Raw genomic sequence first — 57,671 nt, 5'->3', positions numbered from 1 at the left:
CCAGGCGCGGCAGATCTCGCCGGCCAGGCCCGCGCCCACCAGCGCCAGCCCTACCCAGAACAGCCCGCCGGGGGCTAGCGGCAGGCTGGGAAACAGTTGGCTCAGTCCAGTCATGGCTGCCATGGTACTGGAAGCCCGTGACATTCCGTGTCGGAGTTTGTCCGACACCGCCCCCATCAGTGCGGCAACAGCCGCCAAGTTCGACCAAAAACCAGCCATCCAGCAGAAAAGGCCGGGGCAACGACCACTGTGCGGCCGCTCACACTCCCCACAGCTTCCACTTGGGACGCGTCGCCCGCAGCGCGGTCTCGACCTTGGCGTAGAGACTGCGGCTGCGCCCTTGCGCCGCACCGCGTGCGCGCGCCTTGCCGAAGTACTCCAGCGCAGTCTCGCGCCGCTCCATCCCCAGCGCGGCCTGCACCGCGACCAGGCAGGCCTCGGCATCCCAGTCGTCGCGCACGGCGAAGGCCGCGTCGAAGTCGGCCAGGGCCTCGGCATGGCGCTGCTGCTCGGTCAGGATCAGCGCGCGCTGCACGCGCGGGCCGGCCGCGTCGCGTGCATCGTCGCCGGCCAGCGCAATGGCCTGCTCGAACAGCGGGAACGCCCGCGCGCTGTCGCCGAGGCCGCGCCAGACCAGCCCGAAGCGGTTGAACAGCCAGGCATCCTCGACCAGCAGCGCACGGCGCTGCAGCGCTTCGATCTCCGCACACAGGTCGGCACGGTCGTGTTCGTGGGCGCCGACGGCGGCAGCCTGCAGCAGGGCTGCCAGATGCGCGCGCGCATGAGCCATGGCATGCGCCGACTCGCTGCGCGCCTCCACCGGCAGGCCATCCAGGCGCGTATCCATGTGGGCCAGCGCGATGCGCGCCGACTCGGTGGCCTCGCCGCCGCCGATGGCCAGCCAGGCCGCCATCAGGCGGCTGACCACCCAGCCGACGTTGGCCGGATCGCGCTCGACCGGGTAGCGGTTGAGCACCTCGCCGGCCGCTTCCACCGCCTTGTGGTGGTCGCCCGCCTCGGCGTAGCTGTCGAGCAGGTCGATCCACTGCGCGATGAACTCGCTGGCGGCAATGCCCTTGCGATGCAGTTCGATGCGCTCGGCCACGTGAGCCGCGCCGGCCGGCAGGCTGCGCGCCAGCAGGCGGCACAGCAAGGCGTACAGGTGGGGGTCGGCGTCGCCGCCATGGCCTTCCGCGCTGCCCTCGCCACCGTCGAAATAGTGCTCGAAGCGCTGCTGGCCCAGGCGCAGCGCCTGCACCAGCTGGGGCCGCAGCGCGGTCTCGGCCGCGGGCGTTTCGGCGATCAGGTCGGCCAGCGCCTCGGCCGCGCGGTAGTAGCCGGCCGCGTCCTGGGCCTGGGTATCGAAGGCGAAGCGCTGCCACAGCTCACTGACCGCGGCGGCGTTGCCCGCAGCGGCGGCGGCCTGCTGGCGCCACGCCAGCGCGCGTACCTGCGCCTGCGGGTCGGGCTGCTGGCGCAGATAGGTGTCGAGGTCGTCGAGGGCACCGGCGATGTCGCCGACGCCATGCCGCAGCGGCGCGCGCAGGCGCCTGGCCTGCGGATGGTCCGGCGCTGCCGCCAGCACCTGGCCGGCCTGGTCGAGCGCCACCGCGTCGCCGCCCGCGGCGTCCATGCCGAGCAGGCCGGGGTTGTCCAGCGCGATGCGGCCGAGGCAAACCCGCAGCATCGGCTCGGCGCGCTCGCCCGCCGCGTTGACGTGTTCGACGCACAGCGGCAGGATCTCCTCCACGCCGAGATCGGGTGCGCGATACAGCAGCGCATACCAGAAGCGGCCGGCCTCGGCGAACTCGCCCAGGCGGAAGTGGGCCAGGCCGGCATGCAGCAGCGCGGTCCAGTCGCCCGTGGCGAGGCCGTTGCGGCGGGCCGCCTCGTGCAGCCAGGGCAGCGCTTCCCGGCAGCGGCCCTCGCTCATCAGCAACAGGCCGTAGCGCAGCACCAGCAGGCCGCGCGAGGCCAGGCGGTGGGCCGGCTGCAATGGCTGGCTCGACAGCGCCACCAGCGCCTCGTCGAGGATGGCGTAGGCGCGCGCCTTGTCACCACGGTCGAAGGTCAGCCGCGCCAGCAGCAGCACGTAGTCCACCACTTCCGGATGCGCGCGCGCTAGCTGGCCGGCGATCTGCAGCGCCTCGTCATAGCGCTCCGCGTTGGCCAGTTCGACGGCATGCGCGTAGCTCACTTCCTGCACGGACACGACAACTCCTTCTGCTCAATCTGAATGTGCGAGTGCGGATTATGCGCCAACGGCAGCACCAGCATCGCGAGCAATAGCGGCGAAAAAAAACGCCACCCCCCGCTGGAGTGGCGTTTTATGCCCTTGAGACGTGCGCTGGCTTACTTGCCGCCGACCGTCTGCAGCACGGTCCACTTGCCGCCCACGACCTTGTAGACGGTGATGCCGCCGTCCTTCAGGTCGCCGCGCGCGTCGTACGCCAGGGTCTTGGTGGTGACGCCCTGCATATTGGTCGCCGCCAGTACCGGCAGGTAGCGCGCCGGGTCGGCCGAGCCGGCCTTGATCATGGCCGTCATCATCGCGGTGGCGCCGTCGTAGGCATACGGCGAATAGGTCTGCACCTTGCTGCCGAAGCGCTTCTCGTACTTCTGCTCATATGCCTTGCCGCCCGGCATCTCGTCCAGCGGCAGGCCGGCCAGCGACACCACCGTGCCCTCGGCGGCCGTGCCGGCCAGCTTCAGGAAGTTGTCGGTCTTGGACATCTCGCCCGATACCATCGGCGACTTGATGCCCAGTTCCTTCATCTGCTTGGCCATCGGCGCGGACTGCGTCTCGGCGCCGCCGTAGAAGATGATGTCCGGATTGGCACGCTTGATGTTGGTCAGCACGGCCTTGAAGTCCACCGCCTTGTCGTTGGTGTACTCGCGCCGCACCACCTTGCCGCCGGCCGCCTTGGCCGCCTTCTCGAACTCGTCCGCCAGGCCCTGGCCATAGGCGGTGCGGTCGTCGACGATGGCGATGTTCTTGGCGCCCAGCTTCTTGACCACGAAGGCCCCGATCACCGAACCCTGCTGGGTGTCGGAGGTCATCATGCGGAAGGTCGTCTTGAAGCCCTGGCGCGTATACTCCGGCGCCGTCGCCATGGCGATCTGGGGGATGCCGGCGCGGTTGTAGACCATGGAGGCCGGGATCGTGGTGCCCGAGTTGAAATGGCCGAGCATGCCCTGGATGCCGGAATCCACCAGCTTCTGCGCCACCACCGAACCGGTCTTGGGGTCGGCCTGGTCATCCTCGGAGACCAGCACGAACTTGACCGGCTTGCCGCCGATCTTCGGCTTGGTGGCGTTCATGTCCTCGATGGCGAGCACCACGCCGTTCTGCATGTCCTTGCCATACTGCGCCTGGCCGCCGGTCATCGGCGCGGCGAAGCCCAGCTTGATCTCCTGCGCCTGCGCGAAGGCGGTGGTGGAGGCCATGCCTGCGGCGGCCAGGGCGACGGCCAGCGCCGTCTTGTGCAATGTCGAGTTCATCAGTTCTCCTTGGTCCCTTTGGGTCCCGATTGATGCCGCTTCCGGCAGTATGCGCGGAACGCCTTTGCGGCGCCTCGCTTTCTTGCGCAGGCAGGCAGGATCGCCGCCTGCCCGCGCGGTCCGATGTCCGTTGACGGCCGCAGCCGTTTCAGCCGTTTCAGCCCTTTCAGCCGATGGTCATCAGGCTGGCATTGCCACCCGCCGCGGCCGTGTTGACCGACAGCGAGCGCTCGATCACCAAACGCTCCAGGGCCACATCCGGTTCACCGTGGGCCAGTCCTTGTACGCCGACGATGGGGCCCGTCCGTGCCGCCACCTGCTGGCAGACCGTGCGCAGCCGGTCGGAGTCGCCGTGATGCAGCACGGCGTCGTAGCCACAGTCCGGCGCCGTCCAGTCGGCCACCAGGCGGACGCGCGATTGTACTGCCTGGGGCAGGCGCTCCCGCAGCGCGCGGCTGGCCTTGTCGTCGGGCCACAACGCCGGCGCGCCGACCGCCAGTGCCGCCGCCAGTTCGAGCAGCAGGTCGCCCTCCTCCTGCGCCAGGCACAGCACGCCTTCGCGCGGCAGCACGGTATAGGTATTGCGCTCGCCGGTGGGGCCCGGCAGCGTCACCTCCAGGCCCGCGGGCGAAGCGGCCGCGTAGCTGCGGCAGGCCTCGGCCAGCGCCGGATGCGGCTCGCCTGCCCACGCACCCAGCTCGGCCAGCAAGGCCAGTGCCGCCCGGCCGCCCGCCGTGCGCGGCGCGAGATCGCCCGCCGCGTCGTTGCCGCTGGTGCCGGCGCGCGCATCGGCGCGCGCCACCGCCAGTGCCGCGGCGCCGGCCGGGCGCAGCGCCAGCAGCCGGGGCAGGTAGAGCGGACCGCCGGCCTTGGGCCCGGTGCCCGACAGGCCCTCGCCGCCGAACGGCTGCACGCCGACCACGGCGCCGACCATATTGCGGTTGACGTAGAGGTTGCCGGCATGGATGCGCGCCACGACGTGGGCGATGGTCTCGTCGATGCGGGTATGCACGCCCATGGTCAGGCCGTAGCCGGTGCCGTTGATCTGGTCGATCAGCGCATCGAAATCTTCGCGCGCATAGCGCACCACGTGCAGCACCGGGCCGAATACTTCGCGCTGCAGTTCGTCGATGCTGTCGAGCTCGATCAGCGTCGGCGGCACGAAGGTGCCGTGCCGGCACGCCTCGGTCAGCGCCACGTTCGGCTCGGCCTGGTGCACGCGGCGGCCCTTGGCGCGCATGGCCTCGATATGGGCAACGATGCCGGCACGCGCCTCCTCGTCGATGACCGGCCCGACGTCGGTGGAAAGCCGGTCGGGATTGCCCAGCACGAGGTCCGCCATGGCCCCCTTCAGCATCTTGAGGACCCGCTCGGCCACGTCTTCCTGCAGGCACAGCACGCGCAGCGCCGAACAGCGCTGCCCGGCGGAGTCGAAAGCGGACTGCATCACGTCGGCCACCACCTGCTCGGCCAGCGCCGAGGAGTCGACCACCATCGCGTTCTGGCCGCCGGTCTCCGCGATCAGCGGAATCGGGCGTCCGCCGGCATCGAGGCGGCCGGCCAGGCTGCGCTGCAGCAGGCGCGCCACTTCGGTGGAGCCGGTGAACATCACGCCGCGCACGCGGGCATCGGCCACCAGCGCCGCACCCACGGTCTCGCCGCGGCCCGGCAGCAGCTGCACCGCGCCGGCCGGCACGCCGGCCTCGCGCAGCAGGCGCACCGCCTGGGCCGCGATCAGCGGCGTCTGCTCGGCGGGCTTGGCCAGCACCGGATTGCCGGCTGCCAGCGCGGCCGCCACCTGGCCGGTGAAGATGGCCAGCGGGAAGTTCCACGGGCTGATGCAGACCACCGGCCCGAGCGGGCGGTGCGAATCGTTGGAGAAGTCCGCGCGCACCTGGGCCGCGTAGTAGCGCAGGAAGTCCACCGCCTCGCGCACCTCGGCGATGGCATTGGAGAAGGTCTTGCCGGCCTCGCGCATGATCACGTTCATCAGTGACTGCATCTGCGCTTCCATCAGGTCGGCGGCGCGTTCCAGCGCGGCCGCGCGGGTCGCCGGCGGGGTCGCCTGCCAGATCGGCGCGGCATTGGCGGCGGCCGCGAGCGCGGCCTGCACCTCGGCCTCGCCAGCCTCGACCACGTGGCCGACCACGTCGCGCCGGTCCGCCGGATTGAGTACCGGCACGGGTTCGCCCGCTGCACCCGGCTCCGCCGCCGCGCCCAGCATCGGCTCGGCCAGCGGACGATCGCCCGAGGCCGCCAGCAGGGCCGACGACAGCGACGCCAGGCGCTGCTCGTTCGACAGGTCGATGCCGGCGGAATTGGCGCGCACCGCGCCGTACAGTTCGCGCGGCAGCGGGATGCGCGGATGCGGGCGGCCGAGCACGTTTTCCTCGCGGTGCAGGCGCTCGACCACGGCCACCGGATCGGCGACCAGGTCTTCGATCGGCACCGAGTCGTCGCCGATGCGGTTGACGAAGGAGGTGTTGGCGCCGTTCTCCAGCAGGCGCCGCACCAGGTAGGCCAGCAGCGTCTCGTGCGTGCCTACCGGGGCATAGATGCGGCAGGGGCGGTTCAGCTTGCCCTGTGCGACCGGGCCGACCACCTGCTCATAGAGCGGCTCGCCCATGCCGTGCAGGCACTGGAATTCGTACTGGCCTGGATAGTAGTTGTGTCCGGCGATCTGGTAGATGGCCGCCAGCGTATGCGCGTTGTGGGTGGCGAACTGCGGGAAGATGGCGTCGGGTGCGGCCAGCAGCTTGCGCGCGCAGGCCAGGTAGGACACATCGGTGTAGACCTTGCGCGTGTAGACCGGGTAACCCTCCAGGCCGTCGACCTGCGCCCGCTTGATCTCGCTGTCCCAGTAGGCGCCCTTGACCAGGCGGATCATCAGGCGGTGGCGGCTGCGGCGCGCCAGGTCGATCAGGTAGTCGATGACGAAGGGACAGCGCTTCTGGTACGCCTGCACCACGAAGCCGATCCCGTTCCAGCCGGCCAGCTCCGGCTCGAAGCACAGGCGCTCCAGCAGGTCGAGCGACAGCTCCAGGCGGTCGGCCTCCTCGGCGTCGACGTTGAGGCCGATATCGTAGTGGCGTGCCAGCTGGGTCAGCGACTTGAGGCGGTCGTACAGCTCGTTCATCACGCGCTCGTGCTGGGCCCGGCTGTAGCGCGGATGCAGTGCCGACAGCTTGATCGAGATGCCCGGCCCCTCATAGATGCCGCGCCCGCCCGAGGCCTGGCCGATGGCATGGATGGCCTGTTCGTAGGCGGCGAGGTAGTGCTGCGCGTCGGCCTCGGTCATGGCCGCCTCGCCCAGCATGTCATAGGAGTAGCGGAAGCCGTCGGCTTCGTAGCGGCGCGCGTTGGCCAGCGCCTCGGAAATGGTCTCGCCGGTGACAAACTGCTCGCCCATCAGCCGCATGGCCATGTCCACGCCCTTGCGGATCAGCGGCTCGCCGCCCTTGCCGATCAGGCGCGTGAGGGCATGGGTGAGCCCGGTCTCGGTGTGGGTGGTGACCAGCTTGCCGGTCAGCAGCAGGCCCCAGGTCGCCGCGTTGACGAACAGGGAGCGGCTCTGGCCCAGGTGCGACTGCCAGTTGGCGCCGCTGACCTTGTCGCGGATCAGCGCATCGCGCGTCGCCTTGTCGGGAATGCGCAACAGGGCCTCGGCCAGGCACATCAGCGCCACCCCTTCCTGCGAGGACAGCGAGAACTCCTGCACCAGTCCCTGCACCAGCCCCTGCTTGCTCCAGCCCGGGCTCCCGCCGGCCTTGCGCTCGCGCAGGCGCCGCGCCAGCGCCGCCGCCATGGCCACGGCCGCCTCCGACTGCACCGCTGGCAGGCGAGCCTGTTCCAGCAGCACCGGCACCGACTCTGGCTCGGGCCGGCGATAGGCGGAGGTGATGGCTGCGCGCAGCACCGATTGCGGCTGCACGCTCTGCGCGAATTCGAGGAAGGGCTGGGGCGCGCTCTCGGCGGCCGCGGCGTCCGCGCCGTCGGCCGCGCCCGACTCCGCCGCATCGGCGGCACCGTGCGGCAGCAGGCCGTTCTCGATCTGCTCGAGGTAGCTGAAGATGGCCTGCTTGATCAGCCAGTGCGGCGTGCGGTCGATGCGCTGGGCGGCGCGCTTGAGGCGCTCGCGCGAGGCGTCGTCGAGCTTGACGCCCAGGGTGGTGGTAGCCATGCGTGCGGTTCTCCTGGCTGGGCCGCGACCGGCCGTGGTCGCTGCGGCAATCGTTGGGTTGGCGCCATCTTACGCCGCCCGCAAGCCGCGGTGCAACCAGGTGCAACCAGCGTTTTCATAGGGGTAAACGCGGTTGCACCTCAAATATCCCGCTGGCGTGCAGCCGGGGCCGCTCAGATCCGCAGCGGATCCACCTCCAACTGCCAGCGCACGCCCTTCGCGGCCTCGCCGATGCCATCGAAAGTCAGCACCCATGCGCTGATAAACCTTTGCAGCGCCGCGCGCGAGTGGCTTTCCACCAGCATCTGGGCACGTTCGCGGTTGGCGACCCGCACCATCGACATCGGCACCGGATCGTGCAGTTGCACCTCGGGCGCCGGCACGCCCTGCTCCGCCTGCCGGCGCGCGGCCTGCAGGAAGGCCAGCGCCCGGTCCAGCTGGCCGTGCTCGGCCGTCAGCAAGGCCTGGTAGGCGAAGGGCGGCAGGCCCGCCTGGCGGCGTTCGCGCAATTGGGCGCCAGCGAATCCATCATAGTCATGGCGGGCCAGCGCCTGCAAAGCCGGAGCGTCGGGGTAGCGCGTCTGGATCAGTACCTCGCCCGCCAGGCCGGCCCGTCCGGCGCGCCCGGCCACCTGCATCAGCGAGGCGAACAGGTGCTCGGCGGCGCGGAAGTCGTGGCTGAACATGGCGGCGTCCGGGTGGACGATGCCGACCAGCGTGACGCGCTGGAAGTCATGCCCCTTGGCCACCATCTGCGTGCCGACCAGGATGTCGACCTCGCCGGCGTGGACATCGTCGAACATGGCCTGGGCGCTGCCCTTGCGGCGTGTCGAGTCGGCATCGATGCGGGCGATGCGGGCCTGTGGAAAACGCGCCGCCAGGGCCTCTTCGACCCGCTGCGTGCCGCGCCCCAGCGGAGCGATGTCCATATTGCCGCAGTCGGGACAATGGTGCGGCACCGGCGCCTCCAGCCCGCAATGGTGACAGCGCAGCCGCCGCTCGGGCCGGTGCAGCACCAGGTAGGCGGAACAGCGCGGACAGCCGGACAGCCAGCCGCAGGCATCGCAGGCCAGCACCGGCGCATAGCCGCGCCGGTTGAGGAAGAGCAGGCTCTGCTCGCCGCGCTCGAGGCGCGCCTGCACCGCGTCCAGCAGCGGCACCGACAACCCCTCGTAGAGCGGCCGCTGGCGCTGGCGCTCGTGGTTCAGGTCGACCAGCCGCACCGCTGGCAGCACGGCGTCGGCCTGGGCGCGCTCGCGCAGCACCAGCTTGCGGTAGGCACCTTGCTCGGCGCGCCACCAGGATTCCATCGAAGGCGTGGCCGAACCCAGCACCACCGGAATGCCGAGCTGCTTGGCGCGCCAGACCGCGAGGTCCCGCGCCGAGTAGCGCAGGCCGTCCTGCTGCTTGTAGGAGGTATCGTGCTCCTCATCGACCAGGATCAGCGCCAGGCGCGGCAGGGAGGCCATGATGGCCATGCGCGTGCCCAGCACGATACGCGCCTCGCCGCGATGCGCGGCCAGCCATTGCAGGCTGCGCTCCTGCTCGGCCAGGCCGCTGTGCAGCACCGCCAGCGGCTCGCCCGGAAAGCGCGCGGCCACGCGCGCCTGCAGCTGCGGCGTCAGGTTGATCTCGGGTACCAGCATCAGCACCTGGGCGTGCGGGCCGGCGGCCAGCGCCTGCGCGATGGCGTGCAGGTAGACCTCGGTCTTGCCGCTGCCGGTGACGCCGTGCAGGAGGAACGGGGAAAAGCCCTGCGCCGCGCCGATCGCCTCGACCGCCTGCCGCTGCTCCGCATGTAGCGGCGGCGGCTCCGAGGGCGCCCGCCCGGGCTCGGTTGCCAGCAGCGGGCGGGCACGGGTCTCGGCCTCGATCCATCCAGCCTCTTCCCATTGCGCGAGGCGGGCCGGCGCGGCGCTGCACAAGGCGCGCGCCTCGCTGGCGGACAGGCCCGGCCCGCCATCCTCGCCGGCATCGTCGGCCGCGGCCGTCAGCGCCTGCGCCAATGCCATCACGCTGCGCGCACGCGCCGGCACGCTGTCGAGCAGGGCCTGGCCGGCCCCGGGCAGCAAGCGATAGAACCTGCCCTGCGCCCGCTGCGCGAGCCCCGCCCAGCCGGCGCTCTCGCGCAAAGCGGGAGGAAGGGCCGGCAGCATCACTTCACCGAGGCAGCGATGGTAGTAGCGAGCCGCAAAGACGGCCAGCGCCATCCAGTTCGCATCGAGCGGAGGCAGCCAGTCCACCTGCGCCCTCACCGGGCGCAGCCGCTCTGCCGGCACCTCGCTGCTGTCGGCACGGCCCAACACCACGCCGACCAGCTCGCGGCGGCCGAAGGGCACGCTGACGATCGCGCCGGGGGTGGCAGCGCCGCTGCCGAGGTAGTCGAAGCTGTCGGCCGCCGGCGTATCCAGGGCAACGCGCACGATGCCGGGCTCCGCGGCGGGAAACACCGCAGCCAGCCCCGCCGCGGCCGTTACGACGTCGGCCGCGCAAGCGCTGGCGGTGTCCTCGGTGGCGGGATTCACGGGTGCGTTCCCCGCGCATGCGGCGGGCGGCGCACCAGGGGTGGGCGTCGCGCCGCGCCGCCCTTGTGCGCCGCCGCCGCGGGCAAATTTTGGGTGCGACGCAGCATCAACTTAAAGTAAAACATCAAATGTGCCTCTAAGTCGATGATCGATGACGGCTTTTCCACTGCCCCCCGGCTGCCTGTGGATAACTTTGTTGAAAACTGGGCGCCAGAACCCGCCAAGGCCCGTCAATCAAGGCATCCACCGGCTCGGGGTGTGGCTTAGGCGCAGATCCAATCCTTTTGAAATCAAGCACTTGCAGACACCCCTCAGATGAGTTAGGGAATAACCCGCTCTTGCACTGCGGCAAACCCATCGGTGTGCATAAGTCAAGCCTTGACAAGCAAGAAGCTGCACCGGATTGGCGAAATGGCACAAAAAAGTTTACTTGACAGCGCGTGCGCCGCGCCGTTTACGCCGCCGGCCAGGCAATACAGCCGCTCGCTGCAGCGCATGATCCCGCCGCCGCCTTGCGGCAGGCGGCGTTCCGGGATGTCACGCCTGCGCCGCACGCAGGCGCCGGCTGTGCCGGTGCACCTCGTCAACCAGGATGGTCACGTGCTCGGGCGGCGTGAACTGCGAGATCCCGTGTCCCAGGTTGAACACGTGGCCGTCGCTGCCCCCCGCTGCCGCATAGTCGTCCAGCACGCGCCGGGCCTGTTCGCGGATCGCCGCTTCAGGTGCGAACAGCACGGTCGGATCCAGATTGCCCTGCAGCGCCACGCGCCCGCCGCTGCGCCGGCGCGCCTCGGCGAGGTTGACGGTCCAGTCCAGCCCGACGGCATCGGCGCCGCTGTCGGCGAGCGCTTCCAGCCACAGCCCGCCTCCTTTGGTGAAGACGATGGCTGGCACGCTCTCGCCATCATGGCTGCGGCGGATCCCGGCCAGCACCCGCCGCATATACTCCAGCGAGAAAGCCTGGTAGATCCCGTCGGCCAGGACACCGCCCCAGGTGTCGAACAGCATCACCGCCTGGGCACCCGCCTCGATCTGCGCATTCAGGTAGGCGGTCACGGCCTGGGCGTTGATGTCGAGGATGCGATGCATCAGGTCGGGCCGCGCATACAGCATCGACTTCACGGTGCGGAAGTCGTCCGAGCCGCCGCCCTCCACCATATAACAGGCCAGCGTCCAAGGACTGCCGGAGAAGCCGATCAGCGGCACGCGCTGGCGTCCGTCCTGCACCAGGGCGCGGCGGATCTCGGCCACGGCATCGAAGACGTACTGCAGCGAAGCCATGTCGGGCACGGCGAGTTGCTGGACGTCCGCTTCGGTGCGCAGTGGGCGGGCAAAGCGGGGACCCTCGCCCTGGGCGAAGGACAGGCCCAGGCCCATGGCATCCGGCACGGTCAGGATGTCGGAGAAGAGGATGGCCGCGTCCAGCGGATAGCGGTCGAGCGGCTGCAGGGTGACCTCGGTCGCATAGGCCGGATTCTTGGCCAGGCCGAGAAAGCTGCCGGCGCGCGCGCGCGTGGCGTTGTACTCGGGCAAGTAGCGGCCGGCCTGGCGCATCAGCCACAGCGGCGTGTACTCGGTCGGCTGCCGGCGCAGCGCGCGCAGCAAGGTATCGTTCTGCAAGGCGGTCATGGTCTCCCTCGTAAGACCGCCATTCTAAGGGATAGGCGGCCGGCCACCGGCGCTTCGGCGACGGCGGCGAGCGAACTCAGGCCTCGTCGAGCAGGCTGGTGAAGGACTGGGCCGCGCGGCGCATCCATTCGCGTGCCCGCGCGGCCTCAGGCTGCAGGCGTGCGAAGCCGTGCGTCATACCGGAGGCCTCGATGGTGATCACCGGCGCGCCATGGCGTACAAGGTAGTCGGCATAGGCGAGGCCGTCGTCGCGCAGCACGTCGTGCGCGGCCACCACCACCACGGTAGCGGGGGGCATGTGCCGCGGTGCGGCGCCCATCAGGTGAATGCGCGTGTCTTCCTGCCCGGCGCCGCGTGCGAGCGCCTCGTCGCCGATGAACTGCTGCCAGTACCAGGCCATTTCATCGCGCGTCAGCCCCGGGCCGGCGCCGAAGGCGCGGTAGCTTTCGCTGCTGAAGGCGGGCACCGCGGCCGGATAGATCAGCAGCTGGGCATCGACCAGGCCGGGGTGGGCAAACAGGCTGGCCTGGCTGGCGGCCTGCGCGGCCAGGTGAGCGCCCGCGCTATCGCCAGCGACCGCGAGGAAGGCGGGATCGAAGCCCAGGCGGACGCGTTGCTCGGCCAGCCACAGCAGGGAATCGCTGGCGTCGTCGCAAGGAGCGGGAAAGGGAAACTCGGGAGCCAGGCGGTACTCGACGCTGGCCACGGCGCACCCGGTATCGGCCGCCAGGAAGGCGGCCACGGAATGGTGCGTGTCGCGCGAGCCGACCACCCAGCCGCCGCCATGGAAGTACACCAGCAGCCGCGGGGAGACCTTTCCCTGGGGCCGGAACAGCCGTGCCGCCAGCGTGCGTCCGGGCAGGGGGATCTCGATCTCTTCGGTGCGCAGCATTTCCGCGTCTGGCGCGTGCGACATCAGCGCGATGTCGGCGAAACGGGCCCGCCGGTCCGCGGCATCCCGCGGCACGGGCTGGCCGGCGTAACGTTCGGCGAGGCGCTGGAAATAGGAGAGGAGCTGCGGATCGATGGCCATGGGCGGAAGTGCGAGGACGCTGACTTGGGTACGCGATGGGCAGAGTGTAGCGGTGACGGGGGCGGTACTATGCTCAGCGGCGCATCCATTCGATCTTGCTGCAACGGTCCTGCACCGCCAGCAGGCCGGCCGCCCGGGCCCGCGCCATGGCCAGCTCGTTGACGATGCCGAGCTGCAGCCAGACTCCCCGCAGTCCCAGCGCGATGGCCTCGTCGACGACCGCCAGCGCATCATCCGGCCGGCGGAAGATGTCCACCCAGCCGATCTCGCGCCCCTCGGCGCGCACAGCCGCGACCGCCTCGGCCAGGCTCGCATGGCAAGGTTCGCCCAGGATGCGCTCGCCCGCGTGGCGCGGATTGACCGGCACGATGCGAAAGCCCTGGCGCTGCAGGAAGGCAGCCACCTCGTGGCTGGCCCGCTCCGGCCGGTCGGAAAGACCTGCCACGGCCACCGTCTTCATGGCCAGCATGGCCTGCACCGCGGACTCCATTACCGTCATCGCTCGATCTCCGGCGCGTGCGCGCCTGTCCCGTTGTTTGGTTGGCCAGCCCACATTGTGCGCCGAACGCCTGGAGCCGGCTGGCTCGCCCACCGCCGGCGCAGCAAGGCGATCGTACGCCACATGATATGGGATGAGGATACGCCACAATATCCCGCTTCTGGTGCGGCCTGCTTTGCAACGCATTGCCAAAGCGCAGCATGCACCGCATTTCTGCAACGCTGGATGCCGATTGATGCACGTAACAGGTGTGGCGCCGATCGAGCCGCCACGCGCCAGATACGGCACAAACGGCGCAGATAAGCGGGAATTACGGTCAGATGCGGCTTTCAACTTCTTGCAAAACGATACACTTTGTTACTGCCATCCTAGGAAGTTTCCCCCACAATGGTTTCACAGTAAGCGTTTCGAATGCGCTGGCGCACGCGCCCCTTAGGGGGAGTGGATAAGAAAGCCAGCTGGAAGAAAGCCCAGCAGAATGTCTGAAGTGCCTGGATCGCCCGAACAGATGAGGCTGTCCAGGCTTGCAGGATGACCCGATCGGCGACGCGGCCTTGGCCGGTACGCTCTGATGATGTGATTCCTGAACCGAACCCGTTCCTTCGAATTGACCCCTCGAAGGGATTTTCCCGTCCGCGCGGTGCCTCCCCGGCCCGCGCGTTTTTTTTGCCGGTTCAGGACGAAAGCATAGCGTGCCCGTAAGAAGAAAGGCAGCCTTCCGGCTGCCTTTTTCTCTGTCGCGCAAGAAAACAACAGTCCCGGCGCGCAAGACTCCAGCGACGCCTTAGCGACGCTTGCGGCGCAGGCGCGAGATTGCCGCGAGCTGGGCGGCGGCGACCGCCAGTTCGCTCTGCGCACGCGCCAGATCCAGGTCGCTGCTCTTGTTCTGCAGCGCTTCCTCGGCCGCGCGCTTGGCCTCTTGCGCCTTGGCTTCGTCCAGGTCGGCACCGCGGATAGCGGTATCGGCCAGCACGGTGACGTGCTTGGGCTGGACTTCGAGAATACCGCCGGCAACGAACACGAACTCTTCGCTGCCGTCTTCCTTCTCGATACGCACGGCGCCCGGCTGGATGCGCGTGATCAGCGGCGTGTGGCCGGGCAGGATGCCCAGTTCACCCGCCTCGCCCGGCAGCGCCACGAACTTCGCCTGACCGGAGAAGATCGACGCTTCCGCGCTGACGACGTCTACAAGAATGGTTGCCATGTGAATTCCTTTGTCCCGGTAAGCATCGGCTTCCCGTCGCCGGGAAGCCTGGTTTCCGTCCTGGCGCGCCACCGCTGCCGGCGCGCATCAGGACGAAGACGGTGCTTACTGGAGCTTCTTGGCCTTCTCGAAGGCTTCGTCGATCGAGCCGACCATGTAGAAGGCCTGCTCGGGCAGGTGGTCGCACTCGCCGTCCACCAGCATCTTGAAGCCGCGGATGGTTTCCTTCAGCGGCACGTACTTGCCCGGCGAACCCGTGAACACTTCCGCGACGTGGAAGGGCTGCGACAGGAAACGCTGGATCTTACGAGCGCGCGCCACGGCGAGCTTGTCTTCCGGAGCCAGTTCGTCCATGCCCAGAATCGCGATGATGTCGCGCAGTTCCTTGTAGCGCTGCAGGGTCTGCTGCACGCGGCGGGCGACTTCGTAGTGCTCGGTGCCGACGACTTGCGGGTCGAGCTGGCGCGAGGTCGAGTCGAGCGGATCGACGGCGGGGTAGATACCCAGCGCGGCGATGTCACGCGACAGCACGACGGTCGAGTCCAAGTGCAGGAAGGTGGTGGCCGGCGACGGGTCGGTCAAGTCATCCGCAGGCACGTACACGGCCTGGATCGAGGTGATCGAACCGGTCTTGGTCGAGGTGATGCGTTCCTGCAGCTTGCCCATTTCCTCGGCCAGCGTCGGCTGGTAGCCCACGGCGGAAGGCATACGGCCCAGCAGTGCCGACACTTCGGTACCGGCCAGCGTGTAGCGGTAGATGTTGTCGACGAAGAACAGGATGTCACGGCCTTCGTCGCGGAACTTCTCGGCCATGGTCAGGCCGGAAAGTGCCACGCGCAGACGGTTGCCCGGCGGCTCGTTCATCTGGCCGAACACCATGGCCACCTTGTCGAGCACGTTCGAGTCCTTCATTTCGTGGTAGAAGTCGTTCCCTTCACGGGTACGCTCGCCCACGCCGGCGAACACCGACAGACCGCTGTGCTGCTTGGCGATGTTGTTGATGAGCTCCATCATGTTGACGGTCTTGCCCACGCCGGCGCCACCGAACAGGCCCACCTTGCCGCCCTTGGCGAACGGGCAGACCAGGTCGATCACCTTGATGCCGGTTTCGAGCAGGTCAACCGAGGGCGACAGCTCGTCGAACTTCGGTGCCTTCTGGTGGATCGCGCGCTTCTCGTCCGAAGCGATCGGACCGGCCTCGTCGATGGGGCGGCCCAGCACGTCCATGATGCGGCCCAGGGTACCGTGACCGACCGGCACCGAAATCGGGGCGCCGGTGCCGCGCACGGCCATGCCGCGGCGCAGGCCGTCGGACGAACCCAGCGCGATGGTGCGGACCACGCCGTCACCCAGCTGTTGCTGCACTTCGAAGGTCAGGCCCTTCTCGGCGAACGAGGCCTCGGCGCTGTCTTCCAGCACGAGCGCGTCGTACACCTTGGGCAGCGCGTCGCGGGGGAACTCGATGTCCACCACGGCGCCAATGCACTGCACAATATTTCCGATACTCATTTCGTATCTCCGATAGCTTGAATTCTTGACGCCTCAGACGCGCATCAGACGGCGGCTGCGCCGCTGACGATTTCCGACAGTTCCTTGGTGATCGCGGCCTGGCGGGTCTTGTTGTAGTCCAGCTGCAACTCGCCGATCACGTTCTTGGCATTGTCGGATGCCGCCTTCATGGCCACCATGCGCGCCGACTGCTCGGACGCCATGTTCTCGGCCACGGCCTGGTACACCAGCGCTTCCACGTAGCGGACCAGCAGTTCTTCCACCACGGTCTGGGCGTCGGGCTCGTAGATGTAGTCCCACGAGTACGCGCGCTTTTCTTCCTCGGTCTGGGACAGCTTGTCCGCTGCCAGCGGCAGCAACTGCTCGACCACCGGCTCCTGCTTCATGGTGTTCACGAACTTCGTGTACGCCAGGTACACGGCGTCGATCTCGCCATTGGTGAAGGCATCGAGCTGGACCTTGATCGCGCCGATCAGCTTTTCCAGATGCGGGGTGTCACCGAGATGCACCACGTGCGAAACCACCTTGGCGCCGATACGGCCGAGGAACTGCATGCCCTTGGTACCGATGGCGGTCGCCTGCACCTGCACGCTGCGACCCTGCAGGTCGCGAAGCTCGTTCGTGACCGCGCGCAGCACGTTGGTGTTCAGGCCGCCGCACAGGCCCTTGTCGGTGGTCACCACGATCATGCCGGCACGCTTGACCTCGCGCGCTTCCATGAAGGGGTGCTTGAACTCGGGATTGGCTGCCGCCAGGTGCGCCGCGATATTGCGCACCTTCTCGGCGTAGGGACGGGCATTGCGCATCCGCTCCTGCGCCTTGCGCATCTTGGATGCGGCGACCATCTCCATCGCCTTGGTGATCTTGCGCGTGTTCTGCACGCTCTTGATCTTGGTTCGAATCTCTTTCGTTCCGGCCATATCTTCCTCTCCATTCACGCTGCGCCGGGCGCCACCTTGCGGCGGCGTCCGGCGCAGCGCTGCGGAATCACGTGGTTAGAACGCGGCGGACTTCTTGAAATCCTCGATCGCGGCACGCAGAGCGGCTTCGTCTTCCTTCGAGAGATCCTTGGTGTCCTCGATGCGGTTGACGAGGTCGGCGTACTTCGACTTCAGGTGGTCGTGCAGGCCCTTCTCGAACGGCAGCAGGTCCTTCACTTCCACGTTGTCGAGGAAGCCGTTGTTGGCAGCGTACAGCGACGCGGCCAGCTGCCACACCTGCAGCGGCTGGTACTGCGGCTGCTTCAGCAGTTCGGTCACGCGGCGGCCGCGCTCGAGCTGCTTGCGGGTAGCGTCGTCCAGGTCCGAGGCGAACTGCGCGAACGCAGCCAGTTCACGGTACTGGGCCAGGTCGGTACGGATACCGCCGGACAGCTTCTTGACGACCTTGGTCTGGGCGGCACCGCCGACGCGCGACACCGAGATACCGGCGTTGATAGCGGGGCGGATACCGGCGTTGAACAGGTCGGTTTCCAGGAAGATCTGGCCGTCGGTGATCGAGATCACGTTGGTCGGCACGAATGCGGACACGTCGCCGGCCTGCGTTTCGATCACGGGCAGCGCGGTCAGCGAACCGGTCTTGCCCTTGACGGCGCCATTGGTGAACTTCTCGACGTAGTCGGCGTTCACGCGGGCGGCACGCTCCAGCAGGCGCGAGTGCAGGTAGAACACGTCGCCGGGGTAGGCTTCGCGGCCCGGCGGGCGGCGCAGCAGCAGCGACACCTGACGGTAGGCCCAGGCCTGCTTGGTCAGGTCGTCATAGACGATCAGCGCATCTTCGCCGCGGTCGCGGAAGTATTCGCCCATCGTGCAGCCGGCGTAGGCGGCCAGGTACTGCATGGCGGCCGAGTCCGAAGCGGCGGCGGCGACGACGATGGTGTATTCCATCGCGCCGTGCTCTTCCAGCTTGCGCACCACGTTGGCGATCGTCGAAGCCTTCTGGCCGATTGCCACGTACACGCAGAAGACGCCCTTGCCCTTCTGGTTGATGATCGAGTCGACGGCGACAGCGGTCTTGCCGGTCTGGCGGTCGCCGATGATCAGCTCGCGCTGGCCGCGGCCGATCGGCACCATGGCGTCGATCGACTTCAGGCCGGTCTGCACCGGCTGGCTCACCGACTGGCGCGCGATCACGCCCGGCGCGACCTTCTCGATCACGTCGGTTTCCTTGGCGTTGATCGGGCCCTTGCCGTCGATCGGCTGGCCCAGCGTGTTGACCACGCGGCCCAGCAGTTCCTTGCCCACGGGCACTTCCAGAATGCGGCCGGTGCACTTGACCGTGTCGCCTTCGGAAATGTGTTCGTACTCACCCAGCACCACGGCGCCGACCGAGTCGCGCTCGAGGTTCAGCGCGAGGCCGAAGGTGTTGCCCGGGAATTCCAGCATCTCGCCCTGCATCACGCCGGACAGGCCGTGCACGCGGCAGATACCATCGGTCACGGAAATCACCGTGCCGGTGTTGCGCACTTCAGCGTCGGCGCCAAGGCCCGAGATGCGGGACTTGATCAGCTCGCTGATTTCTGAGGGGTTCAGTTGCATCACAATGCTCCTAATTCTTCAATCCGTCGGCCGGTGCGCTCAATGGCGCATCATGCGGTCAGCGCGGCTTGCATGGAAGCCAGGCGCGCGCGCACCGAGGTGTCGAGCACTTCGTCGCCGACCTTGACGCATACGCCGCCGATCAGGGACGGGTCGACCGCCACCTTGGGTTGCAGCTTGCGGCCGAACTTGCGCTCGAGCGCGGCGACCAGGTCGTTCAACTGGGCACCTTCCATCGGGAAGGCACTGGTGATCTCGACATCGGCCGAACCTTCGCGGGCGTTCTTGAGCACATGGAATTGCTCGGCGATCTCCGGCAGCACGATCAGGCGGTTGTTTTCCACCAGCAGCTGGACGAAGCGCTTGGCTTCGTCGTTGACCGGAGACTTCAGCACCGAGAGGAACGTCTCGGCCAGCTTCTCGCCGGGCACGTTCGGATCGGTGGCGAGCGCCTGCATGTCGGGGTTGGCGGCAACCTGCCCCATCTCCGACATCAGCTCGGACCATGCACCCAGATTGCCTGCGCTCGATTCGCTGGCGGCGCGGAACAGCGCCTCAGCGTAGGGACGGGCAATGGTTGCGGTTTCTGCCATGATTAGAGCTCAGCCTTGAGTTGGTTGAGCAGATCGGCGTGGACCTGCGCATTCACTTCACGCTTGAGGATCTGCTCGGCACCCTTGACGGCCAGCACGGAGACCTGGTCGCGCAATTGCTCGCGCGCCTTGGTGACCTGCTGCTCGGCGTCGGTCTTGGCCTGGGCGATGATGCGCGCGGCTTCGGCCTGAGCGTTCTGCTTGATCTCGTCGGCGACCAGCTGGGCGCGCTTCTCGGCGTCGGCAACGCGCTGCGCGCCTTCCGTGCGGGCTTCGGACATGGCCTGGTCCACGCGCTTGTTGGCGAGTTCGAGCTCAGCCTTGCCCTTCTCGGCGGCGGCGAGGCCATCGGCGATCTTCTTTGCGCGTTCGTCGAGCGCCTTCACCAGCGGCGGCCAAATGAATTTGGCAACAACCCACCACAGGATGAAGAACACGACCATCTGCGCAAGAAACGTTGCGTTCAGATTCATGGTGTGTTCCTTTCGGTAATCAAACTACAGATAAATGCGCAAAAGGCGGCCAGGCTGGTGGCCCGCGCCGCCCGTCAGCATCATGCAGACCGAAAAGAATTACTTGATGACAGCCAGCAGCGGGTTGGCGAAGGCGAACAGCATGGCCACACCCACACCGATCAGGAATGCCGCGTCGATCAGGCCAGCCAGCAGGAACATCTTGGTCTGCAGCGGGTTCATCAGCTCGGGCTGACGTGCGCAGGCTTCGATGTACTTGCCACCCATCAGGGCGATACCCAGGCAGGCGCCGATTGCGCCCAGACCGATGATGATGCCGATGCCGATAGCGGTCAGACCCTGGATGTTGGCGAGAAATGCTTGCATGATGACTCCTTTAATTTAGAGAGACTTAGAACCAAAAAACCAAAAAACCAAAAACCGGAAATCAGTGGTGATCGTGTGCCTGGCCGATGTACACCAGCGTCAGCATCATGAAAATGAAGGCTTGCAGCAGCACGATCAGGATGTGGAAGATCGCCCACACGGCACCCGCCAGCACATGGCCGACGAAGCCCAGCGCGCTCAGGTCGGCGCCGAAGGTCCACATCGAACCCAGCAGTGCGATCAGCAGGAACACCAGTTCGCCGGCGTACATGTTGCCGAACAACCGCATGCCGAGCGAGACGGCCTTGGCCAGGAACTCGATGATGTTGAGGACCAGGTTGAACGGGGCCAGGTACCACTTGGCGCCGAACGGGGCCGAGAACAGCTCGTGCATGAAGCCGCCCGCGCCCTTGATCTTGAAGCTGTAGTAGATCATCAGGATCAGCACCGAGAACGACATGCCCAGCGTGCCGTTCAGGTCGGCCGTGGCGACCGCGCGGTGGTGCGGCAGGTGCAGGTGGAAGATGCCGAGGAAGCTGTTGAGGCCGGTGACCCAGTCGACCGGGATCAGGTCGACCGCGTTCATGATGGTGATCCAGCAGAACACCATCAGGGCCAGCGGGGCGATCCAGGAACGGTCGCCGTGGATGATGCCCTTGGCCTGGTCGTCGACCATCTCGACGATCATCTCGACGAAGGCCTGGAAGCGGCCCGGCACGCCGGCGGTAACGCGGCGCGCGGCGATCATCAGGAAGCCGACGGCGATCAGGCCGCACAGCACCGACCAGAAGATCGTGTCATAGTTGAGAACGCTGAAGTCGACCACGGAGGCTTGCTTGCCGCCGATGGAGTTCAGGTTCTGCAAGTGTTCGGCGATATAGCCGGAGGGTGTCAGCGCGTGTTCCGCGCCCGGGATGGCTTCAGACATGTCGAACGAACGGTATATTGAGAAATCTGCCGCACCGGCGCGGCGCTCTGCCTGCGCCCGGTATGTTTCTTGCTCCGCCTTCGGCCCAGTGGCCGGTCACCGCGTGCAAGACCCTGTTAACCTATCCGTGCCCCGCGTCACCGTGATGACGCGCGCACTGCAACCCTTGAAAATCCACCTGCGCGCCCCATTTCGGAGCAAGGCGCCGCTTCCGGCCCCGGTCGCCCCGGGCAGCGCACTAGCGTATGGCCAGCGCCACCCAATAGGACTTGAGTGCAAGCAGGAACGTGACAAGCATCGGCACCCAGCGCAGATCGTGGTACAGCACTACCACCAGCACGAACAGTGCGGCGGTGCCGAACACCTTGATCGCTTCGCCAACGACCAGACCACTGATCGACGGACGCGCGCGCATCATCCACAGGCGCAGCGCGAAGAAGCCGCTCGGCACGAAGCACACCATGCCGCCGAACCAGGCCGACCAGGCCGATGCCGCACCGGGCCGGCCGAACCAGCCCCACGCCGCTGCCGACAACAGGGTCACCACCACCTGGACCAGTACCACCTTGCCAGGTGTCATGCGCGATGCGCGTAGCGCGCGCTCGCCGAAGAGGTTCACCGCGTCGGCATGCGACAGCGGTTCGACGATGTCGTCCTCTGTCTCCGCCTCGTCCGTCCAGTCTGCCCTGCGGGCCTTGTCTTCCCGATGCACCGCGTCCGCTTGCGGACCTGTCGCGTGATCGGTATCCGGGCCTTGCCGGTGTTGCTGCTGACGGTCTCGAGCCACTACCCTGCCTGCCTCGTTCCAGGCCGGAACTTTTCGGTCCGACCAGAATTCAAACCGCACGATTTTAAGGGGATTCCCCGATTCGAGTCAATCTGCTTACATTTGCCTTGCGAGATCGGCGCGGCAGCCGCGCCACGCCTTTGCCTTCAGCATGGGGCGGAAACGGCGGCGCGACAACGATGTGCGGGGTAATCGCACCGATTGCGATGCGGCCGCTGCATGGCGCCGTCCCTTCAGGACGGACCGGACTCAGGCGACGCGCTGGTCGCCGACCGCGCCACGCAGGCGCACCAGCACTTCATCCAGCGCGTCGTTGCTGGTGAAGCGCACGGTCAACTGGCCCTTGCCACGTGTATTGAGCTTGATCTGCACCGGCAGGCCGAGCGCATCCGAGAGTTCTTCTTCGAGACGGGCCACATCGCGCCCGCCTGCACCGGCACGGTGCTTCAGCGATGTCAGCTCGACCGGTTTCAGTGCGGCGGCAACCAGCTTCTCGGTCTCGCGCACCGACAGCCGCTTGTTGACGACCTGATTCGCCAGTGTGATCTGGGTGGCGCCGTCCACGGCCAGCAGCGCGCGCGCGTGGCCCATGTCGAGATCCCCGGCCATCAGCATGGTCTGCACCGGCTGGGCGAGATTGAGCAGGCGCAGCAGGTTGGAGACCGCGCTGCGCGAGCGGCCCACCGCTTCGGCGGCCTGCTCGTGGGTGAAGCGGAATTCGCGGATCAGGCGCATGATGCCCTGCGCCTCCTCCAGCGGGTTCAGGTCTTCGCGCTGGATGTTCTCGATCAGCGCCATCGCGGCCGCGACTTCGTCGGCCACCTCCTTCACCAGCACCGGTACCTTGTCCAGGCCCGCCAGCTTGGAGGCGCGGAAGCGCCGCTCACCGGCGATGATCTCGTAGCGATCGGGCTCGGCCACGCGGCGCACCAGGATCGGCTGCATCAGGCCCTGGGCGCGGATGCTCGCCGCCAGCTCCTGCAGCGCGCCCTCGTCCATGCGTGTGCGCGGCTGGTACTTGCCGGGCTGCAGCTGGTCCAGCCGCAGCACCTGCGGCGCGCCCTCCTGCCTGGCCGTCTCGACGATTTCGGCAGGGCCGCCCAGCAACGCCTCGAGGCCACGGCCCAGTCCCTTCTTCTTTACGGTACTCATGCTCGCTTCCTTGCTGCGCGCGGCGGACGCCACGCCTGTCCAGCCATCAATGTATGCAAATGTACTCAGCCAAGCTGCTTAACGCGGGCGATCATCTCCGCGCCGAAGTCGAGATAGGCTTTCGCGCCCTTGGACGAGGCATCGAAAGCAACGCCCGGCATGCCGTACGACGGTGCCTCGGCAAGGCGCACATTGCGCGGGATCACGGTCTTGAACACCTTGTCGCCGAAGTGCGCCTCCAGCTGCGCCGATACCTGCTGCTGCAGCGTGACACGGGGATCGAACATGACGCGCAGCAGGCCGATCACCTTGAGGTCGCGGTTCAGGTTGGCGTGGACCTGCTTGATGGTATTGACCAGATCCGACAGGCCCTCGAGCGCGAAGTACTCGCATTGCATCGGCACGATCACGCCATGCGCTGCGCAAAGTCCATTGAGGGTCAGCAGCGACAGCGAGGGCGGGCAGTCGATCAGCACGAAGTCATAATCGGCATCGACCTCGGCGATGGCCTGCTTGAGCCGGCGTTCGCGCTGTTCCAGCTCGACCAGCTCCACCTCGGCACCCGCCAGCTCGCGGTTGGCGGGCAGCACATCGTACTTGCCGGACTCCGAACGCTGGCGCGCCTGTGGAATCGTGGCCAGGCCGACCAGCACCTGGTAGACGCTGTGCTCCAGCGACTGCTTGTCGATGCCCGAGCCCATCGAGGCGTTGCCCTGCGGATCGAGGTCGACCAGCAGCACGCGCTGATCCTGGGCGGCCAGGCCGGCGGCGAGGTTCACCGTGGTGGTGGTCTTGCCCACCCCGCCCTTCTGGTTTGCGATCACGAATACCTTGGCCATATGCTTCAGAGGCTCCTGCTTGTCATTCGATAGGCCGGAACGGGCGGCGCCAGGTGGCCGTGCCCTCTCCGGCATGGGTTCAGCGGCGCGACAGCACCACCAGGTGCCGTTCGGCGTCCAGTTCGGGAACAGCCAGGCGCGGCACGGCGTCCAGTTGCCAGTCGGCCATCAGGCCGGCTGCCTCCATCCGTTCCAGTTCAGCGTGCGGGTAGACGCCCTTCATCGCGACCAGCTTGCCGCCCGGCGCCAGCAGGTGGCCCGACAGGGTGACGAAATCGACCAGCTCGGCAAAAGCACGCGAAGTGATCACGGCGAAGCCCTGGGCATCGTCCAGTTTTTCCACCGGCCCCCAGTGCGCACCGGCATTCGACAGGCCGAGCTGCGCCCGGCACTGGGTCAGGAAGGCGGTCTTCTTCTGCACGATATCGACCATCAGCACCGACAGGTCCGGACAGGAGATAGCCAGCGGCAGGCCCGGCATGCCACCGCCCGAACCGACGTCCAGCACCCTGCCCCGCGCCGGAGGCGTCACGGCGGCTGCGCGCGCGGCCTCGGCCAGCGCCGGCACCGCTGCCAGCGAATCCAGCAGGTGATGGCTCAGCATCTCGTCGGGATGGCGGATGGCGGTCAGGTTGTAGACCCCGTTCCACTTGCGCAGCAGCGCCAGATAGGCGAGCAAGGTATCCACTTGTCCTGGCGCGAGCGCCAGGCCGATGGCCGACAGGCCGGCTTCGAGCCGGCGGCGCAGCGCGGTGTCGTCCGCGCCGGCGAAGGATTTCGGCGCCGTCACTCAGGCCGCCTCTTGCGGAGGCTGGCCCGTGCCGGCCTGGGCGGGCTGGCCGGCCTTGCGTCCCATGCCCTTCTTCTTCAGGTGAACCAGCAGCAGCGAGATCGCAGCAGGTGTGACGCCAGAGATACGCGAAGCCTGGCCCAGCGTTTCCGGGCGATGCTGGTTGAGTTTCTGGCTGACTTCGAAGCCCAGGCCGCGGACTTCGGTGTAGTCGAAGTCCGGTGGCAGCCGGGTTGCCTCATTGGCACCGAGCTTGTCCACCTCGGCCGCCTGGCGGGCGATGTAACCGTGGTACTTGATGCCGATCTCGATCTGCTCACGGATCTGGTCCGCGATCATCGGCTCGGCATCGAGCGGAGCCTCGGCTGCATGGCGCCCGCCCTGCAGCGCCATCAGCGCTTCATAGCTGACACCGGGACGGCGCAGCAGATCGGCCAGGCTGTATTCACGCTCGATGGCCTTGCCCAGCAGCGGCACCGCGTCCTCGGGCGGTAGCAGCGCCGGGTTGACCCAGGTGCTCTTGAGTCGTTCTGTTTCACGTGAAACAGCGTCGCGCTTGCGGTTGAACGCATCCCAACGCACGTCGTCAACCACACCAAGCTCCCGGCCGGCTTCGGTCAGGCGCATATCGGCGTTGTCCTCGCGCAGGCTCAGGCGGAACTCGGCACGGCTGGTGAACATGCGGTAGGGCTCGGTCACGCCGCGCGTGATCAGATCGTCCACCAGCACGCCGAGGTAGGCCTGATCGCGCCGCGGCGTCCACGGATCCCGCTCGCGCGCGAAGCAGCCGGCATTGATGCCAGCCAGCAGGCCCTGGGCCGCGGCTTCTTCGTAGCCGGTGGTGCCATTGATCTGGCCGGCGAAGAACAGGCCTTCGATCGCCTTGCTCTCCAGCGAAGCCTTCAGCGCGCGCGGGTCGAAGTAGTCGTACTCGATGGCATAGCCGGGGCGCAGGATATGTGCGCTTTCCAGGCCACGGATCGAGTGCACCAGTTCCAGCTGCACGTCGAATGGCAGGCTGGTCGAGATGCCATTCGGATAGAACTCGTTCGTGGTCAGCCCTTCCGGCTCGAGGAAGATCTGGTGGCTCTCCTTGCTGGCGAAGCGATGGATCTTGTCCTCGATGGAGGGGCAATAGCGCGGCCCCACTCCTTCGATGACGCCCGTGTACATCGGCGAGCGGTCGAGGCCGCCACGGATGATGTCGTGGGTCAGTCCGTTGGTATGGGTGATCCAGCACGGCAGCTGTTGCGGATGCTGTTCAGGGCGGCCCAGGAAGGAGAACACCGGCACGGGATCAAGATCGCCCGGCTGCTCTTCCATGACCGTGAAATCGATGGTGCGGCCGTCGATCCGGGGCGGTGTGCCGGTCTTCAGGCGGCCCTGCGGCAGCTTCAGCTCCTTGAGGCGTGCCGACAGCGATACCGCGGCGGGATCGCCGGCGCGTCCGCCGGTGTAATTATCCAGGCCGACGTGGATCTTGCCGTCCAGGAAGGTACCCGCAGTCAGCACCACGGCGCGGGCGCGGAAAGCGATGCCGACCTGGGTCATCGCCCCGACCACGCGGTCACCCTCCACCATCAGGTCGTCGACCGCCTGCTGGAACAGCATCAGGTTCGGCTGGTTCTCCAGCCGGGTGCGGATCGCCTTGCGATACAGCACGCGGTCAGCCTGGGCACGCGTGGCGCGCACGGCCGGTCCCTTGCTGGAGTTGAGAATGCGGAACTGGATGCCGGCCTCGTCGGTGGCGGCGGCCATCGCCCCACCCATGGCATCGACTTCCTTGACCAGATGCCCCTTGCCGATGCCGCCAATGGACGGATTGCAGCTCATCTGCCCCAAGGTCTCGATGTTATGGGTCAGCAGCAGGGTCTGGCAGCCCATACGGGCTGCGGCAAGCGCCGCCTCGGTGCCGGCATGGCCACCGCCGACGACGATAACGTCGAACTCTTTCGGGTAAAGCATGGGGACACCTCCTCCAGGAGGTCGCGAGGGAAAACGGGATGTCGAATTATAGCGGCATTCGACTACGCGGCCTTTTCAGCCGGCGTGTGTTTCACGTGAAACATCGCCAATGCGAAGCGGTCGGCACCTCGACTGTGTTCCACGTGAAACATCGAATCCGGACACAAAAAAGCCGGGCATGGAATGCCCGGCCAGTGTTTCACGTGGAACAACGGCTTGCCCCGCTCAGAGCTGCCTGCGCAGGTAGTGCGCGATCTCCTCGGTCAGCAGGCCCAGGTCACGCTGCAGCTTGGCGAAGCCGCCGTTGCGCTCGCGGCTCACCTCGTCCATGTAGAGCGGGCGGCGGATCTCGATCTGCAGACTGTTGCGGCGCTCTGCCGGCCGGCCGATGCGCGCGATCAACTGCACGCCTTTGTAGGGATCATTGCGCGCCACCGTGTATCCCATGCCGCGCAGCACCGTCTCGACCAGGTCCACGATGCCAGGCTCGCAGGTGCTGCCGTCGCGATCGCCCAGCACGAAGTCCGCCAGCGGATGCGGGCTCTGGATCTTCAAGCGCTCGTAGGCATTGTTCGGCATCGAATGCAGGTTCAGGTGCCAGACCGCTCCGAAGCGTCGATGGGCCGCCTCGACGGCCTCCCCCAGTGCGGCATGGTAGGGCCGGTAGTAACGGTCGATCCGTTGCCGGACCTCATCCACGCCGAGCTTGCGCGCATAGATCGGCGTGGACGAGTCCATCCGGCTCCACACCAGGCCATAGCCCAGGCGCGTCTTCTCTCCCGGCGCAAGCGGCTCCGGCCACGCCCCTTCGAGCAGTTCCGGATCGAGATCCTCCAGCGTCCGGTTGGGGTCGATGTAGACGCGCGGGAACGTCGCCGCGAGCAGCGTGCCGCCGACGCGCGGCACATGCTCCCACAAGGCCTCGACGTGGGTATCCTCGCCGCCGCGCAGTCGCTGCGGCGGCAGCACCGAGCCGAAATCGGCCGGGTAGAAGGTCCCGCTGTGCGGTGAATCGCACACCAGCGGCACGCCCTCCCCCTCTTCCGCCTGCCACAGGAGAAACGGTGCCGGCGCCGCCGGCTTGTCGAACGATGCCGTCATGCTCAGTCCAGCTTGATATTGGCGGCCTTGGCCACACGCGCATAGCGCGCCATCGCCTGCTGCATCTGCGCCCTGAACTGCTCCGGCGAGTTCGGGATCAGCGTGCCGCCCGACTCCTCCACACGGCGCTTGAAGTCCGGATTCTGCATCCCCTTGTGGATGGCCGCGTTCAGCCTGGCGACGATCGCGGGGGGCGTACCGGCCGGTGCCACGATGCCGAACCAGCCGCCGTCGCCCATATCCTTGAAGCCCAGCTCCGCATAGGTCGGCACGTTCGGCAGCAGCGGTGAGCGCGCCGCGCCCAGTACCGCCAGCGCACGCAGGCGGCCGGATTTCACGTGTGGCAGCGTCGACGACAGATTGTCGGTGATGGCGCTCACCTGCCCCGCCACCGCATCGTTCAGGGCCAGGCCCGCTCCCTTGTACGGCACGTGCAGCAGGTCGATCTTCGCCAGCATCATGAAGTTCTCGATGTTGACGTGCCCGAGCGAACCCGCCCCCGGGGAAGCGAAGCTGTACTTGCCCGGGTTGGCCTTGGCCAGTGCGATGAACTCCTGCATGGTCTTGGCAGGCACGCTCGGATGCACGGCGAACACGCTGGGGATGGCCACGACATTGGTGATCGGCGCGAAGTCCTTGATCGGGTCGTAGCTCAGCTTGGGGAATACCGCCGGATTCGAGCCATGGGTGCTGACCGTCGCCATGCCGATGGTGTAGCCGTCCGGCGCCGACCGGGCGACCTGCTCCATGCCGAGCGAGCCTCCCGCGCCCCCCTTGTTCTCCACCACCACCGACTGGCCCAGCTCACGGCCGGCATACTCCGAGACCAGGCGTGCGATCAGGTCCGTCGACCCGCCAGCGGCGAACGGTACCACCAACTTGATGGGGCGGCTCGGATACTTGTCCTGCGCCAGCGCGGAAGCCGCGGGCAGTGCGGCGGCCGCGACAGCCGCAACGGCAAAGCAGGACAGGACGAATCGCCGGCGTGGCGCACAGGCTCGGTTCATGGGATATCTCCTTGGCTTTTCCCTGATTGAGCCGGCCAGTGTCGGCAGTTTACCGGCCTGGCACAAACGACTATATTGCACGCTTGCATTACCAACGGGCATCCTCGCCCCCCTCCCCTGCCCCATGCGGATTCGCTCGCCCTCGATGTCGGAACTGCACGCCTTCGCCGCGGCGGCGAAGCTGGGCAGCTTTACCCGCGCGGCAGAGCAGCTGTGCGTGACACAGGGCGCCATCAGCCGTGCCATCGCGCGCCTGGAGGACCATTTCGGCCAGCCCCTGCTGCAGCGCAACGCCCATCGCATCGTGCTGACGGCAAGCGGCCGGCAATTGCTCGAAGCGGTCGCGGGACCGCTGGCGGCAATCGAGAGCGCCAGCACCGCCCTCCTCGCCGGCGACCGGCGCCACGCCCTGACCCTGTCCGCCGTGCCGACCCTGGCCAGCGTCTGGCTGGTGCCGCGGCTGCCCGATTTCCACCGGCGCCACCCCGACATCGTGCTGGACTTCGTGCCCTATCGCCGCAAGGAGGACTTCTCCGGCCCGGCCCCTGACGCCGCCATCCTCGCCGGCACCGCCGGACAGTGGCCGCAATGGCAGGCCGACTACGTGATCGGCAGCGAGATGGTGCCGATCTGCCACCCCAGCCGAGCCGCCCTGCGCAGCGCCGAAGGCCGCTGGCGCCATCCCGCGGAACTGCAGGACGAGCCGCTGCTGCACCACACCACAGCGCCGGCAAACTGGCAGAACTGGCTGCGGGCGGCAGGCGTACCCGACGCTGCGCCCCGCCTGTCCACCGGCTTCGACCAGGTGTCGATCCTGGTGCAGGCGGTCAAGGCCGATATGGGGCTGGCCGTGCTGCAGCGCTGTCTGGTGCGCGACGAGATCGCATCCGGCAGCGTGGCCGTGCCATTCGACCTGCCGATCCGCCTGCAACGCGGCTATTACCTGTGCGCGCCGCGCGGGCGCAGCCATCCGGCGCTGGAGCATTTCCGCGCCTGGCTGCTGGAGATTGCGGGACGGGATCCCGATGTTCTCGATGCCGGACAGTTTATGCACGTGACAGATGAATGAATTGCAAAAAACAACTGTGCAATTTTTCATGCAAATAAACTGCCGTTGATTGCAACGCTCAACCGCTGAACTCCGTGGCTTCCCGGGTGGGAGGCATATGCACAGCGCCACGGATGCCGCTATCCGGTATTGTGCGATCCCATCGCGCCCAAGAGACGCCTCACCAGGGCAAAGCTATCCGCCCGACAAATGAATAACGGCACGCAATGCGTGCCGTTATTCATCAAGCGCATTCAAGGCGCGGTGCAAGCACTCCCCGGAGTGCTATGCCGCCTTCTTGGCCAGCCCCAGGTAGGTTTCGATCACACGCGGATTGGCGGCCAGTTCCGCTGCCGGTCCTTCCATCGACATGTCGCCGGTCTCGATCACGTAGGCGTAGTCGGCCACCTGCAGCGCGGCACGCGCATTCTGCTCGATCAGCAGCGTGGCCACGCCAGTGCGGCGCAGGTCGCTGACGATATGGAAGATCTCCTTGACGATCAGCGGCGCCAGCCCGAGGCTGGGTTCGTCCAGCATCAGCAAGCTGGGCTTGGCCATCAAGGCGCGTCCTACCGCCAGCATCTGCCGCTCGCCGCCGGACAGCGTGCCGGCTTCCTGCTTCGCGCGCTCCTTCAGGCGCGGGAACAGTTCGTAGACCACCTCCTTCTGGTCGAGGAAGTTCTTCTCGCCCGCGCGCTTGCGCCGGTAGGCGCCCAGCAGCAGGTTGTCCTCCACGCTCATGGTGGCGAACAACTCGCGCTTCTCCGGCACCAGGCACATGCCGCGCGAGACGCGCCCCTCGACCGGGATGCCGGCCATGTCGTGGCCCAGGTAGCGCACCTCGCCGGTGGCCGAACCGGTCGACGGCAGCGCCCCCATGATGGCGTTCAGCATGGTCGACTTGCCGGCGCCGTTCGGACCGATCACGGTGACGATGCGGCCCGCTTCCACCTTCAGGTTGGCGCCGTGCACCGCCTCGACCTTGCCGTAGCGCACATGCAGGTCCTTCACTTCCAGGATCAGGCTCATTTCCGCTCCCCCGTCATTCCACGCCGCCCAGGTAGGCTTCCAGCACTGCCGGATCCTTCTGCACCGCCTCCGGCACGCCTTCGGCAATGCGCGTGCCGAATTCCATCACCACCAGCCGGTCCGTCAGGTTCATCACGAAGTCCATGTCGTGCTCGACCAGCAGCACGCTCATGCCCTCGCCCTTGAGCTTCTTCAGCAAGGCCGCCAGCGCCTGCTTCTCCTTGTAGCGCAGGCCCGCGGCCGGCTCGTCGAGCAGCAGCAGCGCCGGATCGCAGCACAGCGCGCGCGCGATCTCCAGGATGCGCTGCTGGCCGAGCGCGAGGCTGCCCGCCTCCATGTACATGCAGTCGGCCAGGCCCACGCGCTCGAGCTGGCGCGCGGCCTCGAACAGCAGCTTCTCCTCCTCGGCGCGGTTGAGCCGCAGCACCGCCGCCGACACGCCCCCCTGCGCACGGAAATCGCCGCGCAGGTGAGCGCCGATGGCCACGTTCTCCAGCACCGTCATGGTCGGCAGCAGGTGCACGTGCTGGAAGGTGCGGCCGATACCGCGCTTGACGATCTCGCGCGAAGGCAGGCTCGATATCACCTCGCCACGGTAGCGCACCTCGCCGCGCGTGACCGGCAGCACGCCCGTCACCAGGTTGAAGGTGGTCGACTTGCCGGCGCCGTTCGGGCCGATCAGGCCGATGATCTCGCCGGCCCGCACCTGGAAGCTGACATCGTTGACGGCCACCAGCCCGCCAAACTCCTTGCGCGCGGCGCGCACGTCGAGCAGCAGCTCGCCGGCCGCCGGCTTCGGCCGTACCGCCAGGGCCGGCGCGTGCTCGGGCGCGACCACCGGCGGCGCGGCCGGGAACAGCTTCTTCAGGAAAGGCCAGATGCCTTCGCGCGCATGCTGCAGCAGCAGGACCAGCAGCACGCCGAAGACGATGATCTCGAAGTTGCCGTTAGCGCCCAGCAGCTTGGGCAGCACGCCCTGCAGCACATCCTTCAGGATGGTCAGCACGCCGGCGCCGAGCACCGCGCCCCAGACGTGGCCGACGCCGCCGACCACCGCCATGAACAGGTACTCGATGCCGTAGTTCAGCCCGAACGGCGTGGGGTTCACCGCGCGCTGCAGGTGCGCGTAGAGGAAGCCGGAGATGCAGGCCAGCATTGCCGCCACCACGAAGATCACCACCTTCATCCACGCGGTGTTGACCCCCATCGCCTCGGCCATCACGCCGCCGCCCTTGAGCGCGCGGATGGCGCGGCCAGGACGCGAGTTGAGCAGGTTCTGCACGGCCAGCACGGCCAGCAGCACCACCGCCCAGATCAGGTAGAACATCGCGCGGCCCGAGCCCAGCTCGATGCCGAACAGGCTCAGCACGGGAATGCCGTTGAGGCCGTCGTACTTGCCGAGAAAGTCCAGGTTGCCGAACAGGAAGAACAGCGACAGGCCCCAGGCAATGGTCGCCAGCGGCAGGTAGTGGCCGGACATGCGCATGGTGATCAGCCCGATCACATAGGCACAGGCCATGGTGACCAGCAGGCCGGCCAGCAGGCCCAGCCACGGCGACAGGCCCACCTGCGTACTCAGGTAGGCCGTGCCGTAGGCCCCCAGGCCGACGAAGGCGGCCTGGCCGAACGAGGTCATGCCGCCGACCCCGGTCAGCAGCACCAGGCCGATGGCCACGATGCTGTAGAGCCCGATGTAGTTGCCCAGCGTGATCCAGTACTCCGGCGTCGGCAGCGCCGGCAGCAGCAGCAGGCACAGCGCGAAGAGGAGCGTCAGCACACGGTTGCGGGTCAGCCCGCCGCGGCTGCCCGCCACGGCCTGCTGCTTGTCGGTCAGCATCGTCATCGCCTATTCCTCTTCCTCGACAGGTTTGCTGTTGAGCGAGCGCCACAGCAGCACCGGAATGATCAGGGTGAAGACGATGACCTCCTTGAAGGCGCTCGCCCAGAACGAGGAGTACGACTCCAGCAGCCCCACCAGCAGCGCACCGGCGGCGGCCACCGGATAGCTTGCCAGGCCGCCCACGATCGCACCCACGAAGCCCTTGAGCCCGATCAGGAAGCCCGACTCGTAGTAGACCGTGGTCAGCGGCGCGATCAGGATGCCGCACAGCGCGCCCATGGCCGCCGCCAGCGTGAACGAGAGCCGGCCGGCCTGCGTGGTGCCGATGCCAACCAGGCGCGCGCCCAGCCGGTTCACCGCGGTGGCGCGCAGCGCCTTGCCGGGAATGGTGCGCTCGAAATAGAAGTACAGGGCTGCGATCAGTACCGCCGACATGCCCACCACCCACAAGCTCTGGCCCGATACCGCCAGGCCGCCCAGGTTCCAGTTGGCATCGGAGAATGCCGTGGTGCGCGACCCCTCGGCGCCGAACATCACCAGGCCCAGGCCGACCATGGCGAAGTGCACGCCGACCGAGACGATCAGCAGCACCAGCGTGCTGGCTTCGGCCAGCGGCTGGTAGGCCAGGCGATACAGCATCGGGCCGATCGGGATCACGATCAGCAAGGTCAGCGCGATCTGCGCCGCCATCGGCATCGGCGTGGCGCCCAAGCGCTGCGCCAGCAGGTGCACGGCCAGCGGGAACAGCAGGTACTTGCCGGCCAGCACGGCAAGGCGGCGGCCGGCGGTGCGCCGCAGTTCGGCGCTGCGCAGGACGGTGGCGCACTCGTAGAGGAAGGTCAGCACACCCATGACGAGCACCAGCCAGCTCGTCTGCGGCGCCTGGCCGGCCTGGATCGCGGCCAGTGTCAGCGCCCCGTAGGCAACGAATTCCCCTTGCGGGATGAAGATGACGCGGGTCACCGAGAACACCAGCACCAGCGCCAGCGCCAGCAGCGCGTAGATCGCGCCCGAGGTGATCCCGTCCTGCGCCAGGATGGCGGCAATCGAGAGGTCCATTGTCTCCCCGTATCGTTGAAATGCCTGCCTGCTTCGGAGGGGGCGGACAGGTCGGGACGGCCCGGGAGGGCCTGACCCGTGATGGGCCGCCCTTGCGTGTGCGACGTGTGCGCAAGGGATTACACAATAGTAAACGACTTACGTATAGCGGAAATCCAGAGCAACCCTAGCATGGCGCAGCGCGGCAAAAGCGTGCCTGCCGGCATCCTGTACCCTGTCCCGGCCGCACCCATCACACCGGGCAGCATGCTCGAGCGCGGCGCAACACCATCATCGCCGATCTTGCCGATGATTTAATTAACACGTTAAGCATTGTGCAGGCAGGCGATGGTGTCAAGCAGGGCTTCCCCGCCCTGCGGCGTGCCGCGCCGGCGCGACCATGCGGAAAAAAAAGGCGCATGGTCTGTCCATGCGCCTCCTGTCCGCCAGCCCGGGTCCGGCGGCCGGCCGTCGTCGCTAGTTGGCCTGCAGCTTCCACGCTCCGTTGACGATCTGCACCATCACGCGCGCACGCTGGTCGAGGCCAAGGTGGTCGGTCGGGCTCATGTTCATGATGCCGTGCGAGATGGCCAGCTCCTTGGTCTGCTCCATGGCATCGCGCAACGCCTTGCGGAACTCGACCGTGCCCGGCTGCGCGCCGCTCTTCAGCGCGATGGGAATGGCCCGTTGCAGCAGCAGGCCGGCATCCCAGGCGTGTCCGCCGAAAGTCGACACCTGTCCGCCGAAGGCCTTCTCGTAGGCCGTCTTGTAGGTCATCGCGGGCTTCTTCACCGCGTTGCTGTCGGGCAGTTGCTCGGCCACCAGCAGCGGGCCGGCAGGCAGGAAGGTGCCTTCGCAATCCTTGCCGCAGACACGCAGGAAGTCGGCGTTGGCGACACCGTGGGTCTGGTAGATCTTGCCCTTCCAGCCGCGTTCCTTGAGCGTCTTGGCAGGCAGGGCCGCGGGCGTGCCGGAGCCGGCGATCAGCACTGCGTCGGGGTTGGCCGCCATCATCTTCAGCACCTGCCCCGTCACCGAGGTATCGGTACGGGCGAAGCGCTCGTTGGCCACCACCTTGATCTTGCGCATGCCGGCCACCTTGCCGAACTCGTCGGCCCAGCTGTCGCCGTAGGCGTCCGCGAAGCCGATGAAAGCCACCGTCTTCACGTTGTGGTTGGTCATGTGCTCGGCGATGGCCGTCGCCATGTGCGAATCGTTCTGCGGCGTCTTGAACGCCCACTTGCGCTTGGCATCCATCGGCTCGATGATGCGCGCCGAGGCCGCCAGCGTGATCATCGGCGTATCGTTCTCGGCCACGATGTCCACCATCGCCAGCGCGTTGGGCGTGACCGTCGAGCCGATCACGGCGTCGACCTTGTCCTCGCTGATCAGCTTGCGCGTGTTCTTGACCGCGGTGGTGGTGTCGGAAGCATCGTCCAGCACGATGTACTCGACCTTCTTGCCGGCGATCTCCTTGGGCAGCAGCGAGATGGTGTTCTTCTCGGGAATGCCGAGCGAGGCAGCCGGCCCGGTGGCCGACACCGTGACACCGATCTTGACCTGGGCGCTCGCCGCGCCGGCGAACAGTGCGGCCGCAGCCATGGCCAGCAAGCTGGCGCGCTTGAATTTCATCGTGTCTCCTTCGTTTGCTGCAAACGGAAAGGCGCCCGTCCGGCTCCGGCCGGGCGGACGCCTTCTTTCTTCTCGAACCGGCCGCATCGCTGGCAGCCGGCTACAGCAGGGAACGATTGTTTCCGTCCCGATTTTCCCGTCCTGCGCGTCTTACCCCGGATGCGCAGCGCGCTATTCACCGACCGATCGGTCGGGAATGCGCATGGAGTCTAGCACAGGGACTTTACGCCGACAGACCGGATTTACCCCAAGCGTCACGCCCGCAACTTGACGTGGCGGCGCCAGTCGCCGGCTTCAGCCCAGGCGCTTGTAAGAGGGCACCAGCATGCGGCACCACAGGCCTGAGGCGTCCACGGCGAATCCCTGTGGCGGCGCGGCGGCGTCGACCAGCGCCGGCGCCAGCAGCAGTTGCCGGATCCCGTGCGCGCGGCACCAGTCGGCCAGCATCGCGCAGCTCGCCGCCAGCGCCGGGGCGGCGTCCGCGCCGTCATGCCACCACTCGAGCGCCAGGGCGGCCAGGCCGCCCTGGGCCAGGCAAGGCACCACGTTGAAGGACAGGCAGCCGACCAGGCGCTCACCCGCCTCGCACAACAGGCAACCACCCTGCTCCGGACGGCTGAGCTGCGACGCCAGCAGCAACTGGCGGCCCCGCTGCGCCGGCACCGGCAAGGGGCGCGCCCGGTCCAGCCAGGACGACAACAGCGGAAGATCGGCGGCGACGGCGGGCCGTACGGACAACCCGGGTGGCAGAAACGGGTCCGGCGGGGGAGAAAGGGACACGGAGGGACCGGGAGGAAGGAATAGTCGGGGGCCGAGGCGGAACGCGGCGTACTGCGCCATCCGGCCCCACGGCGGAGCGAGCATTGTCGCATGGCCGCACATGTCGTCAAATGCACTCGCAAATGCAGCAAATGCAGCAAACGCACTCATCTGGTGCATTCCCAGATGTAGCCACATGCCGGCTACGGCGCATTACTGGAGGTGGAATGGAAAAAGGCGCTGCCGAGGATCACCCGGCAACGCCCTTTATTTTATTGGCACTGCAACCCGACACCGGGTGCGCGCCTGTCGTCTCCTCGCTTCCGCCTCCATTTAACCTGCGAAAACCGTATATGGAATGTAACGAAGCGGTGCGTTCGAGACAAGCTAGCAGAAACCCTAGCCCCAAAATCGGGCATGCCATCGACGGGTCACTTTTTCATCGTCCCGGCGTGGCGCCCGATCAACCCGTCCGGCGCCCGAAGCGGGCCAGCAACTCGCCCATGATGCCACGGCGGAAGGTCAGCACACAGATCACGAAGATCACGCCGGTCACCGTCGTCACCGACTCGCCCAGCGAATTGAACCAGCCGATGCCCGTCATCGAGGCCAGGAAGGTGCCGATGTCGCCCAGCTTGTTCTCCAGCGCGACGACCACGAACGCACCCGCCAGCGGACCCGACAGGGTGCCGAGGCCGCCCACCAGCGTCATCAGGATCACCGAGCCCGACATCGACCAGTGCACGTCGGTCAGCGTGGCGAAGCCCAGCACCAGGGCCTTGATCGCCCCGGCCAGCCCCGACAGCGCCGCGGACAGCACGAAGGCCTGCAGCTTGAAGCGATCGGTGTCGTAGCCGAGCGAGACCGCGCGCGGCTCGTTCTCCTTGATCGCCTTCAGTATCTGGCCGAAGGGCGAATGCACCGTGCGCACGATCAAGGCGAAGGCGGCCACGAAGATCACCAGCGCCACATAGTAGAGCGTGACGTCGCTGTCCAGCGGCAGCACGCCGAACAGCTTGCCGCGCGGCACCCCCTGCAGCCCATCCTCGCCGCCGGTAAACGGCGCCTGCAGGCAGAAGAAGTACAGCATCTGCGCCAGCGCCAGCGTGATCATCGAGAAGTAGATGCCCTGGCGCCGGATCGCCAGCGCCCCCACCACGTAGCCGATGGCCGCGCCGACCACGGTGCCCAGCACCAGCCCGACTTCCGGCGTCACGCCCCAGGCCTTCATGGCATAGCCGGCCGTGTAGGCCGCCCCCCCGAAGAAGGCGGCGTGGCCGAACGACAGCAGCCCCGTGTAGCCGATCAGCAGGTTGAAGGCACAGGCGAACAAGGCGAAGCACAGCACCTTGAGCACGAACACCGGATAGGCACCGGCGAGCGGCGCGACGATCAGTCCCGCCAGCAGCAATCCATACCAAATCTTCTTCTGCACGCCACGCCCCTCTCTTGCCCGATCCGCCCCGGCCACCGCGGCCGCCACGCCAGTCCCCTGCGCTCGTCCGCCAGTCACTTTTCTCTCCCGAACAGGCCGGCCGGCCGCAGCAGCAGCACGATGACCATGATGAAGAACACTACCGTCGACGAGGCCTCGGGATAGAACACCTTGGTCAGCCCCTCGATCACGCCGAGCCCCAGACCGGTGATGATCGAGCCCATGATCGAACCCATGCCGCCGATCACCACCACCGCGAAGACCACGATGATCAGGTGCTGGCCCATCAGCGGCGAGACCTGGATCACGGGCGCCGCCAGCACGCCGGCAAAGGCGGCCAGGGCCACGCCGAAACCGTAGGTCAGCGTGACCATCAACGGCACGTTGATGCCGAAGGCCTCGACCATCTTGGGATTCTCGGTACCCGCGCGCAGGTAGGCGCCGAGCTTGGTCTTCTCGATGACGTACCAGGTCGCCAGGCACACCGCGATCGACGCCACCACCACCCAGGCACGGTAGTTGGGCAGGATCATAAAGCCCAGGTCGGTGGCGCCCTGCAGCGCATCCGGCGGCGAGTAGGGCAGGCCCGACACGCCGAAGATGGAGCGGAACACGCCCTCGACCACCAGCGTGATGCCCAGCGTCAGCAGCAGGCCGTAGATATGGTCGAGCTTGTAGATCCAGCGCAGCATGGTGCGCTCGATCACCACGCCGATCAGCGCCACCGCCAGCGGCGCCAGCACCAGCATCCACCAGTAGCTGAGCCCGGCGTACTCCATGCCCATCCAGGTCAGTACCGCACCGAGCATGAAGAGCGCGCCGTGCGCGAAATTGATGACGTTGAGCAGCCCGAAGATCACCGCCAGGCCCAGGCTCAGCATCGCGTAGAAGGCCCCGTTGACCAGCCCCAGCAGCAGCTGGGACAGCATGGCGGGCAGAGGTATTCCGAAGATGTCCATGGCGGATAGCCGTTTCCATTGCCGAGTGATTGCCACCCTGCTCCCGCGCGGCAGGAGAAGGGATCGGGGAAGCGCGCTGGCCGTCGCGCGCGCCGCCGCCATGCCGCGGCCCGTGCGCGGCACCGGCCGGACCGGCCCGCTTCCCCCGCCCCGCCCGCTTGCGCGGACCGGGCCCGCGACCGGCCGGACCGTCAGGCCCGGCGCGGTCCGCGCCTTACTTCTTCATCAGTGCGCACTTCGACTCGGCCACCGTGGTGAAGGCCTGGTCGCCCGGGATGGTCGCCACCACCTTCAGGTAGTCCCAGGGCTTCTTCGACTCGGCCGGCGACTTCACCTGCATCAGGTACATGTCGTGGATGCCGCGACCGTCCTGGCGGATGTAGCCCTTGGTGTAGAAGTCGTTGATCTTCATCTTCTTCAGCTCGGCCATGACCTTGTCCGGATCGTCCGTCTTGGCCGCTTCCACCGCCTTCAGGTAGGTGCGCGCGGCCGAGTAGTCGGCCGCCTGCAGGCTGCTCGGCATCTTCTTCATCTTGCCGAAGAAACGATTGGCGAACTTGCGCGTCTCGTCGTTCATGTCCCAGTACCAGCTGTCGGTCATCAGCAGGCCTTCGGTGTTCTTCAGCCCGAGGCTGTGGATATCGTTGATGAACATCAGCAGGCCGGCGATCTTCATCGTCTTGGTGATGCCGAATTCCTTGGCCGCCTTGATCGCGTTGATGGTGTCGCCGCCGGCGTTGGCCAGGCCCAGGATCTGCGCCTTCGACGCCTGCGCCTGCAGCAGGAAGGACGAGAAGTCGGAAGCCGACAGCGGATGGCGCACCGAACCCACCACGGTGCCGCCATTGGCCTTGACCACCGCTGCCGTATCGTTCTCCAGCGAGTGGCCGAAGGCGTAGTCGGCGGTCAGGAAGAACCACGACTTGCCGCCCTGCTTGACCACCGCGCTGCCGGTGCCCTTGGCCAGCGCCACCGTGTCATAGGCGTAGTGGACCGTGTAGGGCGTGCATTCCTCGTTGGTCAGGCGCGCGGTGCCGGCGCCGATATTGAAGTAGACCCGCTTCTTCTCCGCCGCGACCTTGTTCATGGCCAGGCCGGTGGCCGAATTGGTGCCGCCGATCAGCACGTCCAGGCCCTGCTGGTCCATCCATTCGCGCGCCTTCGAGGCGGCGATGTCGGCCTTGTTCTGGTGGTCGGCCGAGACCAGCTCGATCGGCTTGCCGAGCACCTTGCCGCCGGCATCCTCGATCGCCATCTTGATCGCCTCGAGGCCGCCCGGGCCGTCGATGTCGGCATACAGGCCCGACATGTCGGTGATGTAGCCGATCTTGACCGTGTCACCCGACACCTGCGCCGCAGCCATACCCGATACCGTGCCCATTGCCAAGGCAGCCATCGCGGCCGCCAGCCGAGTCATCTTCATTGCTTGTCTCCTGAGTTGCGGCGGCCCCTACGCCGCCGGTTGCTGCTCTTGCACCATGCTGCGACCCGCTCGCGGGTCAGACCCCAAGCAGTTCATGCAGCACCGGCATCTTCTGCTGCAGTTCGGCGGCGCCGAAGCGTTCGACGATGGCGCCGTGCTCCATCACGTAGAAGCGGTCCGCCAATGGCGCCGCGAAGCGGAAGTTCTGCTCCACCATCACGACCGTGTAGCCCTTCTTCTTCAGGGTCAGGATCATGCGCGCCAGCGCCTGCACGATCACCGGCGCCAGCCCTTCCGAGATCTCGTCGAGCAGCAGCAGGTTGGCGCCGGTGCGCAGGATGCGCCCGACCGCCAGCATCTGCTGCTCCCCGCCCGACAGGCGCGTGCCCTGGCTCTGGCGGCGCTCCTTCAGGTTGGGGAACATCTCGTAGATCTCGGCCTCGCTCATGCCCGCGCCCTGCCCTTTCAGGTGCGGCGGCAGCAGCAGGTTCTCCTCGCACGACAGGCTGGAGAAGATGCCGCGCTCCTCGGGGCAGTAGCCGATGCCGCAATGCGCGATCTTGTGCGTCGGCAGCTGGATGGTCTCGCGCCCGTTGACCCGGATCGAGCCCTTGCGCGCACCGGTCAGGCCCATGATGGCGCGCAGCGTGGTAGTGCGCCCGGCGCCGTTGCGCCCGAGCAGCGTGACCACCTCGCCGCGGTTCACGGTCAGGTCCACGCCGTGCAGGATGTGAGATTCGCCATACCATGCGTGCAGGTCGCGGATTTCCAGCGCAGGCGTACCGGCCGCGCCCGCTTGTGTACCCACTTCGGTGCTCATGTCGCTGTCCTTTCGCCCTGTCGGCGTGCTCAGTGGGCGCCCTGCAGCTCGGCGTCGGCGGTGCCCATATAGGCTTCCATCACGCGCGGGTCCTTCGACACCTCCGCGTACGGGCCCTCGGCGAGAATGGCCCCGCGCTGCAGCACCGTGATCTTGTCGGCGATCGACGAGACCACGTTCATATTGTGTTCGACCATCAGGATGGTGCGCCCCGCCGACACTTTCTTGATCAATTGCGTGACGCGGTCGACGTCCTCGTGACCCATGCCCTGGGTGGGCTCGTCGAGCAGCATCAGCTCGGGCTCCATCGCCAGCGTAGTGGCAATCTCCAGCGCGCGCTTGCGGCCGTAGGGCATGTTCACCGTGACGGTGTCGGCGAACTCGGTCAGGCCGACCTGCTCGAGCAGTTCCATGGCGCGGTCGTTCAGCACTTCCAGCGAACGCTCGCTGCGCCAGAAGTGCATCGCGGTGTCGAGCTGACGCTGCAGGCCGATGCGCACGTTCTCCAGCGCGGTCAGGTGCGGGAACACCGCCGAGATCTGGAAGGAACGGATCACGCCGCGGCGCGCGATCTGCGCGGGCCTCTCGCGCGTGATGTCGATGCCGTTGAAGAGGATGGTGCCGGAGGTCGGCTCCAGGAACTTGGTCAGCAGATTGAAGCAGGTCGTCTTGCCTGCCCCGTTGGGGCCGATCAGCGCGTGGATGGCGCCGCGCCGCACGCGCAGGCTGACATCGCTGACGGCGGTGAACCCCTTGAACTCCTTGGTGAGGTTCCGTGTTTCCAGGATGGTTTCCTGTTGATTCATAGTCTCCTGCCCGCCCTCTTGCTGGATGCCGGCTCGTGCCCGGCACTGACAAATGGTTGGAACCGTCGCGCGCATCTCTCCCGGAGATGTCGTGTCCGCGCTTCGACCGTTCGCGGCACGCCTGGTCCGCGCGCCGCACGTCTTTTATTCTTCTTGCCGCCATGCAGCGCTGCCCGCTGCCCGCGTCTTCCGTGATCGGCCGGAGAGCGCGTGTGCAGGCTGCTGCACGGATTGAGGCGTCTATTGTGTGCGCCTGCTGCGTCGCAAAACATCCGGGTTTGCACTAATCATGAAACATGAACCACGTGTCATGTTCATGACGTCGGTGCGGCCCCTCCGAAGGACGGGATCGCCGCTCGCGCGCAGGCCGCGCACCGCCCTCGCTCAAGCCGTGCGGCGCCAGTCTTCGCGGATCATGTCACTGGCCCGTTCGGCGATCATGATGGTGGGCGAATTGGTGTTTCCCGAGGTGATCAGCGGCATCACCGAGGCGTCCACCACGCGCAAGCCGGCCACGCCGCGCACCCGCAGGCGCGGATCGACCACGGCCTGCTCATCGTCGGCACGGCCCATGCGGCAGGTACCGACCGGATGGAAGATAGTGGTGCCGATCTTGCCGGCCGCCTCGGCCAGCGCCTCGTCGCTCTCTGCGCCGGGACCCGGCAGCCACTCCTGCGGACGGAACGGCGCCAGCGCGGGCGAGGCCACGATGCGCCGCGTCAGGCGCAGCGAATCGGCCGCCACCTTGCGGTCCTCTTCCGTCGACAGGTAGCGCGGGGCGATGACCGGCGGCCGGCGGAAGTCAGCGGCCTCGATATGCACGCTGCCGCGCGAGCTCGGGCGCAGGTTGCACACGCTGGCGGTGAAGGCGTTGAAGCTGTGCAGCGGCTCGCCGAACTTGTCGAGCGAGAGCGGCTGCACGTGATATTCGAGATTGGGGCGCGCCTGGCCAGGATCGGAGCGCGCAAAGGCACCGAGCTGCGACGGCGCCATGCTCATCGGGCCGCTCTGGTTGACGACGTACTGCAGGCCGATGCCGAGCTTGCCCCACCAGTGCGCGACCTGTGTATTGAGCGTGCGTACGCCGTCCACCTTGACCACCGTGCGCAGCTGCAAGTGGTCCTGCAGGTTCTCGCCGACGCCCGGCAGCGCCTGGCGCACGGCGATGCCGAGCGCGCGCAGGCGTTCCGGCTGGCCGATGCCCGACAGTTCCAGCAGCTGCGGTGTATTGACCGCGCCCGCCGCCAGGATCACCTCGCGCGCGGCGCGGGCCTCGTGCTGCCGGCCGGCGCCGGTGAAGCGCACCCCGGTGCAGCGCTGCCCGTCGAAGGTCAGCTCACTGACCTGGGCACCGGTGATGATGGTCAGGTTGGGCCGATCCGAGGCACCACGCAGGAAGGCCTTCGAAGTGTTCCAGCGGATACCGCGGCGCTGGTTGACCTCGAAATAGCCGACGCCGAAGTTGTCGCCCCGGTTGAAATCGTCGGTGCGCGGAATGCCGGCCTGCTCGGCCGCGTCCATGAAGCGCTCCAGCACTTCCCAGCGCAGCCGCTGCCCTTCGACACGCCATTCACCGCCGGCGCCGTGGAATTCGCTGGCACCGCGATGGTGGTCTTCGCTGCGCTTGAACAACGGCAGCACCTGGTCCCAGCTCCAGCCTTCGTCGCCGCTCAGGCGCGCCCACGCGTCGTAGTCCTCGCGCTGCCCACGCATATAGATCATGCCGTTGATCGAGGACGAGCCGCCCAGCACGCGCCCGCGCGGATAGCCGAGCGAACGCCCGTCCAGCCCGGCCTCGGCCGCGGTGCGGTACAGCCAGTCGGTGCGCGGATTGCCGATGCAGTAGAGATAGCCCACCGGAATATGGATCCAGTGATAGTCGTCCTTGCCGCCGGCCTCCAGCAGCAGCACGTTGACATTGCTGTCCTGGCTCAGGCGGTTGGCCAGCACGCAGCCGGCCGAGCCGGCGCCGACGATGATGTAGTCGTAGGTCTCCATGTTTCCCTTGTCACGTCCTGTCGGTACGGCACCGGAGCGAGTTTGCATTTCCTCATGACCCTGGCGCGCTGCCGCGGTTCCCTGGCAGCGTGCCGTCGCGCGCAGACGGCTGGCATCCCGGCGGGCGACGGCAAGCGTCTCGCATTTGCGCACACCCGTCCAATGATTTATCGTCAAGCCCAATATAAGGATCGCAAAATATTGCAGCGCACTATCGGCTGCTCTCCGCCTGCTGTGGACCTCGTACAACTGCGCGCCTTCGTCGCTGTCGCGCGCGAAGGCAACCTGACCCGCGCCGCGCAGCGGCTGCACCTGACCCAGCCCGCCGTGAGCCTGCAGCTCAAGCACCTGCAGGCGGACTGGCAGCTCCGCCTGTTCCAGCGCACCGCTGCCGGCCTCGTGCTGAGCGCCGACGGCGCCGTGCTGCTGCCGCTGGCCGAACGCATCCTGGAGGCCGCGGGCGACCTGCAGCATACGGTCGGCGCGATGCACCACGCCGTGCGCGGCCAGCTCGCCATCGGCACCATCCTCGATCCCGAATTCACGCGCCTCGGCGTCACGCTGCGCGCCCTGGTCGAGCGCCATCCGCAGATCCGCACCGAACTGCGCCACGGCATGTCGGGCTGGGTGCTGCAGCAGGTACGCGCGGGCGCGCTCGATGCGGGCTTCTACCTCGGGCGTCCGCCCGAGAAGCTGTTCCATGCGCTGGCGCTGACGCCCTTCCGCTACTACGTGGTGGCGCCCAAGGGCTGGCGCGAACGCACCGCCCGGCGCTCCTGGGCGCAGCTTGCCGCGCTGCCGTGGATCTGGACGCCGCCCGAGTCGGCGCACAGCCGGCTGCTGAGCGCGCGCTTCGACAGCGTCGGCGCGGTGCCGGTCAAGGTGGCCCAGGTGGACCAGGAGGCGTCGATGCTGGACCTGGTGCGCTCGGGCGTGGGCCTGTCGCTGGTGCGCGACGCGATCGCACTGCGCGAATCGCACGCGCACGGCCTGGTGGTGCTGGAAGAAATGTCGGTGCAGACCGAGCTGACGCTGGTGACCCTGGCCGCGCGGCGCAACGAGCCGGCCATTGCCGCGCTGTTCGACCTCACCGCCGCGGTGTTCCAGCCCTGAGCCGGGCCATCGGGCAGCCCGGCGGCGTTCCGACGACGCTCAGGTGGCGCTCAGGTGGCGCTCAGGTGACGATCAGGCCGGCGGCGGCTGCAGCCGCTCGCGCAGCCAGCCGGTGAGCGCCGCCATCACTTCGCCGCGCAAGGGCTCGGCCTCGTTCAGCACTTCATGGAAGCCATGGTCGAACCAGGCCATGCGGCGCAGTTCGGGCGGCGCATGGTCGAAGAAGCGGCGGCTGCCCTCGGCATCGACCACGCGGTCGTCACCGCCGACCAGCATCAGCATCGGTGCTTCCAGCAGCGGCGCCTCGGCCTGCGCGCGCGGCATGCCGCGCAGGAAGACCTCCAGCATGCCGGCGGTGATGGTGGTCTGCACCAGCGGATCGGCACGGTAGGCGGCCACCACCGCCGCATCGTGCGAAAGCATGCGTGCATCGATCGGATTGGGAATGCGCAGGCGCGGCACCAGCGTCAGCAGCACCCGCTGCAGCGTCAGCGCGGCGCCGCCCAGCCGCAGCGCCAGCGCCGGCGAGGACAGCACCAGCGCTCGGAGCGGGCGCACGCGCTGGGTGGCGAACCGTGCCGCGACCAGGCCGCCCATGCTGTGGCCGAACAGGAAGGGCAGCTCGTGCCACTGCGCCGTGGCCACGTCGTAGATCTCGGCCAGGTCGTCGACGAAGACATCGGGACGGTCGGCCACCATGCGCGCGCCACCGCTGGCGCCGTGGCCTCGCTGGTCGTAGGCACGCACGCGCAGGCCGAGCCCGCACAAGACCTGCGCCACGTGCTGGTAGCGGCCGCTGTGCTCGGCCAGGCCGTGCACCAGCAGCACGCTGCCGAGGGCGGCGGGAAAGCGGCTTGCATCGGGTTCCCAGGTGCGCAGCAGCAGTTCGGTGCCGTCACGCATGCGCTGGTGGCTGCGCAGCGCCACGCAGGCCGCCGCGGCTTCGTCGGCGGCGGCGCCTTGCGGCGGCACGGTGCCCGCGTCGGTAGTCGATTGCTCCATCCCTCTCCTCTCCCCCCAAGAGTCAGCCACGCGTCCACCGCACGTCCACCACACGCCCAACCTGCGTCGGCGTACCACCTGCATAGCGCCGGCGAGCGGTCTCAGCCGCAGCACCCCGCCTGCCCGGCCCCGTCACGCTCCATGCCGCAGGCCATGTCGGCCAGGATCGGGCAGTCCGGGCGGTCGTCGCCGCTGCAGGCCTGCGCCAGCCGGTCCAGCGTGTCCCGCATCGACTGCAGTTCGGCGATGCGCTGGTCGAGTTCCGCCACATGCCTGAGCGTCAGCGCCTTGACGTCTGCGCTGGCCCGCGCGCGGTCGTGCCACAGCGACAGCAGGCCGCGGATCTCGTCCAGCGAGAAACCGAGGTTACGGGCACGCCGGACGAAACGCAAGGTATGGACCGCGCGTTCGTCGTAGCGGCGGTAGCCGCCGTCGCTGCGCGGCGCGGCATCGAGCAGGCCGATCGCTTCGTAGTGCCGGATCATCTTGGCGGAGACCCCCGAGGCCTGCGCCGCTTCGCCGATGTTCATGCTGCCTCCTGCGCGGGAGCGGACTGGCCGGCGGGAGCGGGCCGCGTGGCGGTGGGCGGCGCCGGGCGCCAGCGCCGCAGCAGCAGCGCGTTGCTGACCACGCTGACGCTGGAGAAGGCCATGGCCGCGCCGGCCAGCATGGGGTTGAGCAGGCCGGCCATCGCCAGCGGGATGCCGACCACGTTGTAGATGAACGCCCAGAACAGGTTCTGCCGGATCTTGCCCACGGTACGGTGCGAGATCGACAGCGCGTCGGCCACCAGCGACGGGTCGCCGCGCATCAGCGTGATGCCGGCCGCCTGCATGGCGACATCGGTACCGGTGGACATGGCGATGCCCACGCTGGCGGCCGCCAGCGCCGGCGCATCGTTGATGCCGTCGCCGACCATCGCCACCACGATGCCGTCGCGCCCGAGCGCGGCCACGCGCTCCGCCTTGTCCTGCGGCAGCACCTCCGCCTGCACCTCGTCCAGCCCCAGCGCGCGGCCCACCTGCGCGGCCGCGCCGCGGTTGTCGCCGGTCAGCATCACCGTGCGGATGCCGGCCGCGCGCAGCCGCGCGATCGCCGCCGGCGCGCCGGGCTTGATCTCGTCGCCGAAGCCCACCAGGCCGAGCACACGCGGCGGCTCGGCCTGCAGCAGCCACGAGACGGTGCGCCCCGCCGCGCGCAGCGCCTCGGCATCGGCCTCCAGCGCGCCGGCCGGCGCGCCCATCGCTGCACGCAGGCCTTCGCTGCCGAGCCGCAGCGCCACACCATCCACGCTGCCGGCCACGCCCTGCCCCGGCAGCGCGCGCAGTTCGTCGGCCGGCACCACGGCCAACCCGCGTGCCTGCGCCGCGGCCAGCACCGCATGGGCCAGCGGATGCTCGCTGCCGGCCTGCAGCGCGGCCAGCCGCGCCAGCAGCGCCGTCTCGGCCTGCGCGTCCTGCCCTGCGGCCGCGCGCAACGCCACCACACGCGGCCGGCCCACCGTCAGCGTGCCGGTCTTGTCGAAGGCCACCACCTTGACGCGGTGCGCCACTTCGAGCGCCTCGGCGTCCTTGATCAGGATGCCGGCGCGTGCGCCGGCCCCGGTGCCGGCCATGATCGCCGCCGGCGTCGCCAGTCCCAGCGCACACGGGCAGGCGATCACCATCACCGCCACGGCGTTGATCAGGCCCGCCTGCCAGTCACTGCCGACGAGGCCCCAGCCCAGCAGCGTCAGCAGCGCCAGCCCCAGCACCACCGGCACGAACACCGCGCTGACCTGGTCGACCAGGCGCTGGATCGGCGCCTTGGCGGCCTGGGCGTGCTCGACCATGCGGATGATGCGCGCCAGCACGGTCTCGGCACCGATCGCCTCGGTGCGCGCCACCAGCAAGCCCTCCTGGTTGATGGCGCCGCCGGTCAGGCGATCGCCGGGCTGCTTCGGCACCGGCAGGCTTTCGCCGGTCAGCATCGACTCGTCGGCATGGCTGCGGCCTTCGATCACCACCGCATCGACCGGGATGCGCTCGCCCGGACGCACCACCACCTCGTCGCCGACGCGCACGGCGGCGAGCGGCAAGGTACTCTCGACCCCATCACGGCGCACGCGCGCCGTATCGGGCCGCAGCGCCGCCAGCGCACGGATGGCGTCGGCGGTCTGGCGCTTGGCGCGCGCCTCCAGCCACTTGCCCAGCCGCACCAGCGTGATGACCACGGCGGCGCTCTCGAAGTACAGGTGCGGCATGGCATCGGCCGGCGCGGCCAGCATCTGCCACAGCGACAAGCCATAGGCCGCCGAGGTGCCCAGCGCGACCAGCAGGTCCATATTGCCGGTACCGGCCCGCACCGCCTTGGCGCCGGCCTTGTAGAAGCGCCAGCCGAACACGAACTGCACCGGCGTGGCCAGCAGCCATTGCACCGCGCCGGGCAGCATCCAGTGCACACCGAACCATTCGAGCACCATCGGCGCCACCAGCGGCAGCGACAGCGCGGCCGACAGCGCCACCGGCCAGGGACCGTCCCAGAAGGCCGGACGCGCCTCGCCCGCGGCCGGCCGGCCGCCGTGCGGCACGGCGCCATAGCCGGCCCGCGCCACCGCCTGCACCAGCGTGTCCGCATCGGCGGTGCCGCGCAGCACCGTCACGCTGGCGCGCTCGGTGGCCAAGTTGACCTGGGCCTCCAGCACGCCGGGCACGGCGCGCAATGCGCGCTCCACCCGGCCCACGCAGGAAGCGCAGCTCATCTCGCTGACGTCGAGCTCGATCTCCTCGTGCGGCACCGCATAACCGGCCTGCTCGACCGCGCGCGCGGCCGCCGGCAGCACGCTGCCGTCGTCGGCGTGCAAGGTGGCCTGCTCGGTCGCCAGATTGATGGCCACGTCGTGCACGCCGGGCACCTTGGCCAGCGCGTTCTCGACACGGCGCACGCAGGAGGCGCAGGTCATGCCTTCGATCGGCAGGCGCCATTCAGAGGGGGACAGGGAGGAAGAAGCGCTGGACATGATGGACCGTCGGTTCCGCTATGGGCGATGGACGTAGCATGGACGTTACCATGATGGGAAGGTCAAGGCTGGCGGACAGCCATGCGGCGCATGCAACGCTTGCGCTTCCCACGATGGGAAGGTCCAGACTAGCATCATCGCGATCCCATCATCCAGTCACCCTTTCATCCCTCCAGGAGAAATCAGATGATCCAGTTCCAGGTAGAAGGCATGTCCTGCGGCCATTGCGTCGGCGCCATCACGCGCGCGGTGCAGGCCGTCGATCCGGCCGCGCAGGTGTCGGCCGACGTGGCCGCCCAGGCCGTCCGCGTGGAAAGCCAGGCCGATGTGCTGGCGCTGCGCCAGGCCATCGAGACGGCCGGCTATCCGGTCAAGTCGGTGGCCTGATCCCACATCGCAGGCAAGAAAAAAAGCGCCCCGCGGGGCGCTTTTTCCGTTGCGTGGCGTCGGGCCGCGTCCGAAGACGGAAGTCAGAAGCGATAGCCGACGTTCAGGTAGGTCACGACCGGATCCAGCTTGATCTTGGTATGCGACACGATGGTCACCGGACCGCGCTGGGTGGTGAAGGTGGCGGTGGTCGACAGCGGCAAGTAGGACACGGAGAGACCCACGAACCACTTGTCGGTGATGGCGTAGTTGGCGCCGATGTTGAAGACCGGGTTCCACGACGACTTGGCGCTCGCGCTAATGGAAGCCCCGGGGCCGTAGGTGCCGGTCACGAAGGACTGGTTGGTCACCTGGGCAGCGGTGAACCACGTGTAGTTCACGCCGATGCCGACATAGGGGCGGAGCTTGGTGGTGGCATCGAAGAAGTGGTACTGCACCAGCACCGCCGGGCTCCACTGCCGCACCGAGCCGAGCTTGCCGTACTGGGCGAACGAGCCCTGGCCGGTGATGTCATGCTTGGGCGGGATGCCGGCGACGATCTCGCCCGCGATGTTGTCGGTAAAGAAATGCGTGAAGGCGAGGCCCAGCGTATCGGCCGACTCCACCTTGGCGCCGGTGCCTGGCTGGGGCTGGCCGAACGGCACGCCGTTGACGCTGTCCAGTGTGAGCGGATCCGCCGATCCCGTCGGCATGACCCGGAACCAGCCCAGGCTGACGATATTGCTACCCGCGGATTGTGCCTGCGCAGCACCGGCCAGCAGCATGGCAGCGCCCGCGATCAGCATCTTCTTGTACTGAAAACTCATTCCTCGCACTCCGTCTTCCGATTTCCGATTTCTTGTTCTGAATTTCTGCTGAATCCTGCTGAATTTCCGCGTTACCGCGAGCGTGCATTATCTCGTCAGAAATCGTATGACTGTTTCAAACGCTGCTAGGAATCATAGAAGAACTCACCTAAACCGAGGGTTAACCATCAAGAACTCCCCGGCTATCCGTACAGATGGATCCCAAACTGTGACTAATTTGCCACGGTCGAATCCGCCGCGTCCTGCTGGCTGGCGAGCACGCAGGCCGCGAGGTCCCACAGCGCATAACCGACGCTCTTGAAGACCAGCGGACTGCCGGCGCGCGCACGGATCGCCTCGGCCTCGAGGACCGCGCTTTCGAACGGCTGCACGCGCGCCCAGTCGACGCCGGCCTGCAGCAGGTCGCCGGCTTCTTCCTCGATGCCGAACAGGGTATCGGCCAGCAGCCGCCCGGCCTGCTGCGCCGCCAGGCAGAGGCGCGCGGGCAGCTCGCACATCTCGGGCCGGAAGGCCCCCACCGCGGCCACGAAATGATCATCGCGCCACAGGCCGCCATCGAGATCCGGCAGCACCGGGCTGAGGCTGGACGTCACCGTGACCACCATCGACACGCGCGGCAGCACCGTCGCCACCGCGTCCGCCACCTCGGCCTCGACACCCAGCGTGCGCGCGTGCGCCACCAGCGCCTGCGCCTTGTCCCGTGTGCGCGAGTGCACCCATACGCGCCGCACCGGCAGGCCGGCCACGAAGGCCTCGAGGTGCGTCAAGGCCTGCACGCCCGCGCCGACGATCAGCAGTTCGCCATCCGGGCGCGCGGCGAAGGACTGGGCTGCCAGCAGCGACACGGCCGCGGTGCGGCGGCCCGTGACGGTCGGGCCGTCCAGCAGGGCGATCCGCTCGCCGGTGCCGGCCCGCGCCACCACCACCTCGCCCAGGATATTGGGCAGGCCGCGGCGCGGGTTGTCCGGATGGACGGTGATGTTCTTGGTCATCACCAGCTCCGCATTGCAGGCGGGCATCACCAGCAGCGTGCCGGCGCCCGCCTCGGCGTCGCCCACCGGCAAGGCGATGCGGGGCGGCGCCTTGGCCGTGCCGGCGCGCAGTTCGGCCAGCATGGCGGCGATGGCGCGCGCCAGTGCGGGATATGGCAGGCGCGCCGCGGTGCTGGCGGCATCGAGAACGGCGAATGACATGACGGGCCTCGCGATGGCAGGAAAAGGAAGACAGGGAAAACGGCGGTCGCCAGGGTGATGCCGGCGCCGCGCGGGGTCGAGCCGCGATTATCGGCGATGCCGCACACAGGCTGCCAGCAGGCAGGCCGCCGCCGAAGCACGTTCAGCCGCCCGGCCGCCCGGCAGGCGCCGGCGTGCGCGCCACGGCCCCGCGCACCTCGACGCCGACGCGGTCGAGCACGCGCCCGTCGGCCGAGACCAGCTCGAACTGATGGCGCCCCGGCCAAGGCAGCCAGGCCACCTCGGCGCCACGCGCCAGCAGCTGGCCGTCCAGGCGCCAGCCAACCCCGCGCGCGGGCGCGCCGCCGGCTGCTTCCGCGCGCAGCCACACGCGCTGCGCGGCCGGCGGGATATCGGGATCCAGCGCGAAGATGGTGCCGTCGGCGGGGCTGGCGATGGCCGCCACGCCGGCATCGACCCCGACGCGCGCGCTCGCCGCCGGCCGGCCCCGCTGCTTCGGCCCGCCTGCGCCCCCATCGACGGCTTCACCAGCCGCGCCGGCGACGCGTACCCATGTCAGCGCCGTGCCTGCCAGGAACACCTCCTCGCGCGCCGGCTCGAGGTCGCCGTCGAAACGCAGCGCCACCCGCTGCACGCCGGCCGGGGGCGCTGGCGGCGCGCTCGGCAGGCTGCGGTGCAGGGTGTCCATCACCTCGTGCCAGACCGGCGCGGCACCCGACACGCCCGATACCTCGTGCATGCTCGCGCCGCTCGCATTGCCCACCCATACGCCCACCGTGTAGCGCTCGGACCAGCCGATGCACCAGTTGTCGCGCATGTCCTTGCTGGTGCCGGTCTTGACCGCGCTCCAGTAGCGCGTGGTCAGCGGGCTGTCGAGACCGAAGGTACGCGCGCGCGCATGGCGGTCGGACAGCACGTCGGCGACCACGTAGCTGGCCGCCGGCGACATCACCTGGCGCAGCTTGCCGGGAGCGGCCTCCAGGCGCATCCGCACCGGTCCGTAGCGGCCGCCGTTGGCCAGCGCGCGGTAGGCGTTGGTCAAGGCCAGCAGCGGCACGTCCGCGCTGCCCAGCGCCAGGCTGTAGCCGTAGTAGTCGCCGGCCTCGCTGAGCGGCAGGCCGAGCGCCACCAGGCGCTGGCGGAAGCGGTGCGGGCTCACCATCACCAGCGTGCGTACCGCCGGCACGTTCAGCGACGAGGCCAGCGCCGCGCGCATGCTGACCCAGCCGGCATAGCGGCGGTCGTAGTTCTGCGGCACGTAGAGGCCCCCGCCGGTGGGCAGGTTGACCGGGCGGTCGTCCAGCAGCGAGGCGGCGGTCAGCCGCTTCTCCTCGAGCGCCTGCTCGTAGAGGAAGGGTTTGAGGGTGGACCCCGCCTGGCGCAGCGCGGCGGCATGGTCGACCTGTGCCGCCGACGACAGCGCGCCGGAAGAACCCACATAGGCGAGCACGTCGCCGCTGGCGTTGTCGAGCACCACCACGGCGCCGTCCTCCACCTGCCGCCCCGCCAGCTCGCGCAGGTGACGCTGCAGGCTGGCCTGCGCCACGCGCTGCAGGCCGGCATCGGCGGTGGTGGCCAGGCGCGCCGGCAGCGCGGAGCGCGGCGCCACGGCGCGCGCCTGTGCCAGCGCGGCGCGCGCCAGGTGCGGTGCCAGCGCGGCACGCGCGGCCTTGTCATCCATACCGCCCATCCCGTCCATACCGTCCAGACTGGCCGCACCGGCCGGCGCCCGCGCACCGCGCAGCAACACCAGTTGGGCGAAGCCCTCCAGGCCGGCGCATTCCTGTGCCCGTCCCATCTCGCGCAGGATGCCGCAGGCGCGCTGCGCCACGCGCCGCGCCGGCGCATTCGGCGCGCGCACCAGCGCCACGGCCAGCGCCGACTCGCGCGCATCGAGCCCGCCCGGCACCTTGCCGAACAGCGCCTGCGACAGCGCCGCCACGCCCACCAGTTCGCCGCGCAGCGGCACCAGGTTGAGGTAGGCCTCGAGGATCTGCGCCTTGCTCCAGCCACGCTCCAGGGCGGCCGCGGCCGCGGCCTGGCCGAGCTTCTGCGCGAGGCTGCGCTGGCCTCCCGGGCGGCGCAGGTTGTCGTCGAGCAGGCCGGCCAGCTGCATGGTCAGCGTCGAGGCACCGCGTGTGCGCGTGTTCCACAGATTGGCCCAGACGGCGGCGGCCACGCCTTGCCAGTCGATGCCGCTGTGGGCGTAGAAGCGGCGGTCCTCGGACAGCACGATGGCATGGCGCATGGCCGGCGAGATCTCCTCCAGCGCGACCCAGTCGCCGCGGCGCGCCTGGAAGTCCTCGCGCACGCGCGCCAGCGTTTCGCCATGACGGTCGAGCACGACCACGTCGGCGCTGCGCCAGCCGGCCTTGACCGCGTCGAAGCCGGGCACCGCATGCGCCATCCGCGCCGCCAGCACGCCTGCCAGCAGGCAGGCGGCGGCCAGCGCGCGCCGCGGCGGCACCATCCGCTTCATCCGTCCCGCCCGGCGGTCACGCCCGCCACCAGCAGCACCTGCGCCGCCGCGTAGGTCCACCAGATACCGAGCTGGTAGCTGTCGAACGGGGAGAGGAAGCGCGCCATGCCGATCATCGCGTCCGACGCGGCGAAGCAGAGCGCGCCCAGCGCCGCCAGCGGCGTGGGCAGGCGCGCCACCAGCGCCGTGCACGCCATCGCCGCCAGCGCGCACACATAGACCGCGACCGGCACGGTCAGCGTGCCGAGGTTGGGCCAGAAGCGCCCCAGCAGCGTGCCCGCCGCGCCCACCACGAGGCCGCAGCCGACCAGGCGCGGCGCGCGCCAGTCGCCGGCCAGCGGCAGCAGCAGCACGATGTAGGCCAGGTGCGCCAGCAGGAAGGCGCCGAGGCCGCCGACGAAGTAGTGCGGCAGGCCCGGCAGGCACAGCAGGAAGTCGCCCAGCGCCGAGCACAGCAGCGCCGCCACCAGCCAGCGGCGCTCGCGGCGCGGCTGGTGGAACCAGGCCGCGCGCGCCAGCATCAGCGCCATGGCGGTCTTCCAGGCCGGCTGCAGCGCGATCTGGCCGGCCAGCGGCGCGCCCTCCGGCAGTTCCATCGCGGCGCTGACCAGCAGGCCGCCGTAGATCACCCCGGCCAGCGCACCGGCCATCCACCATTCGCGCACGCGCGCGGGTATTCTCATCGCCAGCCAGCTCACGGCCGTTCCCCCACCAGCAGTTTGGCGTTCGGCACCGCGCCGAACACATCGGGTGCATACATGGCTTCGACGCGCGTCGGCGGCAGGGCGAACTCACCTGCGTTGTTCAGCCGCACCGTGTACTCCACCGAAGCCGTCCCCTTCGGCACATAGGCGTAGTACTCACGGTAGGCCTGCGGCGTACGCTCGGTAAAGGCCGGCCAGGCGCCGCGGCGCTGCTCGCCCCGTGTGGCGACCTCCGAGTCCCGCCCCAGGCCGCTGCCGAGGATGGTGGCGCCCGCCGGCAGCGGGTCGCTGACCACCACCCAGCTCATGTCTGCCTGCGCATCGAACTCCAGCTTGACCCGGTACACGTCGCCGCGCGACCACTTGCCGGGCACCGCCTGCTCCACTGCCGTGAGCGTGCGGCGGATACGGTAGCCCGCCGCGAGCGGCTCGCGCAGCGGCACCGCCGCCAGCGCGCGCACCGTCGCCCATGGCCGGCCGCCGCCGCCATGCTCGAGGCGCAGCGTGGCGGGCACCCCGTCGGCCGCCGCCGCCGGCCACGGCAACATCACGCTGCCGCGCGCCAAGTCCTGGCCCTCGCCACGCGTGGCGCGCGCCCAGTCGAAGCTGCGCCCGGCCTCACCGCCGCCGTCCAGCGCGATGCGGGTGCTGCCCGTCACCGCACCGTGCTCGAAAGCCTGCGCGAAGCGCGCGATGGCCAGCGTGCCCCAGGCGTTGGCGGTGGTGGTGTCCCAGGCGCCGCGTACCTGCCGCCCCAGCAGGCCGGCCGCGAGACGCGGCGCGTCGTCCTTCCAGCCTGGCAGCTCGGTGGCCAGCGCGAGCAGCCGCGCGGCATTGCTGTCGGCGCCCTGCATCAGCCACCACAGGTGGTCGCCCGACTCGGTCGAGAACGCCAGCCGCGTGCCCTGCACCGTGAGGCGCGCGCGCAGCAGTTGCTGCGCCTGCTCGAGCCGCGCCGCGCGCTGCGGGATGTCGGGCAGGCGCGTGAGCACCGCGATCCAGTCGAGCAGCGCCGAGGTCGGCCACTGCGCGGGCTGGAGCTGGATCGAATCGAGCATGCGCGGCTGCGCGTGGCCGCTGCGCGAGAGCGCCTCGACGGCGGCCAGCTTGCGCAGCTCCAGGTCCTGCGTCGGGGCCCAGCGCTGGCGCTGGATGCGTCCTTCGACGAAGGCGGCCAGGCCGCGCTCCATCTGCTCGCGCTGCGCCTGCGGCAAGCGCAGCGGCAAGCCGGCGCGCGCCGCCTCGTCGGCGATCGACAGCAGGTAGGCGCTCAGCACTTCGCTGCCGCTCTCGCCGTCGTCGCGCAGGGGGAAGTAGGCGGCCAGCCCGTCGCGGTCGAGATAGGTCGGCAACTGCGCCATCAGCGCATTCCACGCCGCCGCATCGCCCAGCCCGATCGCCTGCGAGGCACGCTGCTCCAGGCAGCTGAAGGGATAGGCGCGGAACCACTCGCGCACGCCGGGCATGCCGCCCGCCAGCGACGACTGCAGCGCCACCTGCAGGCCGCCGCGCGGCCGCTGGCTGCCCGGCTCGGCGAGCGCGCCGGCCGGCGCGCGCACCGGCACGGACAGGCTCGGCGCAAGCTGGCCCAGGGTGGCCTGCTGCACGGTGACCGGCACCGCCGGCACCACCTGCTGTGACAACTTGATGCGATCGGCGGCGCCGCCACCGCCCTGTTCGCCGGCCTGTACCTCCCACTGCAGGCTGGCGCTGCGCGTATCGGCCAGGAAGTCGGGCGCCGTCACCTGCCAGCCGATCTCCTGCGCGGCGCCGGCGGCCAGCCGCACCGTCTGCGGCGGCAGCGCCTGCTGCTGGCCCGCCAGGCTGGTGCGCGCCGTGGCCACCACCGTCATCGCGCGTGCGGTGGTATTGCGCAGCGTGAACATGGCGCGGTAGCGGTCGCCTTCGCGCACCAGCTGCGGCAGGCCGGCGATCAGCTGCAGGTCCTGCGTGGCCGCGATGGTGGCGCTGCCGCTGCCGAAGCGGCCCACGCCCTGGTCGGCCACGGCGACGACGCGGAAGCGCGTCAGCGAGTCGTTCAGCGGCACCGTCAGCGTGGCCTTGCCGGCGCTGTCGAGCGTCACGCGCGGGTTCCACAGCAGCAGGGTGTCGAACAGCTCGCGCGTCGGGCTCTTGCCGCCGCCGCCGCCCGCCGGCACCGCCTTGCGGCCATAGTGGCGGCGGCCGATGATCTCCATCTGCGCGGTGGCGGTCTCCACGCCGTAGCCGCGCCGCTGCAGCATGGCGTCGAGAACGTCCCAGCTGCGGTTGGGCATCAGCTCCAGCAGTGCCTCGTCGACCGCGGCGAGCGCCACCTCGCCGCCGGCGGCGGGACGGCCGTCGGGCAGCGTGACCTGTACCGTCACCTGCGCCTTGCCGCGCACCGGGTAGCTGGCCCGGTCGGTGCTGACCTTGACGTCGAGCCGGTGCGCCTCGCTGCCGACGCGGATCTCGGCCAGGCCCAGGCGGAAGGCCGGCTTGGACAGGTCCACCAGCGGCGTCGGCGCGCTCCACGCGCCGCCCTCGTCGCGGAAGGCGCGCCACCATTCGAGCGGCTGGCGCCAGCCCCAGGTGAAGAAGGAATACCAGGGAACCTCGCGCAGGCGGCCGCGCACGGCGAGCACCGAGACGTAGACATTGGGCCCCCACTCGGGCTTGACCTTGAGCCGCACGGTCGGGTCCTTGCCGTCGAGCTCGACCACGCTGGTCTGCAGCACGCCCTCGCGTTCCACCGAGACCAGCGCGGTGGCGTGGCGGAACGGCATGCGCGCCTGGAACACGGCGGTTTCGCCGGCTGCGTAGGACTTCTTCTCGGGCAGCAGGTCGATGCGGTCATGGTCTTCGCCGCCGAACCACAGCTCGCCCTGGCGCGTCACCCACACCGTGGTGGCTGCACGCGAACTGCGTCCGGCATTGTCGCGCGCGCTGGCCACCAGCTCGATCTGGCCGGCCTGCGCCAGCGCCACCTCGCAGCGTACCCGCCCCTGCGCATCGCTGCGGCCCTCGCACACGGTGCCGAGATCGCGGCTTTCGCTGCTGTTGTCGTAGCGGTAGAAGCCGCCCACCACGCGCTTGCGCGCCGAGGTGACGATGCGCGCGTGGGCCTGGACCTGCACCGGCACGCCGGCCTGCGGCCTGCCGGCGGTATCGAGCACCAGGCCATGCACCACGATCTTCTGCTTGACCGAAGCCCAGCCCTCGGTGCGGATGCCCGCCACCACCGCGGCCGGCCACAGCGGCACGGTCTGGCGCAGCGTCTGCAGCTCGCCGTTGGGATCGGCGAAGCCCGCTTCCAGCAGCAGGTCGCGCGGCGCATCCAGCGCCGGCAGCTTGCGCACCGTGACCTTGCCGGCACCGCTCTTGTCCAGCGCCAGCGGCAGCTTGTCGGCCACCAGCTTCTGGCCGTCGTCGCGCGGCGCGGATTCGCCCTCCTCCACGTCCTCGTCGCCGCCCGCCGACTCCTGGCGCGCGCGCGGCGCGGCGAAGGAGTAGTCATCGTAGTCGGGGAAGAACACCGCCTTGTCGCGCAGCAGCGCCGACACGCGTACCGGCAGGCCGGCGGCGGCACCGCCGGCGACATAGTG

Annotated in this window: 45 protein-coding genes (2 of these 45 running past the window's edge); 3 read left to right on the top strand and 42 right to left on the bottom strand. The window is 68.5% G+C overall.

What is annotated here, in order from left to right; genetic code table 11:
* The 23 genes from BKK79_RS11580 to BKK79_RS11470 all read right to left on the bottom strand — a co-directional run.
* Positions 1-114: the 5' end (the start) of a cation:proton antiporter gene (locus BKK79_RS11580; RefSeq protein ID WP_083384175.1), read on the bottom strand. The gene continues 1,122 nt to the left of window position 1, outside the view; the window shows 114 of its 1,236 coding nt (coding positions 1-114); it begins with the start codon at positions 112-114; the stop codon falls past the left edge of the window.
* A gap of 145 nt (positions 115-259) precedes the next feature.
* Complete coding sequence (locus BKK79_RS11575; protein WP_071037748.1) at positions 260-2,212, bottom strand: tetratricopeptide repeat protein; 1,953 nt, start codon at positions 2,210-2,212, stop codon at positions 260-262.
* 140 nt (positions 2,213-2,352) lie between these two features.
* Positions 2,353-3,501 carry a branched-chain amino acid ABC transporter substrate-binding protein gene (locus BKK79_RS11570; RefSeq protein WP_071010378.1) on the bottom strand — a complete coding sequence of 383 codons (1,149 nt, stop codon included), beginning with the start codon at positions 3,499-3,501 and terminating at the stop codon, positions 2,353-2,355.
* A 166-nt stretch (positions 3,502-3,667) separates the two neighbouring features.
* Positions 3,668-7,681: a trifunctional transcriptional regulator/proline dehydrogenase/L-glutamate gamma-semialdehyde dehydrogenase gene (putA, locus tag BKK79_RS11565; protein WP_071037747.1), complete on the bottom strand. Its 4,014-nt coding sequence runs from the start codon at positions 7,679-7,681 to the stop codon at positions 3,668-3,670.
* 173 nt (positions 7,682-7,854) lie between these two features.
* On the bottom strand, positions 7,855-10,140 hold the full coding sequence (locus BKK79_RS11560) for a primosomal protein N' (protein WP_071038519.1): 2,286 nt from the start codon (positions 10,138-10,140) through the stop codon (positions 7,855-7,857).
* 603 nt (positions 10,141-10,743) lie between these two features.
* Positions 10,744-11,835, bottom strand: coding sequence for a uroporphyrinogen decarboxylase (hemE, locus tag BKK79_RS11555; RefSeq protein ID WP_071010382.1), 1,092 nt, complete (start codon positions 11,833-11,835; stop codon positions 10,744-10,746).
* Between the two features lie 76 nt (positions 11,836-11,911).
* A complete protein-coding gene (locus tag BKK79_RS11550) occupies positions 11,912-12,868 on the bottom strand; it encodes an alpha/beta hydrolase (RefSeq protein WP_071037746.1) in 957 nt (318 codons plus the stop codon).
* Between the two features lie 73 nt (positions 12,869-12,941).
* Positions 12,942-13,367, bottom strand: a complete 426-nt coding sequence (locus BKK79_RS11545) for a CoA-binding protein (protein ID WP_071037745.1) — start codon at positions 13,365-13,367, stop codon at positions 12,942-12,944.
* 784 nt (positions 13,368-14,151) lie between these two features.
* Positions 14,152-14,571, bottom strand: coding sequence for a F0F1 ATP synthase subunit epsilon (locus tag BKK79_RS11540; RefSeq protein WP_071010386.1), 420 nt, complete (start codon positions 14,569-14,571; stop codon positions 14,152-14,154).
* A gap of 105 nt (positions 14,572-14,676) precedes the next feature.
* Complete coding sequence (gene atpD, locus BKK79_RS11535) at positions 14,677-16,080, bottom strand: F0F1 ATP synthase subunit beta (RefSeq protein ID WP_071010388.1); 1,404 nt, start codon at positions 16,078-16,080, stop codon at positions 14,677-14,679.
* Positions 16,081-16,124: 44 nt separating this feature from the next.
* Positions 16,125-17,000 carry a F0F1 ATP synthase subunit gamma gene (atpG, locus tag BKK79_RS11530; protein WP_071010390.1) on the bottom strand — a complete coding sequence of 292 codons (876 nt, stop codon included), beginning with the start codon at positions 16,998-17,000 and terminating at the stop codon, positions 16,125-16,127.
* A 75-nt stretch (positions 17,001-17,075) separates the two neighbouring features.
* Positions 17,076-18,617, bottom strand: coding sequence for a F0F1 ATP synthase subunit alpha (gene atpA, locus BKK79_RS11525; protein WP_071010392.1), 1,542 nt, complete (start codon positions 18,615-18,617; stop codon positions 17,076-17,078).
* 50 nt (positions 18,618-18,667) lie between these two features.
* Positions 18,668-19,210, bottom strand: a complete 543-nt coding sequence (locus BKK79_RS11520) for a F0F1 ATP synthase subunit delta (RefSeq protein ID WP_071010396.1) — start codon at positions 19,208-19,210, stop codon at positions 18,668-18,670.
* Positions 19,211-19,212: 2 nt separating this feature from the next.
* Positions 19,213-19,683, bottom strand: coding sequence for a F0F1 ATP synthase subunit B (locus tag BKK79_RS11515; protein WP_071010398.1), 471 nt, complete (start codon positions 19,681-19,683; stop codon positions 19,213-19,215).
* Between the two features lie 99 nt (positions 19,684-19,782).
* Positions 19,783-20,049 (bottom strand): F0F1 ATP synthase subunit C, encoded by a 267-nt coding sequence (atpE, locus tag BKK79_RS11510; protein ID WP_013958389.1) that lies wholly within the window; start codon positions 20,047-20,049, stop codon positions 19,783-19,785.
* A gap of 61 nt (positions 20,050-20,110) precedes the next feature.
* Positions 20,111-20,977 carry a F0F1 ATP synthase subunit A gene (gene atpB / locus BKK79_RS11505; protein ID WP_071010400.1) on the bottom strand — a complete coding sequence of 289 codons (867 nt, stop codon included), beginning with the start codon at positions 20,975-20,977 and terminating at the stop codon, positions 20,111-20,113.
* A gap of 238 nt (positions 20,978-21,215) precedes the next feature.
* A complete protein-coding gene (locus BKK79_RS11500) occupies positions 21,216-21,689 on the bottom strand; it encodes an ATP synthase subunit I (RefSeq protein WP_071010401.1) in 474 nt (157 codons plus the stop codon).
* Between the two features lie 324 nt (positions 21,690-22,013).
* The gene (locus BKK79_RS11495) at positions 22,014-22,916 is read right to left on the bottom strand and encodes a ParB/RepB/Spo0J family partition protein (RefSeq protein ID WP_071010403.1); all 903 of its coding nucleotides are present in this window, start codon (positions 22,914-22,916) and stop codon (positions 22,014-22,016) included.
* 65 nt (positions 22,917-22,981) lie between these two features.
* Positions 22,982-23,755 carry a ParA family protein gene (locus tag BKK79_RS11490; RefSeq protein WP_071010405.1) on the bottom strand — a complete coding sequence of 258 codons (774 nt, stop codon included), beginning with the start codon at positions 23,753-23,755 and terminating at the stop codon, positions 22,982-22,984.
* A 79-nt stretch (positions 23,756-23,834) separates the two neighbouring features.
* Complete coding sequence (gene rsmG / locus BKK79_RS11485) at positions 23,835-24,545, bottom strand: 16S rRNA (guanine(527)-N(7))-methyltransferase RsmG (RefSeq protein WP_071010406.1); 711 nt, start codon at positions 24,543-24,545, stop codon at positions 23,835-23,837.
* A complete protein-coding gene (mnmG, locus tag BKK79_RS11480) occupies positions 24,546-26,510 on the bottom strand; it encodes a tRNA uridine-5-carboxymethylaminomethyl(34) synthesis enzyme MnmG (protein WP_071037744.1) in 1,965 nt (654 codons plus the stop codon).
* 225 nt (positions 26,511-26,735) lie between these two features.
* The gene (locus tag BKK79_RS11475; protein ID WP_071037743.1) at positions 26,736-27,611 is read right to left on the bottom strand and encodes an N-formylglutamate amidohydrolase; all 876 of its coding nucleotides are present in this window, start codon (positions 27,609-27,611) and stop codon (positions 26,736-26,738) included.
* Positions 27,612-27,613: 2 nt separating this feature from the next.
* A complete protein-coding gene (locus BKK79_RS11470) occupies positions 27,614-28,618 on the bottom strand; it encodes a tripartite tricarboxylate transporter substrate binding protein BugE (protein ID WP_071037742.1) in 1,005 nt (334 codons plus the stop codon).
* 124 nt (positions 28,619-28,742) lie between these two features.
* Between BKK79_RS11470 and BKK79_RS11465 the strand changes: the two genes are divergently transcribed.
* Positions 28,743-29,687, top strand: a complete 945-nt coding sequence (locus tag BKK79_RS11465) for a LysR substrate-binding domain-containing protein (RefSeq protein WP_071010414.1) — start codon at positions 28,743-28,745, stop codon at positions 29,685-29,687.
* Between the two features lie 264 nt (positions 29,688-29,951).
* Here the strand turns inward: BKK79_RS11465 and BKK79_RS11460 are convergent, their stop codons facing one another.
* The 11 genes from BKK79_RS11460 to BKK79_RS11410 all read right to left on the bottom strand — a co-directional run bounded on the left by BKK79_RS11460 (position 29,952) and on the right by BKK79_RS11410 (position 43,405).
* A complete protein-coding gene (locus BKK79_RS11460; protein ID WP_071037741.1) occupies positions 29,952-30,695 on the bottom strand; it encodes an ABC transporter ATP-binding protein in 744 nt (247 codons plus the stop codon).
* Between the two features lie 13 nt (positions 30,696-30,708).
* Positions 30,709-32,538 carry a branched-chain amino acid ABC transporter ATP-binding protein/permease gene (locus tag BKK79_RS11455; protein WP_071037740.1) on the bottom strand — a complete coding sequence of 610 codons (1,830 nt, stop codon included), beginning with the start codon at positions 32,536-32,538 and terminating at the stop codon, positions 30,709-30,711.
* Between the two features lie 3 nt (positions 32,539-32,541).
* On the bottom strand, positions 32,542-33,594 hold the full coding sequence (locus tag BKK79_RS11450) for a branched-chain amino acid ABC transporter permease (protein WP_071010419.1): 1,053 nt from the start codon (positions 33,592-33,594) through the stop codon (positions 32,542-32,544).
* 456 nt (positions 33,595-34,050) lie between these two features.
* Positions 34,051-35,205 carry an ABC transporter substrate-binding protein gene (locus BKK79_RS11445; RefSeq protein WP_071010420.1) on the bottom strand — a complete coding sequence of 385 codons (1,155 nt, stop codon included), beginning with the start codon at positions 35,203-35,205 and terminating at the stop codon, positions 34,051-34,053.
* Positions 35,206-35,499: 294 nt separating this feature from the next.
* On the bottom strand, positions 35,500-35,904 hold the full coding sequence (locus tag BKK79_RS11440; RefSeq protein WP_232346207.1) for a hypothetical protein: 405 nt from the start codon (positions 35,902-35,904) through the stop codon (positions 35,500-35,502).
* Positions 35,905-36,427: 523 nt separating this feature from the next.
* Positions 36,428-37,399, bottom strand: coding sequence for a branched-chain amino acid ABC transporter permease (locus tag BKK79_RS11435; RefSeq protein WP_197523940.1), 972 nt, complete (start codon positions 37,397-37,399; stop codon positions 36,428-36,430).
* 74 nt (positions 37,400-37,473) lie between these two features.
* A complete protein-coding gene (locus BKK79_RS11430) occupies positions 37,474-38,358 on the bottom strand; it encodes a branched-chain amino acid ABC transporter permease (RefSeq protein ID WP_071010422.1) in 885 nt (294 codons plus the stop codon).
* A gap of 214 nt (positions 38,359-38,572) precedes the next feature.
* A complete protein-coding gene (locus BKK79_RS11425) occupies positions 38,573-39,781 on the bottom strand; it encodes an ABC transporter substrate-binding protein (RefSeq protein ID WP_071010423.1) in 1,209 nt (402 codons plus the stop codon).
* Positions 39,782-39,857: 76 nt separating this feature from the next.
* Positions 39,858-40,601: an ABC transporter ATP-binding protein gene (locus tag BKK79_RS11420; RefSeq protein WP_071010425.1), complete on the bottom strand. Its 744-nt coding sequence runs from the start codon at positions 40,599-40,601 to the stop codon at positions 39,858-39,860.
* 29 nt (positions 40,602-40,630) lie between these two features.
* Positions 40,631-41,407, bottom strand: coding sequence for an ABC transporter ATP-binding protein (locus BKK79_RS11415; protein ID WP_071037739.1), 777 nt, complete (start codon positions 41,405-41,407; stop codon positions 40,631-40,633).
* A gap of 384 nt (positions 41,408-41,791) precedes the next feature.
* The gene (locus BKK79_RS11410; RefSeq protein WP_071037738.1) at positions 41,792-43,405 is read right to left on the bottom strand and encodes a GMC family oxidoreductase; all 1,614 of its coding nucleotides are present in this window, start codon (positions 43,403-43,405) and stop codon (positions 41,792-41,794) included.
* 234 nt (positions 43,406-43,639) lie between these two features.
* On the opposite strand from BKK79_RS11410, the gene BKK79_RS11405 reads away from it, so the two are divergent.
* Positions 43,640-44,518: a LysR family transcriptional regulator gene (locus tag BKK79_RS11405; RefSeq protein WP_071010430.1), complete on the top strand. Its 879-nt coding sequence runs from the start codon at positions 43,640-43,642 to the stop codon at positions 44,516-44,518.
* A gap of 72 nt (positions 44,519-44,590) precedes the next feature.
* Here the strand turns inward: BKK79_RS11405 and BKK79_RS11400 are convergent, their stop codons facing one another.
* The 3 genes from BKK79_RS11400 to BKK79_RS11390 all read right to left on the bottom strand — a co-directional run bounded on the left by BKK79_RS11400 (position 44,591) and on the right by BKK79_RS11390 (position 48,518).
* On the bottom strand, positions 44,591-45,520 hold the full coding sequence (locus BKK79_RS11400) for an alpha/beta hydrolase (protein WP_071037737.1): 930 nt from the start codon (positions 45,518-45,520) through the stop codon (positions 44,591-44,593).
* A gap of 101 nt (positions 45,521-45,621) precedes the next feature.
* Positions 45,622-46,050 (bottom strand): Cu(I)-responsive transcriptional regulator, encoded by a 429-nt coding sequence (gene cueR / locus BKK79_RS11395; RefSeq protein ID WP_071010432.1) that lies wholly within the window; start codon positions 46,048-46,050, stop codon positions 45,622-45,624.
* Complete coding sequence (locus BKK79_RS11390) at positions 46,047-48,518, bottom strand: heavy metal translocating P-type ATPase (RefSeq protein ID WP_071037736.1); 2,472 nt, start codon at positions 48,516-48,518, stop codon at positions 46,047-46,049. The genes cueR and BKK79_RS11390 overlap by 4 nt, the downstream gene beginning before the upstream one ends.
* A 186-nt stretch (positions 48,519-48,704) precedes the next feature.
* Here BKK79_RS11390 and BKK79_RS11385 point away from each other — a divergent pair, with 186 nt between their 5' ends.
* Entirely contained in the window at positions 48,705-48,905 is a 201-nt protein-coding gene (locus BKK79_RS11385) for a heavy-metal-associated domain-containing protein (RefSeq protein WP_071010434.1), read from the top strand.
* Positions 48,906-48,988: 83 nt separating this feature from the next.
* Here BKK79_RS11385 and BKK79_RS11380 read toward each other — a convergent pair whose 3' ends face one another.
* The 5 genes from BKK79_RS11380 to BKK79_RS11360 all read right to left on the bottom strand — a co-directional run.
* Positions 48,989-49,711, bottom strand: coding sequence for an OmpW/AlkL family protein (locus tag BKK79_RS11380; RefSeq protein ID WP_071010435.1), 723 nt, complete (start codon positions 49,709-49,711; stop codon positions 48,989-48,991).
* 212 nt (positions 49,712-49,923) lie between these two features.
* The gene (locus tag BKK79_RS11375) at positions 49,924-50,904 is read right to left on the bottom strand and encodes a delta(1)-pyrroline-2-carboxylate reductase family protein (RefSeq protein WP_071037735.1); all 981 of its coding nucleotides are present in this window, start codon (positions 50,902-50,904) and stop codon (positions 49,924-49,926) included.
* 142 nt (positions 50,905-51,046) lie between these two features.
* Positions 51,047-53,383 (bottom strand): penicillin-binding protein 1C, encoded by a 2,337-nt coding sequence (gene pbpC, locus BKK79_RS11370; protein ID WP_071037734.1) that lies wholly within the window; start codon positions 53,381-53,383, stop codon positions 51,047-51,049.
* Complete coding sequence (locus tag BKK79_RS11365; RefSeq protein ID WP_071010438.1) at positions 53,380-54,081, bottom strand: lysoplasmalogenase; 702 nt, start codon at positions 54,079-54,081, stop codon at positions 53,380-53,382. Before BKK79_RS11365 ends, pbpC begins: the two co-directional genes overlap by 4 nt.
* Positions 54,078-57,671, bottom strand: the 3' portion of a protein-coding gene (locus BKK79_RS11360) for an MG2 domain-containing protein (protein ID WP_071037733.1). Its footprint extends 2,472 nt past the window's final position; the window shows 3,594 of its 6,066 coding nt (coding positions 2,473-6,066); its start codon lies off the right edge, out of view; the stop codon is at positions 54,078-54,080. Before BKK79_RS11360 ends, BKK79_RS11365 begins: the two co-directional genes overlap by 4 nt.

Source organism: Cupriavidus sp. USMAA2-4, from assembly GCF_001854305.1.
Lineage (GTDB): Bacteria > Pseudomonadota > Gammaproteobacteria > Burkholderiales > Burkholderiaceae > Cupriavidus > Cupriavidus malaysiensis.
The sequence above is the reverse complement of the archived record's forward strand: the minus strand, read 5'-3'. Positions and strand labels throughout refer to the sequence as shown.

Excerpts from the sequence above, each read along its gene's own strand:
- BKK79_RS11540 (WP_071010386.1), bottom strand. The coding sequence starts at position 14,571 with ATGGCAACCATTCTTGTAGACGTCGTCAGCGCGGAAGCGTCGATCTTC.
- BKK79_RS11420 (WP_071010425.1), bottom strand. The coding sequence starts at position 40,601 with ATGAGCACCGAAGTGGGTACACAAGCGGGCGCGGCCGGTACGCCTGCG.
- BKK79_RS11455 (WP_071037740.1), bottom strand. The coding sequence starts at position 32,538 with ATGACGATGCTGACCGACAAGCAGCAGGCCGTGGCGGGCAGCCGCGGC.
- BKK79_RS11410 (WP_071037738.1), bottom strand. The coding sequence starts at position 43,405 with ATGGAGACCTACGACTACATCATCGTCGGCGCCGGCTCGGCCGGCTGC.
- BKK79_RS11470 (WP_071037742.1), bottom strand. The coding sequence starts at position 28,618 with ATGAACCGAGCCTGTGCGCCACGCCGGCGATTCGTCCTGTCCTGCTTT.
- mnmG (WP_071037744.1), bottom strand. The coding sequence starts at position 26,510 with ATGCTTTACCCGAAAGAGTTCGACGTTATCGTCGTCGGCGGTGGCCAT.
- atpB (WP_071010400.1), bottom strand. The coding sequence starts at position 20,977 with ATGTCTGAAGCCATCCCGGGCGCGGAACACGCGCTGACACCCTCCGGC.
- BKK79_RS11445 (WP_071010420.1), bottom strand. The coding sequence starts at position 35,205 with ATGAAATTCAAGCGCGCCAGCTTGCTGGCCATGGCTGCGGCCGCACTG.
- atpD (WP_071010388.1), bottom strand. The coding sequence starts at position 16,080 with ATGAGTATCGGAAATATTGTGCAGTGCATTGGCGCCGTGGTGGACATC.
- BKK79_RS11545 (WP_071037745.1), bottom strand. The coding sequence starts at position 13,367 with ATGACGGTAATGGAGTCCGCGGTGCAGGCCATGCTGGCCATGAAGACG.
- cueR (WP_071010432.1), bottom strand. The coding sequence starts at position 46,050 with ATGAACATCGGCGAAGCGGCGCAGGCCTCGGGGGTCTCCGCCAAGATG.
- hemE (WP_071010382.1), bottom strand. The coding sequence starts at position 11,835 with ATGACCGCCTTGCAGAACGATACCTTGCTGCGCGCGCTGCGCCGGCAG.
- BKK79_RS11430 (WP_071010422.1), bottom strand. The coding sequence starts at position 38,358 with ATGGACATCTTCGGAATACCTCTGCCCGCCATGCTGTCCCAGCTGCTG.
- BKK79_RS11425 (WP_071010423.1), bottom strand. The coding sequence starts at position 39,781 with ATGAAGATGACTCGGCTGGCGGCCGCGATGGCTGCCTTGGCAATGGGC.
- atpA (WP_071010392.1), bottom strand. The coding sequence starts at position 18,617 with ATGCAACTGAACCCCTCAGAAATCAGCGAGCTGATCAAGTCCCGCATC.
- atpG (WP_071010390.1), bottom strand. The coding sequence starts at position 17,000 with ATGGCCGGAACGAAAGAGATTCGAACCAAGATCAAGAGCGTGCAGAAC.
- BKK79_RS11465 (WP_071010414.1), top strand. The coding sequence starts at position 28,743 with ATGCGGATTCGCTCGCCCTCGATGTCGGAACTGCACGCCTTCGCCGCG.
- BKK79_RS11550 (WP_071037746.1), bottom strand. The coding sequence starts at position 12,868 with ATGGCCATCGATCCGCAGCTCCTCTCCTATTTCCAGCGCCTCGCCGAA.
- BKK79_RS11475 (WP_071037743.1), bottom strand. The coding sequence starts at position 27,611 with ATGACGGCATCGTTCGACAAGCCGGCGGCGCCGGCACCGTTTCTCCTG.
- putA (WP_071037747.1), bottom strand. The coding sequence starts at position 7,681 with ATGGCTACCACCACCCTGGGCGTCAAGCTCGACGACGCCTCGCGCGAG.
- BKK79_RS11390 (WP_071037736.1), bottom strand. The coding sequence starts at position 48,518 with ATGTCCAGCGCTTCTTCCTCCCTGTCCCCCTCTGAATGGCGCCTGCCG.
- BKK79_RS11415 (WP_071037739.1), bottom strand. The coding sequence starts at position 41,407 with ATGAATCAACAGGAAACCATCCTGGAAACACGGAACCTCACCAAGGAG.
- BKK79_RS11570 (WP_071010378.1), bottom strand. The coding sequence starts at position 3,501 with ATGAACTCGACATTGCACAAGACGGCGCTGGCCGTCGCCCTGGCCGCC.
- BKK79_RS11495 (WP_071010403.1), bottom strand. The coding sequence starts at position 22,916 with ATGAGTACCGTAAAGAAGAAGGGACTGGGCCGTGGCCTCGAGGCGTTG.
- BKK79_RS11400 (WP_071037737.1), bottom strand. The coding sequence starts at position 45,520 with ATGGAGCAATCGACTACCGACGCGGGCACCGTGCCGCCGCAAGGCGCC.
- atpE (WP_013958389.1), bottom strand. The coding sequence starts at position 20,049 with ATGCAAGCATTTCTCGCCAACATCCAGGGTCTGACCGCTATCGGCATC.
- BKK79_RS11490 (WP_071010405.1), bottom strand. The coding sequence starts at position 23,755 with ATGGCCAAGGTATTCGTGATCGCAAACCAGAAGGGCGGGGTGGGCAAG.
- BKK79_RS11460 (WP_071037741.1), bottom strand. The coding sequence starts at position 30,695 with ATGAGCCTGATCCTGGAAGTGAAGGACCTGCATGTGCGCTACGGCAAG.
- BKK79_RS11385 (WP_071010434.1), top strand. The coding sequence starts at position 48,705 with ATGATCCAGTTCCAGGTAGAAGGCATGTCCTGCGGCCATTGCGTCGGC.
- BKK79_RS11515 (WP_071010398.1), bottom strand. The coding sequence starts at position 19,683 with ATGAATCTGAACGCAACGTTTCTTGCGCAGATGGTCGTGTTCTTCATC.
- BKK79_RS11375 (WP_071037735.1), bottom strand. The coding sequence starts at position 50,904 with ATGTCATTCGCCGTTCTCGATGCCGCCAGCACCGCGGCGCGCCTGCCA.
- BKK79_RS11520 (WP_071010396.1), bottom strand. The coding sequence starts at position 19,210 with ATGGCAGAAACCGCAACCATTGCCCGTCCCTACGCTGAGGCGCTGTTC.
- BKK79_RS11450 (WP_071010419.1), bottom strand. The coding sequence starts at position 33,594 with ATGGACCTCTCGATTGCCGCCATCCTGGCGCAGGACGGGATCACCTCG.
- BKK79_RS11380 (WP_071010435.1), bottom strand. The coding sequence starts at position 49,711 with ATGAGTTTTCAGTACAAGAAGATGCTGATCGCGGGCGCTGCCATGCTG.
- pbpC (WP_071037734.1), bottom strand. The coding sequence starts at position 53,383 with ATGAAGCGGATGGTGCCGCCGCGGCGCGCGCTGGCCGCCGCCTGCCTG.